Origin of the sequence: Chromohalobacter nigrandesensis (assembly GCF_023061285.1) — a bacterium.
Lineage (GTDB): Bacteria > Pseudomonadota > Gammaproteobacteria > Pseudomonadales > Halomonadaceae > Chromohalobacter > Chromohalobacter nigrandesensis.
The window spans coordinates 114,149-170,602 of the sequence record NZ_JAKGAM010000003.1; the positions used below are offsets into that span (position 1 = coordinate 114,149).

A 56,454-nucleotide genomic window follows, 5' to 3' on the forward strand; every position below is an offset into this window, starting at 1 on the left:
GCCCTCGCGCCCGGCCGACTGGCCGCGCTGGAACACGCGCTCGAGGCACAGCACTGATCATGGCACGCACCGCTTGGCTTGCGTCGCTGTGGCACTGGCTCATCGCCGGTGTGCTGGCACTGCTGATCGTCGCCAGCAGCGGCTGGGCGGTACTGGCGCTGTGGTATCGTCTGCCGGGCCCCAGCGTGCTGCGTTACGGCGTGGCAGCGCTGTGGATCGTCGCCGCGCTGGCGTGCTGCGTGGGGCTTTTCCTCAAGGGCTGGCCGGCGCGCGCCCTGCTCGGCTACCTGGCCATGTACCTCGTGCTCGGCATCTGGTGGTGGACGATCCAACCCGCCAGCGAGCACGACTGGGCACCGGACGTCGCGCATATCGTCAGCGGCACGCAGGAAGACGACAACCGAGTCACGCTAGATAACGTGCGCAACTTCCAATGGCGCACACCCCAGGATGTCGATGAGCGCTGGGAGACCCGCCACTACGACCTGGACAAGCTGCGCTCGGTCGATCTGCTGGTGTCCTACTGGATGGGACCGGCCATCGCCCATACGCTGGTCAGCTTCGGCTTCGAGGACGGGCGCTACCTGACGTTCTCGGTGGAAATCCGCAAGGAACGCGGTGAAGCCTTCTCTACCCTGGGCGGCTTCTTCAAGGAGTACGAAGTCAGCATCATCGCCGCCGACGAGCGCGATATCGTGCGTGTACGTACCAATGTGCGCGGCGAAGACGTCTATCTGTATCGCGTGCAGATGCCCAAGCCGGTCATGCAAGACCTGTTTCACGCCTACCTCGACGAAGCCCATGAGCTGCAACGCGAGCCGCGCTACTACAACACACTGACCTCCAACTGCACCACGCTGGTCTACGCCATGATGAAACGCATCGTCCCCGGCCTGCCCTTCGACTACCGCCTGCTGCTATCCGGCTACCTGCCCGAGTACGTGCACGACGTCGGTGCATTGGCACCCAGCGTTCCCTTCGACGAGCTCAAGGCCCAGGGCCACATCAACGCCCGCGCCCGACAAGCAGGCGACGCCGACGACTTCTCCGCGCGTATCCGCGAGAGCATCCCCGGTGCCGATGCACCTTCCTACGACGCGGACAACTAAACACCCCCATTGCCGCCGATCAGCCGGTCCAGTTGCCGATGGCTTCCATCAGTTGCGGCTGGCGTAGTATTAGATAATGGCCGGCAACCCCTTGTCGGCGATGACGTTGAGCAGCTTGAGCGCCGGGCCAGCTGGGCGGGTTTCACCTTGCTCCCATTTACGCACAGTCGATGCCGTAGTATGCAGGTGGTGTGCGAACACCGGCTGGCTGAAGTGCAGCGCTTCACGTAGACGCTTGATGTCGTCAGCACTGAACTCGCGCACTGGCGGCGGGCAGGTCGCGTCGAACTCGCGCATCGTCACCTTGCTGATCGCGCCAGCTTCGTGCAATGCGGCTAAGTCACCGCGCAGGGATTCAATGAGTTTGCTCGTCACAACACACCTCCAGTAAAACGCCAGCCTGCAACGCCTTCACCAAGTCCTTAGCCGCTAGCTCCAGAAATACCTTGCCGGCATATTGCAGCGCTTTCTTATCATCCTGCGTAATATTCGCCTTGTCGCTTTTCGAGAACCCATGCAGGAATACATAACGATGGCCGAGACGGGCCGATAGCAACGTACGATAACCTCCACGCTTACCGGCACCTGGGCGAGCGACCCGCTTCTTGTAGAGGTAGGCACCCAACTCTGCGTCAATCAGACCACTCTCCATTTCCTGTACCGCCTTGCATAAGGCGGCATCGGACAGCTTTTCGCTCGCTTGCCACCGCGCAAAGTCTTTTCGCTTCAGGATCTTCATACTAGCTCACCTTAATAAATATACCCGTAACGGGCATGTTTATCCATCCCTTGCACGCGGCCGCACGCCAGCCCCTAAACACCCCCATTGCCGCCGATCAGCCGGTCCAGCTGGCGATAGCCGATGGCTTCCATCAGTTGCGGCTGGCGGGGACGGGGCTCCTCGGCAAGGTCGGCGAGGGTCAGGGCGACGCGCAGCACGCGGTGGTAGGCACGGGCGGAGAGGTTGAGGCGGTTGAGCACGTCGGCCAGCCAGGTGCGTTCCTGGCCATCCAGCGCGCAGAGATCCTCCAGTGTGCTGCTGGGTAAGTAAGCGTTGAGCGCGCCGCGCTGGGCCTGGCGCTGGCGGGCGGCGAGCACACGCTGACGGACGACCTCGGAGCTTTCGCCGCTGCGTTGTTCGGTGAGTTGCGCGGCAGGCAACGCGGGAACTTCGACCTGCAGGTCGATACGGTCGAGCAGCGGGCCCGAGATCCGTGCCTGATAGCGTTGCACCTGAGCCGGTGTGCACACACAGGCTTTGCGCGGGTCGCCGAGATGCCCGCACGGGCACGGATTCATTGCCGCAACGAGTTGAAAACGAGCAGGAAAGCAGCTCTGCATCAACGCTCGCGAGACGACGATCTGACCCGATTCCAGCGGTTCGCGCAGCACCTCCAGCACACGCCGGTCGAACTCCGGCAGTTCATCCAGAAACAGCACGCCGTGATGCGCCAGGGAAATCTCGCCCGGGCGCGGTTTGCCGCCACCGCCCACCAACGCTACACCGCTGGCGGTGTGGTGTGGGGTACGAAAGGGGCGCTGCCCCCAGCGTTCGAGGATCGGCAGCCCGCACACGGAACGCACGGCGGCCACTTCCAGCGCTTCGTCGTCGCCAAGCGGCGGCAGAATCCCCGGCAATCGACTGGCGAGCATGGTCTTGCCGGTTCCCGGTGGTCCCGCGAACAGCAGGTTATGGCCACCGCTGGCGGCGACTTCCAACGCCCGCCGAGCCTGATGCTGGCCACGCACATCGGCGAGGTCGGGCTCGGCCAAGCGCGGTGCAGGCCGCTCACCAAGTTGGTGCGGCGTAATCGGCGCTTGTTTGAGCAAGTGTGCGACGACCTGCGGCAGATCGGCGGCGGGGAGGACCTCCAGATCACCGGCCAGCGCCGCTTCATCGGCGTTGCTCTCGGGCAGGAGCAGGGTACGCCCGGCGCGACGCGCTTCCAAGGCTACCGGCAAGACCCCATGCACGGGGCGCAACTTGCCATCCAGCGCCAACTCGCCCAGGCACTCAAGCCCCGCCACGGCTTCGCCGGGAATCTGCCCCGAGGCCACCAGGATGCCCAGCGCAATGGGCAGATCGAAACGTCCGCCCTCCTTGGGGAGATCCGCCGGGGCGAGATTGAGCGTGATGCGTCGCGTGGGGAAATCAAAACCAGCGTTGATCAGAGCACTGCGCACCCGCTCGCGACTTTCTTTGACCGCCGCCTCCGGCAGGCCGACGATCGCCAGCCCCGGCAAGCCGTTGGTGAGATGCACTTCGACCAGTACTTCCGGCGCCTCCAGCCCCAAGCCGGCACGCGTATTGATGATGGCAAGCGCCATGCAGCCTCCTGATCACATCAAAATATGCGTATACACTAATTGATTGGCTGCAGTAACGCACGTGATGCGGAAGACACCATCAAGGGGCACCGGTAAGCAAGAGACAAAGGCGCGATGCCACCTCGGCCAGCCGAGGCGGCATCCGTTGGTGAGGGGCGATCAGCTCTTGCGGGAGGTATCGGATGCATCCGACTCATCGGCGTCGCCCTTGGCGTCGTCACCGGTTGCCGGCTCGGCGCCTTCGGCGGCGGCCACCGGAGCACTCTGGCCCACCTCCAGCGCCGCTTCCAATGCCGCGACCTGCGCCTCGAGCGATTCGACACGCGAGCGCGTGCGTTGCAGCACTTCCATCAGGATGTCGAAGTCTTCACGCGAGACCAGTTCCATGCGATCGAAGGCGCCGCGCATCACCCCCTGAACGCTGCGCTGGATATCTTCCGGCGCGTGCGAGGCGTCCTGGAGCCGGTCGCCGACTTGCTGTGCGAGACGTGAGAAGAGGTCTTGTGTCGCCATGAGTGTTCCCTCGGATTGAACGTTTCCATCTCGGCACAGCATACGCAAGGCCGGCGAAATACGCATGCGCCATATTGGTGCAGACCCGTCAGCGCCACGCACCAAAATCTTACGAGGAGCGATCCATGTTTGGGCACCACACGCGGCGACGCTTCCACAACTTTCCGTAACCGACTGTTTTTAATGTAAAACAACCAATATGGCATGGCTTCTGCGTACGTCCCGATAGGCGTACGCCGACAACGGGAGAACTGGCATGAAGCTCATTACCGCCATCATCAAACCTTTCAAACTGGACGATGTCCGCGAGGCGCTGGCCGACAACGGCGTCCAAGGCATCACCGTCACGGAAGTGAAGGGGTTTGGGCGCCAAAAGGGTCACACCGAACTCTACCGCGGCGCCGAATACGTCGTGGACTTCCTTCCCAAGGTAAAAATAGAAATCGCTGTGGAGGAAGATCGATTGGAAAGCGTGCTGGAGGCGATCAGCAATGCCGCAAACAGCGGCAAGATCGGCGACGGCAAACTATTCGTCACGCCGCTCGAAGACGTCATTCGTATCCGTACCAGTGAACGCGGAGCCGACGCCGTTTAAGGCAAGGGCTGAAGGGAGACACAATAAATGACTGAAGATATTACACAGCTATCGTACGCGCTCGACACCTTCTACTTCCTGATCTGCGCCGTGCTGGTCATGTGGATGGCCGCCGGCTTCGCCATGCTCGAGGCGGGCCTGGTCCGCGCCAAGAATACGGCGGAAATCCTGACCAAGAACGTGGCGTTGTTCGCTATCTCTTGCACCATGTATCTGCTGTTCAGCTACCACTTGATGTATTCCAGTGGCGCTGGCGGCTTCCTGCCGAGTCTGGGTTTCCTGTTGGGCGGCGAGAACACCGTCGATCAGGTGATGGGCAGCAACGGCGATGTCTATTATTCCAACCGTGCCGACTTCTTCTTCCAGGTGGTGTTCGTGGCGACTGCGATGTCGATCGTCTCGGGGGCCGTGGCGGAACGCATGAAGCTGTGGGCGTTCCTGGCCTTCGCGGTGGTGATGACCGCGATCATCTACCCGACGTCCGGCTACTGGACCTGGGGTGGCGGCTGGCTCGCCGAGCTGGGTTACTCCGACTACGCCGGTTCGGGCATCGTCCACATGGCAGGTGCGGCCGCAGCCTTGGCCGGGGTACTGGTACTTGGCCCGCGTAAGGGCAAATACGGCAAGAACGGCTCGATTTACGCCATTCCCGGATCGAATCTGCCGCTGGCAACGCTGGGTACCTTCATCCTGTGGATGGGCTGGTTCGGCTTCAACGGTGGCTCCGAGCTGATGGTCTCCAACATCGATTCCGCCAACAACATGGCCCAGGTGCTGGTCAACACCAACGCCGCCGCCGCAGGCGGGGTGATCGCCGCGCTGATTCTCGCCAAGCTCTGGTTCCGCAAGGCAGACCTGACCATGGCGCTCAACGGGGCCATTGCAGGCCTGGTGGCAATCACCGCCGATCCGTTGTCACCCACGGGTCTGGGCGCCATGCTCATCGGTGCCGTCGGCGGGCTGCTGGTGGTCGTCTCCATCGTGGTGCTGGATAAGCTCAAGATCGACGACCCAGTAGGCGCCATTTCCGCGCACGGTGTGGCCGGCTTGTGGGGTGTTCTGGTGGTGCCCCTCACCAATGCCAGCGCCTCCTTCGGCGCTCAGATCATCGGCGCGCTCGCCATCTTCCTGTGGTGCTTCATCGCGAGCCTGATCGTATGGCTGATCATCAAGGCCGCGATGGGCGTGCGAGTCAGTGAAGAAGAAGAATACGAAGGGGTCGACCTGGCCGAATGTGGCCTGGAAGCCTACCCCGAGTTTTCCGCCAGCAAGAAGTAAGCCTTGCTGGCGTACCGAGTGAGCTGGCGTGCTCCCCTGGCCCCCTTCGGGGGGCTTTTTTAATCCCGCGACCAGCGGTGTATGCTTGAAAGCATGATCGTTGGGCATAATCGAGGGTGGTATACGCCACCCGCATATACGATGCGAGGAGAAAGACGATGAAACTGGTGACCGCCATCATCAAGCCGTTCAAGCTCGACGATGTTCGTGAGTCGTTGTCCGAGATCGGCGTGCAGGGGATTACCGTCACGGAAGTGAAGGGCTTCGGCCGTCAGAAAGGGCATACCGAGTTGTATCGCGGGGCCGAATACGTGGTCGACTTCCTGCCCAAGGTCAAGCTCGAGGTCGCCGTCGACGACGACATGATCGAGAAGGTGATCGACGCCATCACCCAGGTGGCCAATACCGGCAAGATCGGCGACGGCAAGATCTTCGTCTCGCCGCTCGAGCAGGTCATCCGTATCCGTACCGGCGAGACCGGCAAGGACGCGGTGTAAGTGCACTCAGCCAGCCGGCTGAAGCGATACTGATTCGCCCCATGCCCCTGCATGCCAGGGGCATTGTTGTGTCCAGGGTATGAGCGTTATGTGTGAGCGCCAGGCAGCATCGCGGGCGCCTGCGTCGCGCCCATCGCCGAGGCGAGTTCGCTCGCCGTCATGCCACGGCTGTCGGTGGCGTTGGGATCGGCGCCTTGCGCCAGCAGGAAGTCGACGACCTCGGCGTTGTCGAACATCGCCGCAAACATCAAGGCCGTCTTGTCGTCGGGAGAGCGGGCGTTGACCGAGGCGCCATGCGCGACCAGCAACTCGGCCATGGCCAGATCCCCCTTGAAGGCGGCGCCGGAGAGCGGATGATGGCCGTTGTCGTTGTACATCTCGGGATCGGCGCCCTGCTCGAGCAGCAGCCGCGTGGCATCGAGATATCCATGGTAGCTGGCCAGCATCAGCAAACTGTCGCCCTTGTCGTTGCACATGTTGGGCGGTAGGCCCTGAGCCAGCCAGCCGCGCAGCTTCTCCGTCTCGCCGTTGCGCGCGCTATTGAAGATCTCTGCGGCCAGACGAATCGTGGCCTCATCCAACTCGGCGTTGCCGCTATCATGATCGTCCGACATCGTGTCGTGCTCCTTGTTGTGGCCCCTTGTCGCATCTAGCAGCGAGCGTAGCATGTCGTTTCACGCGACGCGTCACTCTCCAAGAGCCTCTGAGTCCCATGCTGGATATCAAGTATTACGTATTGATCGACGCCATTGCCACCCACGGCACGGTGCACGATGCCGCCGCTGCCATCGGCATCACCCAGCCTGCGGCGACGCATCGCATTCGTGAAATGGAACGCCGCCTGGGTGTCGCCCTTTTCCACCGCGAAGGGCGCCGGCTGACGCTTTCCGCTTCGGGCGAGCGTCTACTCGAAACCGCGCACGACGTGCTGCCCCGCCTACGCAGCGCCGAGCTCGAGGCGTGGCAACTGGCACGCCGCGCGGAGCCCGCCTTGCGCCTGGGCATCGGCCCTTACGACACCTTCTCGCGGGCGATTCCGCATCTCTACGACCAGCACGCGCGCGACATCGACCTGGTCCGCCTGCCTATGGCGGACATGGCCACGGCGCTACTCGCCAGTCGCGTCGACATGATCTGCATGATCGAGGTGCCCTCGCAGCGCGGCATCGCCCACCAGTTGCTGTTCGAAGAGCCCCTGGTGGCGGTGTTGCCGCCCGATCACCCGTATGCACAGAGCGACGCAGTGCCCGCCGAGGTCTTCGATCAGGGGCGGCATTTCACCTACAGCATCACCCCCGAGTCCGGCCATGAATTCGAGCATTTCTTCCAGCCGGCCGGCGTCTATCCCTCGCACATGGTGCAGATCGAGTCGGTGGCCTTGATTCTGGAACTCGTCGCCGCCGGCAAGGGCGTGAGCATTCTTTCGCGCTGGGCCGCGCGCGACGCCCACCAGGCAGGGCGCGTCGTCATGCGTCCCCTGGCCGGCGAGCTACCGCGCATTCCCTGGTATCTAGCCTATGCGCAGACACCCCACGTCACCGCCGCTGCGGAGTCGATGGCGGCCACGTTGCGTCATCTCTACTGCGCCGACGACTGAGACAAGACGCTATCCGCCACGGCGCACGCGACCGATAAGAATCTCGTCGCAGATGGCCGGACATTCTCATTAGTTTCACGCCCTCCCGCCTTTTACTGTATCGCCACTCCTTATCAACGACGCCCGATCAAGGGCTTCCGATCAACGACCGCACAGGAGGGCGATCTCATGTCACAGGCCACGCTCGCAACTCAAACCACCGCACAGGACGTCACCGCCGAGCATCATCCCCTGGCGCGTTTCATCGATCTCGAACGCTACCCGATCCTGCAGCGCGATAGCGACGCCTACCGGGCAACGGTCGAAGGCGTCCGCCAACAGTTGCGCACTGACGGCTGCGCCCTGCTATCGAGCTTCATTCGCGAGGACCTCATCGAACCGCTGCGCGAGGAAAGCGAGGCCCTGGCACCGCAGGCGTTCTACTCGGACAACAACGTCAATCCCTACGTCACCCCGGACGATCCGTCGCTGCCCGAGGATCACCCCGCTCGCTTCTTCCAGCACTACACCAACGGCTTCGTGGCGCGCGATCTGATCCCCGAGGATGCCATCGTCCAGCAGCTTTACCGCGACCCGGATTTCCAGCGCTTCGTCGCCGACTGCCTCGAAGAGCCGGTGATTTACGAGTTCGCCGATCCCATCGCCGGGCTGGTGATCAACGTGATGCCCGACGACACCGAGCTGCCCTGGCACTTCGATACCAACGAATTCATCGTCAGCCTGATGACGCGGCGCCCCAATGAAGGCGGCGAATTCCAGTACGCGCCCAGCATCCGCCGTCCCGGCGAGGAAAACTTCACGGCCGTGCAGCGCGTACTCGAGGGCGATCACACCGACGTCGAATCGCTGACGCTCAACACCGGCGACCTGCAGCTCTTCAAGGGGCGCTACTCCATGCACCGCGTCGCCGCCGCCAAGGGCCAGCGCCTGTGCACGCTACTCGGCTACGCCAAGACGCCCGACATGATGGGCAGCCTGGAGCACACCCAGCGCATCTACGGCCGCGTCACCCAGCAGCACATCGATGCCGACAATCAGCGCCGTCACGACGCGCTCATGGGCTAGGTTCCGCTGAAAAGCATCAGCACGACCCTCATTTCTCCACTTCGCAAAAGGATGCCTTGCCATGGGCGATATCGTGTCACTCACCGGATCCGTCCCCACGGGCGGCCCCTATGCCGGCGGGAACTTCCGCCAGGCCACGCTCGACGCCGCGCTGCTCTCGCGCGTCGAGCGCTACCGCCTGCAACGCCTGCGTGAGCAGATGAAGCATCACCAACTGGACGCGGTGATCCTGTTCGATCCCATCAACATTCGCTATGCCTGCGGCGTGCGCAACATGCAGGTCTACTCACAGCGTAACCCCGCGCGCTACCTCTACGTCGCGGCGGACGGCCCGGTGGTGCTTTTCGAGTTCAGCGCCTGCCTGCACTTGGCGGCCAACGCCGAGCTGCTCGACGAGGTGCATCCCGCCCGCGCGGTGATGCCGCAGTACAGCGGCCCGCGCTGCGCGGCACATACTCAGGCCTTCGTCGATGACATCCGCGACCTGTTCGAGCGTTCGCATACCCAGGGCCAACGCCTGGGCATCGAATCCGCGCCCACCGGTGCCATCGAGGCGCTGGGCCAGGCCGGCTTCCAGTTGACCGATGCCGCCACCGTGGTCGAGGGCGCCAAGTCGATAAAGAGTCTCGACGAGCTGGCGCTCATCCACCGCTCGGTGACTCTGACCGAAGCCGCCATGACGCGCATGGAAGCCGCCATACGCCCCGGCATGAACGAAAACGAGCTGTGGTCGATCTTCAACCAGCACGTGCTGGCCACCGGCGGTGAATACGCCGAAACGCGGCTTCTGAGCTCCGGCGCACGCACCAATCCGTGGTTTCAGGAATGCTCGGACAAGGTCATCGCCCCGGGTGAGCTGGTGGCCTTCGATACCGACATCGTGGGTTGCTTTGGCTACTACACGGATTTCTCGCGGACGTTCCACGTACCCGGCGCGGGCGCGCCCAGCACCGAGCAGAAGGCGCTGTATCGCATGGCCGCCGACCAGCTCGAGCGCAACATCGCCCTGCTGCGTCCCGGCATGAGCTTCCGCGACTACTCGCAACAAGCCTGGCCGATACCCGACGGCTATCGCGAGAACCGCTACCTGGACATCGTCCACGGCTGCGGCATGACCGGCGAATGGCCGCTGATCGCCCACGACATGGACTGGGACGACGTCGGCTACGACGGCGCCATCGAGCCCGGCATGACGCTCTGCGTCGAGGCCTATATCGGCCACCGCGACGGCACCGAGGGCGTCAAGCTGGAAGAGCAGGTGCTGATCACCGAAGATGGCATCGAACGCCTCTCGACCTACGGCTATTCCGACACGCTGATGGCAGAATGACGTCGTAGCGCATCACGCTTTCTCATCCCTTCGATTCACGAACACAAAAAGGACGCCTATGAAACCGTTGACTCCCCTTTTCCTCGCCTGCGGCCTGGCCGGCCTCTCGATGACCGCCTCGGCCAACGACACGCTGACCATCGGCACCAACAACTGGTCGGAAAACATCGCCGTATCGCACATGTGGCAGCAACTGCTCGAAGAACAAGGCTATGACGTCGAGCTGACGACCACCGGCAAGAGCGTGCTCTTCAGTGGGCTCGCAAACGGCGATCTGGATATCTCGCTGGAAGTCTGGCTACCCAATGGCGACGCCCAGTACATCGAGCCCTACAAGGACCGCATCGACGTTCACGATGCCTGGTTCGACGGCGCCCAGGACGAACTGGTGGTGCCCGCTTACATGGAGGACATCGACACCATCAGCGATCTCAAGGACAACGCCGAGCGCTTCAACTACCAGAATGAACCGACCATCATCGGCATCGAATCGGGCTCGGCCATCTCCGGCGAAACCGAAAACGCCATCGAGAGTTACGACCTGCCGTTTCGTCAGTTGAACAGCTCCGGGCCCGCCATGCTCGCGGCTCTCGAGGAAGCCTATGCCAACGAAGAGCCCATCGCCGTCACGCTCTGGCAGCCGCACTGGGCCTACGCGCAGTACGACCTCAAAGCGCTGAAAGACCCCAAGAAGAGCTATGGCGGCGGTGACGACATCATGTGGATGTCGCCCAAAGGCTTTGGCGAGGAACATCCCCAGGTCACCGAGATGCTCGACACCTGGCACATGAGCCACGCCCAACTGGCCGATCTCATGCTGACCATCGAGAATGTCGGCGACCCCACGCAAGGCGCCAAGCAGTGGATCGAGGAACATCGCGATCTCATCGACGGCTGGCTCGCCAAGGACTGATCTCACCCCGGGCCGGTCGTCAGGACCGGCCCACCTCCAAGCCCTGCCTATTTTCCCTCCGCTCTCGCTGACGCGACCCGCAAGCCCTCGGCAATCGAATTTGCTATCGTGAGCGCATGGCGCGCCTCGGCGCGTCACCGCTCGCCGCCTGAGTCGCCACCGCCACGGGGGGAGAAATGCGTCTACATTATGCCGGGGCGTCGCCCGAGCCCATCGGCTTTCTGCTGTTGCCGCGTTTCTCGATGATGGCGTTCTTCTCTGCCATCGAGCCGCTGCGCATCGCCAACCGCATCGCCGGGGAGCGGCTGTTCACCTGGCGCGTAATCAGCCTGGACGGCGCCTCGGTCACCGCCAGCAACGACATGACGCTGCTCGCCGACGACAACCTCGCCTCGGCGCCAGCCCTGCCTAGCATCGCCATCTGTGCCAGCTTCGAGCCCGAAGAGCGTCTCACCCGCCACTTGCTGCATTGGCTGCATCAGCGCCATCAAAGCGACTGCGTGCTGGGCGGCATCGACACCGGCAGCCTGATCCTCGCCCGCGCCGGCCTGCTCGAGGGGCAGCGTGTCACCTTGCACTGGGAAAGCCTGCCGGCGTTTCGCGAGCGCTTTCCCGAAGTCGACGCCGTCGAGTCGCTGTTCGAAGTCGGCCCGCGCGGTTTCTCCTGCGCCGGCGGCACCGCCGCGATGGACATGACACTGGACCTGATCGCCCGCCGCCATGGCGATGCGCTGGCCGCCGACGTTTCCGAGCAGTTGATTCACGCCCGCATGCGGCCCCGCCACGACCTCCAGCGGCGCGATTTGACCCAGCGCCTGGGGACCCACAAGCACAGCGTGATCGAAGCCGTCGCCTTGATGGAGCGTCACCTCGAGACACCGCTGACACTCACCCAACTCGCCGCGCACATCGGCATCTCGCTGCGCCAGCTACAGCGGCTCTTCGAACAGGAACTCGGCGAACGGCCTCGCGATCACTATCTGCGCCTGCGCCTGGAACACGCCCGCCAGCTATTGCGGGAAACCGACCGCGACATCCTCAGCATCGGCCTGGCCAGCGGCTTCACCTCGGCCTCCAGCTTCTCGCGGGCCTATAAGCAGCATTTCGGTACCAGCCCGCGTCAGGCACGCCGTCCGCGCTCGGACGACGCAACATGACGACTGGCGGCAAGAAGCCGTCGCTTGGGGTGTAAATACGGACGACGCATCAGGCCATGCTAGGGCTATCTTTCGCCACCAAGGATGCCGTCATGCCGAACAGCACGCCCGCCACCACGTCTGCCAATATGCCCAGCGACGCGCTCCCCGCGACGCCGGATTACGACGCCTGGCCGATCGAGGTCGCCATCGCCGAGGTGCGCCCGACCCCGCGCCAGGTGGAAGTGCGCTGGGAGGACGGCCGCATCAGCCAGTACCACAGCATCTGGCTGCGTGAGAACGCCGCCGATGCGAGCACCGTCAACCCGGATACCCGCGAGCGCATCCTCGATCTTTCACGCCTCGAAGACTGGCCCACCGTCGCCGAGGCGTCTCTCGATAATGCGGGCGCGCTGGTGGTCGTCTTCGCGCCGGAGCAACGCCGCTTGCGCTTTCATCCCGGCTGGCTGCGCGCGCATGACTATACCCACCTGGCGGAACTCGACGCCCCGCTGCCTCCCGCAACACTGTGGAAAGGCAGCGAGCGCGACGCACCCACGACCCTCGATGCGCACGGCTGGCTCGATACCGACGCCGATCCCCAGGCGTTGGACACCTGCCTCGAACAAGCGCTGGAAGCCGTCATCGGCGAAGGCCTGGTGCGGCTACGCAACCTGCCCACCGAACCCGGAAGTCTCGACGCCATCGCCCGTCGCATCGGTCCCCCGCGCGCCACCAACTTCGGCACGCTGTTCGACGTGCGCGCCAAGCCCGACCCCGACTCCAATGCCTACACCTCGATCGCCCTGCCGCCACACGTCGATCTGCCCACCCGCGAATATCAGCCCGGCCTGCAGTTGCTGCACTGTCTGGAGAACGACACCGTCGGCGGCGACGCGGTGATGATGGACGGTTTCGCCGTGGCCGAGGCCCTGCGCGAGCGCCACCCCGAGCACTTCGCGACGCTCGTCCGCGTGCACTGGTGCTACGCCAATACCGCCCGGACCACCGATCATGTGTGGTACGCGCCGATGATCAAGCTCGATGACAACGGCGATTTCGACGAAGTCCGCATCGCCGACTTCCTGCGCGGCCCCTTGATGGCGCCGTTCGAGGACGTGGAGCCTGCCTACGCCGCCTTGATGGCCCTGCAGCGCCTGCTGCGCGAGCCCGAATTCGCGCTGCGTTTCACCTACACACCCGGCGATTTGGTGATCTTCGACAACCGCCGCCTGCTGCACGCCCGTGACGCCTTCGATGTCGGCCAGGGCGGCCGGCGTTGGCTGCAAGGCTGCTATCTCGAGCGTGACGAAGCCCGCTCGCGGCTACGTATGCTACGCCGTGCCCGACGCCGACAACGCGTCGACGCGCTCGGCCAGGGCTGACCACGCGATACCCGGACACAACCCCCATGGTGTGCCATGGGGGTTCGCATAATACCCTGGACAGCAAACGACTGGTCGTTATATGCGGAACCACTTTTATTCGGCCTGCCACGCATAGGATTAGTTGACACATGGCAATCTCGGGAACGCATATTTTATAGATGGCCATGTGGTTTTAACCAACTTACTGAGTCACTTGGCTAGATTTTGCAGGCTTCAACACTGCTCGGACTGTTGTTATAACTCCTAAAACTACCAATATGGTACCCATCAACTCAAACCAAGTCGGTAAACGTTGATTAGCCGCCAACCCAAACACTGTAGCAAACAATGTCTCAACTGCAATTAACTGGCCAGTTAAAATCATTGGCAACCTTTGGGTGGCGTAATTCCAAGCCCAAGCGCCCCCTACAGAAGATAGCAATGCGAGTATTATAGCCCACACCAAAAACCAGGTTAGACTCGAAAAATCGACTCCAGGAGGAACAAGATTGATAAGACCGAAATGCATTCCTACCGGAATAAAGATCAAAGCTACCAACCCGGCACCCAACATCATCAACCCTGTGTAAGCCCCCATATTGAGAGACGGATTTCGATCGGTAAACCGCTGATTAAGGAAGCTAAAAGAAAGCCAGCATGCCACCCCGGTAATACAGAAAAGAAAGCCAATAGCTTGGCTTTTATTAAAATCTACGTCCTCACCAAAGAATAGTTCAATATTAATAAACACCAACCCGACCATGGTCACCACTAAAGGAAAGGCCAACTTTCTCCAAAGCAGTGTGTTTTGAGAAAGGTTGCCCAAAACCACCATAAATATCGGAACAGTGCCTATAACTGCCGGCGCTAAAACAGGGCCAGAAAAATAAGCACCACCAACAACTGAAACTATATATAGCAAATAACCCAGAACCCCCATAGACATAGCAAAAAACATCTTTACCACGCTGACACCACGCAAGCCTTGACGATACTTAAAAATAAACACGGCCCCAACTGCCCCCGCAATGACAAACCTTGCCACGATGAAATCGTAATTACTGTAAGGCCCAACCACATATGGAGATATAAAATTCAAAGCCCAGCTAAGAGTTGCAAACAAAGCTGCCAACAAACCTAACAAAAAGGAAGTACTCATAGATCACCAGCATTAATATATTTATATAATAAGACCGCTCTCATGACTGACATGAGAGCGGTCTTTTTTACTGAATCAGGAAGCCTGAAAACTTCGAATCTCGGATAAGATCTCCATCCTCTATGTCCGTAAAACGATCAGCGTAGGTTGCTTGGTTAGCCCTTCCCCAGTTCGCACCTAGCCCTAGCCCTCCCCCACTTTCTGTCTCGCCAAAAAACATATTATTATCGAGGCGTGCTTCTGAGTCCAGCAAACGAATAGTAACAGCTGCTCTGGCCTTCAAATCCCCAGCCAGTAATACATCTGATCTGTGCCATGTCGTTTTCTTAAACAACAGTGCGTCACCCGGTTTAAAATCATCCTGATGCTTATACTTTTCAAATATATCTGTCAGAAATCCAGGGGTTTTGTATATCTCCTGTAGGTAATACGAAATGTGTCCGACAGACCTACCTGCCGCAACTTCTTTAGAAAGCATACTGGACAACTGAAAGTTGGCGCGCCCGGAAAAAATATTCTCCGGCATATAAGCCATACCACCACCTTGGTCTTCTTTTTTCACCGGGTCTAAAGCAATCCATAAACTATAGCCTGGATCCTGAGGCCTAATATATCTAAAGCTAATTGAATCATAATGCCATTCAAATCCCTGCTTCTCAGGAGAGAGCTCAAAACATTGAGATTCTGTCGCAATTAGGGGTGAACCAATTATAGGCAATACCACATCTCGAAAATTGGCCGACCGGTAAAGAGATTGAAAAAGCTCCGTATCGCCAAGCCCATAGGCGAGCCGATTAAAAGTGCTACCATATTCAGTACCACTCTCTTTTGCTGTGGTTGCAAGGCGTGCCGCTTCTTCACGCACCCTTTTAACGCCCTCTTCCGTGAGAAGAGATTTTATTTTAACAAACCCATATTCTCGAAACTGGTTTACATCATTTTTCGTTACGCCCGGTTCGGAAACCAAACTATCTACTGACAATTGCGCTGACTTATCCATACAAGTCTCCTTATCGGTGAGCGGAGCTACGTTTTTTTGAGAACCGAAGTAAACACGGTAGCAACACGCCTGTGGCAATTACTTAAAAAGCGTCTTTTTTCTACAACATGGCGAGGCAAAATAAGGAACCTCGCCATGAGGGCGGCACAAATAGTGCTGCATCAGCACCAAGCCTCACCTCGTAATGGCAACTATTGCAAGCCCGTTCCTGAAGAAGCATCACCAATTACTGACGCCGCCGGTTTCCGGGTCGCGCACGTGCAAATGCACGATGCTCGCCCCGGCGCGCGAGGCCTCGATGGCGCTATCGGCGATCTGCTTGGGGGTGATGGGCAGGTCGGGATGCTTGTCGGCCGTATCACCGGCACCGGTGATGGCACAGGTGAGAATGACGTTTCGATTCATGGTGTCTTCCTGAGCGTCTAAATGGCGGCGCGATGCCGTCGAACACCCCCATTGTCGAAAGCCCGGCGACAAAAGGATTGCCATGAAACGTCATGCGATTGGCGTTTTACGTCGCGGCACCGCCTTTGGCGTGAAAGACGGTGCCGCTTACGATCATTCGATGATATGGAAGCGGTCGAGATGACGCGTGTTGAGCGTCAGGCCCAGACCGGGCGTCGTTTCATCCAGATCGAGGTGACCACCGATGGGTTCCGGATCGCCCTCGAACAGGTAGTAGAAGAGCTCGTTGCCGATCTCGACGTCATGCACCGGGAAGAACTCGGACATCGGCGAGGCCAGCGATGCCATCGTCAAATGGTAGTTGTGCATCTGCCCCGCATGGGGAATCACCGGCACTTCGAACGCTTCCGCCATGGCGTTGATCTTGCGCGCCACGCTGATACCGCCGACCCGGTTGGTATCGTACTGAATCACCGATACCGCCTTCTTCTCCAGGAGTTGCCGGAAACCGTGCACGGTGAATTCGTGCTCGCCGCCGGAAATCGGCATCGGTGCCATGCGATTGAGCTCGACGTAACCGTCGATATCATCGGCGATCACCGGTTCCTCCAGCCAACGCAGCTCAAAGGGTTCCAGTTTCGGCAGCATGCGTCGGGCATAGTCGAGATTCCACCCCATATAGCAGTCAGCCATCAGGTCGATGTCCTCACCGATCACCTCGCGCACCGCCGCCACGCTCTTGAGGTTCTCGCGCATGCCCTTGGGCCCATCCTTGGGCCCGTAACCGAAACGCATCTTCATCGCCGTGAAACCCTGGTCGAGATAGGCTTGCGCTTCGCGCTGCATCGTCTCGCGATCGGTGTGGTAGAGCTTGGAGGCATAGCAGGGGATTTTCTCCTTGGTCCGTCCGCCCAGCAGCTTGAACACCGGCTTGCCGAGCGCCTTGCCCATCACATCCCAGATCGCGATATCGACCCCCGAGATCGCTGCCATGCCGATGCCGCGCCGTCCCCACGCCAGCGTTGCGCGATACATGCGCTGCCATAGATATTCGTAGTCGAACGGGTCCTGGCCGATGACCAAGGGCGCGAGGTGCTGATCGATGATCGTCTTGGCGACACGCGGCGCCAAGGCGACGTTACCCAGCCCGACGACGCCTTCATCCGTTTCGACCTCGACCACCGTCCAGCCGTGGAACCGGAAACTGCCCATGGCATCGCCTCGGTCCCACAATACGTCCATGGCATTGGTGCAAAAGTGTGGCTGCGGCGGCACCGTTTCGCCTTTCCATTCGAAGACGCGGGCCCTGATTCGTGTAATTTTCATAGCATCTTTCCTCTTCCATGCGGATCGGACGTCGCTCAACCCACGAAGGCATTGGCGATGAACAAGGCAACCAGCGCAGCCGCCCACCCCAGCGTCGTGGGCACCGAGAGCACCAGCAGTTGGTGTTTGGCGGTTCTCACGCCGAGCATGCGATTGACGACCCAGAAATAGCTATCGTTGAAATAACTGAAGAACAGCCCGCCAAGACACGCCGCCTGAGCCGCCAGCACCAAGTTGACGTCCGGCATGGACGAGAGAATCGGCGCGGAAATCGAGGCCCCGGTGATCATCGACACGGTCCCGCTGCCCTGTACGAAACGCACCAGCGTGGCGATGATGAAGGGAATCAAGAAGGCGGGCATGGCCAGCGACGCAACACTTTCCCCGATGTAGTCGCCCGCCCCACTGGCACGCAATACCGCCCCCAAGGCCCCCCCGGCGCCGGTCACAAGAAGAATGATGCCGGCGCTTTCGACGCCTTTCTCGAGATGCGACAACACCTGATCGCGCGGCATCTTGGGCACGAGTCCATACACCGCCACCAGCACCCCGGTGCCCACGGCAATCACCGGATGGCCGACGAACTGGATGATCTGTACCGCCAGGGCAGGGTTATCGCTCTCGCCCACCATCGCGGTGACCAGCGTATTGAAGAAGATCAAGGCAATCGGCAATGCAATGGGCAGGACCGACTTCAACAACGTGGGCAGCTCTTCCATGGGGCGCTGGCCAGCGAGAGGGTCTTCTTCGTCTTCATCGCGGCGCAACGTTTCAGGCACGTCGCGTTCGATCATCGCCTCGATGCGCGGCCCCATGAACCGAGCGTAAAGCACCATGACGATCAAGGCAGGTATCGTGAAGACGACCCCCCAAGCGATCATCAGGCCGACATCGACGCCGAAGATGCCGGCTACCCCGAGCGGCCCCGGTGTCGGCGGAACCGCACTGTGGGTAATAGCCAAGCCCGATGCCAGTGCGATGCCCAACGCCAGGACCGAACGGCCGCTATTACGCGCCAGCGCCCTGACCAGCGGATTCAGGATCACGTAGGCGGAGTCGCAGAAAATCGGGATCGACACGACATACCCCGTCAGTGCCATCGCCCAATCCTCACGCTCCTTGCCGAGCATCTTGAGGATGGAGTAGGCCATGCGCTGGCCGGCACCCGACACTTCGAGGATACGCCCCATCATCACCCCAAAGCCGATGACCAACCCGATGGTCGACAGCGTGCTGCCGAAGCCATCGGTGATCGCCCCGATCACTGCATTGGGGGGCATCCCGCCGATCAACCCGGCGATCGACGCAGCGATGATAAGCGCAAGCAAGGCATGCACGCGGGTTTTCAATACCAGCGCGATCATTACGAAGATAGCGATACCCAGGCCAATGATGACCTGCGGACCTGCGGCTGTTTCCGTCATGGTGGCGTACTCCTGTGCATTGTTGTGACTGTCTGAGCAGCGTTGTTGTATCCAAGGATGCAAGCGTGTGTGGAATGTCGCCGACGCCGCGGACAGCCGTTAAAGCCGCCGGGCCTCGGCGGGCGTCAGGCGTTCAGGTAATCCTCGCGATAGGCGCGGATTACGGCGTCGACATCGTCATCGGCCTGGAAGCCCAGCGACAACGGACGTTCGATGTCCAGACCTCCCGGCCAGCTCGCGACGATCCTGTCGATGGCGGCGTCCGGCTCGAAACTCACCAGGGCCCGTGTCTCGGCGCCGGCTTGGCGCTCCAATGCGTCCAGCATCTGCGTCACCGTGACGGTGATGCCCGGCAAGTTGAGCGTGCGCCACTCGCCCAGCGCGTCACCGTCGAGCTGCAAGGCATGGCGAAGGTTGCCCACCACCGCACGCGGCGATGACAACCAAAGCGGCAGTTCGGGAGCCACTGGACACACGGCGCGTTGCCCCGCCAGCGGTTCGCGAATGATCGAGCTGGCGAACGAGGAAGCTGCCTGATTAGGCTTGCCGGGCCGCGCCACGATGGTCGGCAAGCGGCAGACGCGCCCATCGATAAAGCCCCGTCGGCTGTAGTCGTTGACCAGCAGTTCGCCGATGGCCTTCTGCGCGCCATAGGAAGAGCGCGGCTGGGGGCCGACCTCTTCGGGTACCGGCTGTGCCAGCCCGGGTCCGAACACCGCCAACGAACTGGCGAACAGAAAGCGCAAGCGACGCGGATGCGCACGACAAGCCTCGAGCAGGGCCTGCGTCGCCTCGAGGTTGACGCGCATGCCCAACTCGAAATCGGCCTCCGCCTGGGAACTGACCACGGCAGCCAAGTGACACACGGCGAGCGTATCCTCGCCCAGGGCGCGCTCGATCAACGCCTTGTCGGCGACGTCTCCCACCCATGACTCGACACGTGGATCGTCGAGTGGACAGGGCGCAAGGTCGATCGATGTCACCCGCGTGATTGTCTTCCCCTCGATATGCTGGTCTTCCTCGAGCAGCGTCTGAATCAAACGCGCGCCGAGAAAACCGGCCCCTCCGGTCACGATGACGTGCATGCCCTTCTCCTCGGTCGAGCGAAGCGGCGCTTCGCGTGAATCCCTACTGGCGACGCGACATTGGTCCAAAGACGTATTGTGTCGTCACCGCGCTATTTATAATGTTGTCTGACAAATCCAGCGAGGCAACACCGCCATTAGTCGCAGACGCCCCACCCACCATCGACGCAAGGCCCGCACCACGCCTGGCGGCGACGAACGAAGGAGAAGGAATAGCGGTGATCACGAACCACGAGACCCCACCGACCCGTGGCATCCAACTCTCGGAGCAGGTCGCACGACAACTGACGCACGCCATTCATACCGGCGAGATGCGCCCCGGCGAACGTCTGCCTACCGAGGCCGCGCTTGGCGAACGCTATGGCATCAGCCGTTCCGTGGTACGCGAGGCCATTTCCATGCTGCGCAACGCCGGCCTGGTCACGTCACGTCGCGGCAGCGGCAGCTTCGTCGCCGAGGTGCCCACGGTAGCGTTGCGCCTGGCGATTCCCGATCCGTCGCTGCAATCAATCATCCGCCTGCTCGAACTGCGCCGGGCCCTGGAAGTCGAGGCAGCGCGTCTGGCGGCCCAACGGCGCACGCCGTCCCAGTTGCGGCGTATTCGTAATGCCATGGCCGATATCGATGAGGCCGTCGAAGTCGGTGCCGATGGCGTCGATCAGGACATGGCCTTTCACCGCGCCATCGCCGAGGCCTCGAACAACACGCACTTCACCGCCGTCATCGACTTCTACAACCGCTTCCTGCATCACGCCATCACCGTGACGCGGACCAACGAATCGCTACGCGAAACGTTCATGGCCCAAGTCATCGAAGAGCACCAAGCAATCGCCGATGCCATCGCTCAAGGCGATGAAGAAGCTGCCGCCCAGGCCGCCGGGCGCCACCTGGAGCATGCCGAGTGGCGCCTGCGCCAAGCGCCGACGGATCTACTGGAACGTATCGAAGACACCGGCACCGACACGCCGATCTAACGCACGACACAGGAGATGCCAGATGACACAAGCAAAGCGTTCACGAGTGGGAATCATCGGCCTGGGGTCGATGGGGATGGGGATGGCGACGTCATTGGTCGATGCCGGTTTCACTACCTGGGGCTGCGACCTGCGCTCCGACGCCAGGCAGGCATTCGAGGACCACGGTGGCCGAGCGGTCGCCACGCCCACCGAGATGGCCGCCCACGTCGATGTCGTCGTCAGCGTAGTCGTCAACGCCGCGCAGACCCGCGAGGTTCTGTTCGGGTCGCACGGTATTGCCGAGGGCCTGGCGCCCGGCAGTGTGGTCATTTCTTGCGCCACCTGCGCGCCGGAGGCCGTGGCCGCCCTGGGCGACGAACTCGCCACCCGCGGTCTGCGCCTGCTCGACGCCCCGATTTCCGGCGGCGCCGCCAAGGCCGCACAAGGCGCTCTGACGATCATGGCCTCGGGGCCGAGCGATGTCTTCGACAGCGTCGAAGACGTCCTCGACGCCCTCGCCGTCAAGGTCTTCCGTCTCGGCGAGGCGATGGGGCAAGGCTCGCAGGTCAAACTGGTCAACCAACTACTGGCAGGAGTGCACATCGCAGCCGCCGCCGAAGCCATGGCCTACGGCATTCGCGGCGGCTGCGATCCGCAGGTGCTTTATGAGGTCATCACCCAGAGCGCCGGCAATTCATGGATGTTCGAAAACCGCGTGCCGCACATTCTCGATAACGATTACACGCCACGTTCGGCGGTGGACATCTTCGTCAAGGATCTGGGCCTGGTCCACGAGACCGCGCACCGCGACAAGTTTCCCCTGCCGCTGACCAGCCAGGCGCTCTCGATGTTCACCCATGCCTCGGCGCTCGGCCACGGTGGGGACGATGATGCCGCCGTGATCAAGACGTTTCCGGGTTTCGGGTTACCGTCTCACGCAGCCAACGATGCCAATACGGGGGAGGAGGAATGACGATGCCCATCATCGGTTGCATTGCCGACGATTTCACCGGCGCCACGGACGTGGCAAGCATGCTGGTCAGCGCCGGCATGCGCACGCTACAGACCATCGGCGTTCCCTCGACAGCGCTGGATGACGACGTCGATGCCGTGGTCGTCGCCCTCAAGTCGCGCACCCTGCCCGCCGCCGACGCCGTGACGCAGTCACTCGAAGCGCTGGCGTGGTTACAGGCTCAAGGCTGCGAGCAGTTCTACTTCAAGTACTGCTCGACCTTCGACTCCACGCCCGCAGGCAACATCGGGCCGGTGACCGACGCATTGATGACGGCGCTGGATACCGATTTCACCGTGGCCTGTCCGGCACTGCCCGCCAACCAGCGCAGCGTCTACAACGGCTACCTGTTCGCGGGTGGCGTGCCGCTCAATGAAAGCGGCATGCAGGATCACCCGCTGACCCCCATGACGGATGCCAACCTGATGCGCGTCCTCGGCGCCCAGACGCGCCAGCGGGTCGATCTGATCGACTACGCCACGCTCAGCGAGGGGGTCGAGGCCGTCGAGGCCCGCATCCAGGCACTGCGCTCGGCGGGCGTGGGCATCGCCATTTGCGACGCCATCGACACCCAGCATTTGCATACGCTGGCACGCGCCTGTCGCGATCTGCCGTTGGTGACCGCCGGCTCCGGCCTAGCATTGGGGCTACCCGCCAACCTGGCCGACCGATTGCCTGCGGCGGGACAAGCCGATGCGTTACCCGTCATCACCGGACGAAAAGCGATCCTCAGCGGGAGTTGTTCGCGCACCACCCTGGCGCAGCTCGAACACGCCCGCGAGCACTACCCCAGCTATCACCTCGACGCCTTGGCCTTGGCTCGCGATTACGATGGCGTCATCGCAAAAGCGCTCCATTTGGCCGAGCAGCATCTCGATAGCGGCCCGGTATTGCTATACGCCAGCGCTTCGCCGGAAGACGTCCGGAAGGCTCAAGATACCCTCGGCGTCGCGGAGGCGGGCGCCCTGGTCGAGCGCGCCATGGCCGAGATCGCCCATTCGCTCGTCGCGGTCCATGGCGTACGACGCCTGATCGTAGCCGGCGGCGAAACCTCCGGCGCCGTGGTCAACGCGCTTGGCGTGCAGGGCTTGCGCATCGGCCCGAGCATCGATCCCGGCGTGCCCTGGACCACCACCTTTGGTACACCGACATCGCTAGCGTTGACCCTCAAGTCGGGTAACTTCGGCGCTCAGGACTTTATGACCAAGGCATGGGAGCTGTTGCCATGAGCCACATCAGCACCACGACCACCGAAAATCGCCTGCGCGAGGAGATTGCCGAGATCGGCCGTTCCTTCCGCCTGCTGGGCATGGCGCCGGGCACTTCCGGCAATATCAGCGCCAAGCTCGATGACGGCTGGTTGATGACGCCGACCAACGCCAGCCTCGGCGCTCTCGATCCCGCCGCGATTTCCAAGCTGGACTGGGACGGCAATCTGCTCGCCGGCGAGCCGCCCACCAAGGAGTCGTTCCTGCACCGTGCCTTCTACGACCAGCGTCCCGACACCGGCGGCATCATTCACCTGCATGCCACGCACTCGGCGGCGGTCTCGTGCCTCAACGGGCTCGATGAACATTCCTGCCTGCCGCCCATCACGCCGTATTTCGTCATGCGCGTGGGGCGTTTGCCGCTGATTCCATACTATCGGCCCGGCGATCCCGCCCTCGGCGATGCGATCCGCGAGTATGCCAAGACCCATGGCGCGGTGTTGCTGGCCAATCATGGCCCCGTGGTGGCAGGCAAGACACTGGAGGCGGCCCGTAACGCCATCGAGGAACTGGAAGAGACCGCCAAGCTGTACCTCCTGCTACGTCAGCACGACGTACGCACCTTGGGCGAGGCGGAGATCGACGAGCTTCGTCAGGCCTTCGGCGCCCACTGGTAAGCATTTTCTGAAAGGAGCTCCTACATGCCCCGTTTTGCCGCCAACCTGTCCATGATGTTCAACGAGGTGCCCTTCATGGAGCGCTTCGCCGAGGCCGCTGCCTGCGGCTTCGAGGGGGTCGAGTTCCTGTTCCCCTATGCGTTCGAAGCCGACGCTATCGCCGCCGAACTCCAGCGTCATGGCTTGCAGCAAGTACTGTTCAACCTGCCGCCGGGCGACTGGGACGCCGGCGAGCGCGGCATCGCCGCCCTGCCGAGACGCGAGGCGGAGTTCCGCGACAGCGTCGAAACCGCGTTGCACTACGCGAGAGCGCTTGGCTGTCCTCGCGTCCATGCCATGGCAGGGCTAGCCTCCGAGGATGTTTCACGGGAAACATTGCGTGAAGTGTATTTGGAAAACCTGCGCCATGCCGCGCGTCGCCTCGCCGAACACGACATCGAGCTATTGATCGAACCCATCAATACCCGCGACATGCCGGGGTATTTCCTCAATCATCAAGCCGAAGGCCATGCGATTGTGGCTGAGCTGGGCGAGCCGAACGTCAAAGTGCAGATGGATTTCTACCATACCCAGATCATGGACGGAGATATCTGGACCACCTACCAGCGAAATCGCGCGGGCGTCGGCCACATCCAGATCGCCGGCGTGCCCGAGCGCCACGAACCCGATACGGGCGAAGTGAATTATCCATGGCTGTTCGAGCAGTTGGATGCAGACGGTTTCAAGGGTTGGGTCGGCTGCGAGTACAAGCCCCGCGCCGGCACGCGGGCGGGACTGGGATGGTTCGAGGCGTGGAAGCGGCAATAGCGCTTGCTTGAGAGCGTGGCCGATATCCTTTGAGAGACCGCTCGGCGCTTCAGGATACCCTTACCTCCTGCAGCGCCAGCCGGGTAACTCAGTCGTCGTCGTCCAGATCGTCACGCTCGCGTTCGCGGCGCTCCTCGGCCTCTTCGCGGGCATCGTCGATCACCGCCATCAGCTCCATCACGTCGACGTCGAGGGTGTCGGGTTCGAAGTGTCCGGTGAGCCGGCTATCCGGGTGCAGCTCGCCGGCTTCATAAAGCGCCCAGATTTCCTTGCCGTAGTCGGTATTCAGCAGCGCCGGATCGAAGCGCCCGAACCAGGCACGCATATTGTCGACGTCGCGCACCAGCAACATCGGCGCGCTGTTGTTGCCCGCCGCGTCGACCGCCTGGGGCAGGTCGATGATCACCGGCCCATCCTGATCGACCAGCACGTTGAACTCGGAGAGATCGCCGTGTACCAGTCCGACACATAGCATGCGCACCACGTCGGTGATGATCCGATCATGATACTCGCGCGCCTTTTCCGGGCTCAGCGACACTTCGCCAAGCTGGGGGGCGACGCCGTCTTCGCCGTCGCTGATCAAGTCCATCAGCAGTACGCCGTCGACGAAGCCATGCGGGCGCGGCACGCGCACATCCGCTGCCGCCAGCCGGTACAGCGCATCGACCTCGGAGGTAAGCCAGGCCGTTTCCTGCTCCTTCTGGCCATAGCGAGTCTTCTTGGCCATCGCCCGGGCACGCCGTGTGTTGCGCGCCTTGCGGCCTTCCTGATACTGAACGGCCTGCTTGAAGCTACGCTGGCTGGCTTCCTTGAAAACCTTGGCGCAACGCAGTTCGTCACCGCAGCGCACGACGTAAACCTGGGCTTCCTTGCCGCTCATCAACTGGCTGACGACCTCATCGATCAACCCGTCGTCGATCAGGGGCTGGAGTCTCTTGGGTACTTTCATATCACCTTATTTATGGTATGAGCCGGTAATCGGCAAAGCATCGCATGGTCGTCCATCAATGCAAGCGCCAGAAAAGCAGTCTAGGGAGGAAGCGCTGACAAATAGTCGAGCGGGATAAAGCGCAAGGCGCACGGAGCACAGGAACCGGAGCCTATGGGGTATAGGTGAGGATTCCGCGCACCGCGCAACGTAGCGATTTGCCCGCGCAGACATTTGTCAGGGTTTCCTAGCGGGTGACACGGCGCGCCCGGAAAGACCGCCCCTTGATCCGCCCATTGGCGAGCTGATCGAGTGCAGACTGGGCGACCTCGCGCTCGACGGCGACAAAAGCGCTGCGATCGGTGACCTGGATCTTGCCGACCTGCTCGCCGGCGATACCGCCCTCGCCGGTCAACGCGCCGAGGATATCCCCGGGGCGCACCTTCTGCTTCTTGCCGGCGCCGAGTTGCAGCGTTGCCATGCGCGGCGTGAACGGCCGCGCGTCGCCACGCAGCGGCGGCAACGGCTCGCAGGCCAGCGCCTCGCCGAGGAAATCGCCAAGCTTGTCGAGCCGATAATATTCGCTCTCGGCGACCAGCGTGCAGGCTACGCCACTTCCGCCGGCTCGACCGGTGCGTCCGATGCGGTGCACGTGGACCTCGAGTTCGCGGGCGATCTGATAATTGAACACCGCGTCCAGGGCGTCGATATCCAACCCGCGCGCCGCCACATCGGTGGCGACCAGGATCGACACGCTCTTGTTGGCGAACATCGCCAGGATACGATCGCGATCGGGCTGCTCCAGGTCCCCATTGAGCGCCAGCGCGGAAAAACCCGCCGCGTTCAGGGCGTCGGCGACCTGCAGGGTCTCGCGCTTGGTATTGCAGAACACCACGCTGGATTCGGGGCGGATATCGAGCAACAGCCGCTTCAGTGCCGGCACGCGGGCATCTTCGCCCGCGACACGGTAGAAATGCTGACGGATGCTGGTGTCGTCATGGGTCGAGGCAACCTCGACGTTCAGCGGCTCGCACATCATGCGCTCGGCGATGGGCCGGATACCCGCGCCGTAAGTAGCGCTGAACAACAGCGTCTGGCGCGAGACCGGTGCCTGGCCGACGATCGCCTCGATGGCCGCCTGAAAGCCCATGTCGAGCATGCGGTCGGCTTCATCCAGCACCAGCGTGTTCAGCGCGTCGAGTGCCAGCGAGCCCTTGCGCAGGTGCTCCTCGATGCGCCCCGGCGTGCCCACCACCACATGCGCGCCATGCTCCAGTGAGTCACGCTGGGGCTTGAGCGGCGCCCCGCCACACAGCGTCAGCACCTTGACGTTACCGAGCCCACGCGCCAGCCGGCGTAACTCGCCGGCGACCTGGTCCGCTAGCTCACGAGTCGGGCACAACACCAATCCCTGCACGCGAAACGCCTTGGTCTCGAGCCTTGAGAGAACCCCCAGGCCGAATGCGGCGGTCTTGCCCGAACCAGTCTGACCCTGGCCGATCACGTCGCGCCCGGCGAGGATCGCCGGCAGGCTCTCGGCCTGGATCGGCGTCATGGCGTGATAGCCAAGCGACTCCAGGTTGGTGAGCAGCTCTGGCGCCAGCGGCAAGGTAGCGAAATCGGATGATGGTGAATCGGACACGGCGGCAAATCCTGTCGTGAAGCTGGCCACGCCATGCGCGCGAATCAGGTGACGCGTGATAGCGAGTGAGTGACCAAAGATGGAATGGCGGCAGGATAACAGAATCGCGCCAGCAGCGTGCGCGCAAGAAAAAGCCCGCGAGATGACTCGCGGGCTTTTATAGATTCGTGGCCCGCCCTGAAGGATTCGAACCTTCGACCTTTGCCTCCGGAGGGCAACGCTCTATCCAGCTGAGCTAAGGGCGGAACGCGGCATATCCTACTGCGTCAGGACAGGGGTTGTCCACCGCGAACGCCCGCTTCGTGCTTGGCGAGGATGCCTTGGGCGCGGCGAATGACCGGCGCATCGACCATCTGGCCTTCGACGCTGAACGCGCCTGCCTGGTGGCTGGCGCCGTCGACCACTTGCCTGGCCCAGGCGACGTCGGCCTCGCTGGGGGAAAACGCGTGGTTGACGGCGGGCAACTGCCGGGGATGAATGCATAGCATGCCGGCGAAGCCCATCTCCTTGGCATGAACGGCCGTTTGCGCCACGGCATCCGTGTCATCGATGGCGGGATGGGGGCTTTCAAGCGGCGCGGCCAGGCCCGCCGCGCGCGAATGGACGACGAGTTGATAGCGCCCCTGATCGAGCATTTGCCGAGCGCCCGGCGTCTCGGGTGTCAGCCCCAGCTCGGTGATCATATCCAGCGCCCCGAAACTCAGCCGTTCGACGCCAGCAACGCCGGTCAGGCTAGGCAGCGCCAGCAGGCCTTGCGCCGTTTCGATCAGTGGCCACAACGGCTTGCCACAGGCAGCGGCTTTTTCCAGTGCCTGGCAGGACTCGGCCTTGGGCACGATCACATGCGTGATCGCCGCCTGGCGCGCGCACATCGCCAGATCGGGTTCATAGTGCGGGGTAGCGTGGGCATTGATGCGCACCATGAGAGAGGCCTGTGGATTGTCTGCCAGAAACGCCTCGAGCGCGTCCCGTGCATTGGCCTTGTCGCTGTCGGCGACGGCGTCTTCCAGGTCGACGATGACGGCATCCGCCGGGCTGGCCAGAGCCTTGGCGATACGATCCGGCCGGGTGGCCGGCACAAATAGAAGAGAGCGCAGGGCGTGTGGATTCATCAGAAGCTCCGTCAGATGATGCGGTTATCTTTCAAGCGCTGGATATCGTCGCGACCATAATCCAGCTCGGCAAGGATCATCTCGCTGTGCTCACCCAGCGCGGGTACCGGCTGCATCCGAGGAGCATAAGCACTGCTTTGTCCCGGCGGCAGCAGGGCCGGAATCTCGCCCGCCGGGCTGTCGATACGCGTCCAGCGCTGACGCGCCTTGAGTTGCGGATGCGCCCAGACGCCATGCATGTCGTTGACGTTGGCATTGGCGATCTGCGCCTCATCGAGGCGTGCAAGCACTTCTTCCGCCGTCATCCCGCCAAATACGCGCACGATAAGAGCGCGCAACTCGTCACGATGCTCGGAGCGCCTGGCATTGGTGGAGAAACGCGTGTCTCCAGCCAGCTCAGGCTGCTGCAGCACCTTTTCACAGAAAGCCTGCCACTCGCGCTCGTTCTGTAGGCCCAGCATCACAGTCTTGTCGTCGCCGGTCGGAAACGGTCCGTACGGGTAGATAGTGGAATGCGAGGCGCCGGCTCGAGGCGGCGGTTCGGCGCCGTCGAACGCATAGTACATGGGATAGCCCATCCACTCGACGAGACTCTCCAGCATCGACACGTCGATATGGCTACCCACACCGGTGCGTCCGCGCAACAACAAGGCAGAGAGAATATTGCTGAAGGCATACATGCCGGCAGCGATATCGGCGACCGAACAGCCCGCCTTGGCCATGCCTTGCGGGTCCGGCGTGCCCGTCGTCGACAGAAAGCCTCCCTCGCTCTGAATCAAAAGATCGTAGGCCTTCTTGTCATGATAGGGACCGTCTTCGCCATAGCCCGAGATGTCACACACGATCAGTCCTGGAAAGTCGGCGTGCAGTGTGTCGAAGGACAGTCCCAGACGCGTCGCGGCACCCGGCGCCAGATTTTGTACCAATACGTCGGCTTGACCCAGCAAACTGTCCAGAATCGTCCTGGCCTCGTCATTCTTGACGTCGAGTGTCAGGCTTTCCTTGGAGCGATTGGTCCAAACGAAATGAGAAGACAAACCGTTGACCCGCGCATCGTAACCACGCGCAAAATCGCCGACGCCAGGGCGCTCGACCTTGATGACGCGCGCGCCCATGTCCGCCAACTGCCGGGTGCAGAAAGGTGCGGCGATCGCGTGTTCCAGGCTCACGACGGTCACGCCGTCCAGGGGACGTTGAAAAGTCGATAATGCTGTCATGCATGTGTTCCTTGGCTGTCGCCTATGGGGCTGGTGCTTTCAGCATGCACTGAGACAATGCGTATGGTGAATTTGCATTTACGCAAGGCGGGGTTTGGCCAAGCCGAACACCAAAGACTGTGATTAAACCTTCACTTAATGCTCGGGAAACACATCATGCATTTCGATTTGCCGGATTTGCGCTTGTTCGTTCACGTTGCCGAGGCCCATAGCATGACGGGCGGGGCTCAGCGCGCCCACCTTTCAACGGCATCCGCCAGCACCCGTATGAAAACCCTCGAGGGCCAATTAGGCAGTCGGCTTTTCTATCGCAGCAGTCAAGGGGTGGAGACGACCCCGGCGGGTGAGCGGCTACTCCGGCATGCGCGGACGATCCTGCGGCAGGTCGAGCATGTAAAAACCGATTTCTCGGGCTATGCCGAAGGGGCGGCCGGTCATCTACGCATCTTTGCCAACACGACGGCCGTGAGCGACTTCATGCCGGACGTATTGGCTCAATTCCTTGCCTCCCGGCCCGGCGTTACCATCGATCTCAAGGAACGCTTGACCCATGACATCATGCGCGGCGTACTCGATGGGGCAGCCGATATGGGCATCGTGGCGGGTGACGTCACATCACAGGGACTGCAATGCGTGCCTTTCAGCCGGGACCGACTGGTCCTTGTCGTCCCGCAAGGACATGATCTCGCGGCAAAACATCAAGTCGCCTTCCACGAAAGCCTGAATTATCGCCATGTCGGTCTGCACGACGGCAGCACGCTGATGCAGTTCCTGAAAGAGCAGGTTCAGGATCTGGGACAACCCCTCCCCCTGAGAATCCAGGTTCTCGGCTTCGAGTCCGCCTGTCGGATGATCGAGGCCGGCGTGGGCATCGGCATTCTACCGGCCTCTTGTGCCCAGCGTTATCGGCAAACGATGGACATCAGGCTCATTGCATTGCAGGACACATGGGCCCACCGCGAACGTAGCATCGTCGTCCGCGAAGTGGATGCCTTGCCGAGTTGTGGCCAACAGTTGCTGGATGCCATCGTCAACTATCCGGGGTTTGTCGAACCTGGCCAGCTAAAAGCAGAATGACCCCGAGAAAGCCCCACATGCACCGGCGCCGAGATCCACGCTACCCCAACAGCGAGCGCAGCCCAGCAATGGCGTCCTTGCCGCGCGCCTGTTTTTTCTCGGGGTCTTCCTTGTCGGCGCGGCCTTCCCATTCCAGGTCGTCCGGCGGGAGCTCCTCGAGGAAGCGGCTAGGAGTGCAATCGAGCAGCTCGCCGTAGGTCTTGCGCTGACGGGCCAGCGTCAGTGTCAGCGTGCGCCGCGCGCGGGTGATGCCGACATAGGCGAGGCGGCGTTCTTCTTCGATGGTGCCGGCCTCGATCGCGTTACGGTGCGGCAGCAGCTCTTCCTCCAGCCCCATCAGATAAACATGCGGGAACTCCAGCCCCTTGGAGGCGTGCATGGTGAGTAGCTGCACCCGGTCGGAGTCGTCTTCCTCGGCTTGCTGCTCAAGGATGTCGCGCAACACCAGGCGCGATATCGCCGACTGTACATCGTCGGTCTCCTCGGAGGCCTCGCCGTCTTCATCGTCACGATGCATCGACTTCTCGAGCTGGTCGACCAGCGTCCACACATTGGCCATGCGCCGCTCGGCGACGGTCGGGGCGCTGGCGTTCTGGAACAGCCAGGCCTCGTAATCCATGTCGCGCAACATTTCGCGAATCGCCGCGATGGCATCGCCTTGATCCATGCGCCGGCGCACCCCGTCGATGAAGTGCGTGAAGCGCGACAGGCGCTCCACGGCACGCGTCGGCAGGACCTGTTCGAGGCCGATTTCATGGCAGGCGGCGAACAGGGAGACATGCCGCTCGGTGGCGTAGTTGGCAAGCTTTTCCAGCGTCCCGGGGCCGACCTCGCGACGCGGCACGTTGACGATACGCAGGAAGGCGTTGTCGTCGCCAGGGTTGATCAGCAAGCGCAGGTACGCCATGGCGTCCTTGATCTCGTTGCGCGAGAAGAACGACGTGCCGCCGGAAAGCTTGTAGGGAATCTGGTAATGCTGAAGCTTGAGCTCCAATAACCGCGCCTGGAAGTTGCCGCGATACAGCACAGCGAAATCGCGCCACTCGGCGCGCTCCTTGATGCGCCGGGTGAGGATCTCGCTGGCCACGCGCTCGGCCTCGGCTTCCTCATGGCGATTGACGATGACGCGAATGGCGTGGCCCTGGCCCATCTCCGACCACAGGGTCTTTTCGTAGACGTGAGGATTTTGACCGATCAGCGTATTCGCCGCGCGCAGGATGGTCCCGGTGGAGCGATAGTTCTGCTCCAGCTTGATCACGTTGAGACGCGTAAAGTCCTCGCCCAGTGTCACCAGGTTCTCAGGCCGCGCGCCGCGCCAGGCGTAGATCGACTGGTCGTCGTCGCCGACCACGGTGAAGGTGGCGCGCTCGGCCATCAGCAACTTGACCAGTTGATACTGGCTGACGTTGGTGTCCTGATACTCATCGACCAGCATGTAGTGGATCTTGCGTTGCCAGCGGGCCAAGGCGTCGGGATTGTCGCGCAGCAGGACCACCGGCAGCAGGATCAGGTCGTCGAAATCGACCGCGTTATAGGCCTTGAGGTGACGGTTGTAGGCTTCATACACCCGCGCCGCGTACTGCGCGTCCTCATCCGCAGCATGGGAAATCGCCTGCCCCGGCAGCACCAGATCGTTCTTCCATTGTGATATCTGCCCCTGCACGACGTTGATCTGCTCGGCGTCGGTATCCGCTTCCTTCTGCATCAGATCGCGCAACAGCGCCTTGGCGTCTTCCGGGTCGAACAGCGAAAAGCCCGGCTTGTAGCCCAGCGTCTTCAATTCGCCACGAATGATATTGAGCCCCAGGGTGTGGAAGGTCGACACCGTCAAGCCGTGGCCCTCGCGGCCCTTGAGCATCTGCCCCACGCGCTCCTTCATCTCGCGCGCCGCCTTGTTGGTGAAGGTCACCGCCGCGATCTTGCGCGCGCTCATCCCGCATTCCTGCACCAGATAAGCGATCTTGGTGGTGATCACGCTGGTCTTGCCGGACCCCGCGCCCGCCAACACCAGGCACGGGCCGTCGATATAACGCACCGCTTCCTGCTGGCGCGGATTGAGGCCGGCAATGCGCTTCTGGATCGAGGTGGGGAGGCTCATGCGTGAACCGTATCCGTCGCATTGACGCCCGCCACGGGAGCGGCTCCGGCGAACTCGAGCTGGCGCCAGGCTTCAAAGACCAGGATCGCGCAGGCGTTGGAAAGGTTCAGGCTACGGCTATCCGGCAGCATGGGGATGCGCAGGCGTTGCGCCTCCGGTAGCGCCTCCAGCATTGTCTGCGGAAGCCCGCGTGTTTCGGGGCCGAAGACCAGCGCATCGCCTTGCCGATAGGCGACGTCGTGATACCCGGTGCGGCCGCGCGTGGAGACCGCCAGCACGCGCGCCGGTTGCACGCTTTCCACAAAGGCATACCAGTCGGCATGCACCTTGACCCGCGCCCACTCATGGTAGTCGAGCCCGGCGCGGCGCAGACGCTTGTCGTCGAGCGCGAAGCCCAGCGGCTCGATGAGATGAAGACGAAAGCCGGTGTTGGCGCACAGACGGATGAGATTGCCCGTGTTGGGCGGAATTTCGGGCTCAAAGAGTACGATATCGAGCATGAGGATCACTCTGCCAATGGCGGCGATGTGCCTGCATGATACGCAATCGGCGCCCCGAATGGGACGCCGATGTTGCTTTCTACAGCGCCCCGAAGCTGGCGCCACCGCTCGTAGCTCGTAGCTCGTAGCTCGTAGCTCGTAGCTCGTAGCTCGTAGCTCGTAGCTCGTAGCTCGTAGCTCGTAGCTCGTAGCTCAGGATATGCTAGAAGCCGACGCTGACTCCAAATACCGGGCCGCTATCGAGGGTATGCTCACCGCTCTCGTCGAAGTCGGTGCGGTAATAGCGATAACCGCCATAGAGATAAGTCTGCGAGACGACATTGACCCGTGCCTGGGCGCCGTACTCGTAGCTCTTCTCGATGTCGCCGTGGCTCAGGCCGTCCGGCGTATAAAAGCCGTAACCGCCCACCGAGGTCAGCGGAATCGGTGTATCGACGAAGGCCGATCCGCCGAGCCCGACGCCACCACCGTCACCGTAGTGCGTGTCCTGGTATTGATAGCGCGCGCCCACCGAGAGATCGACCAGCGGCAGATACGGCGAGAACATCAACGACCCGGAATAGGCATCGGCGTCATGGCCGCTATCGTCGGAGGTGAAGTAACCGACACTGGCACGCAGGGTGGGAAAGATGCTCTGGCTCGCTTCGATCCCCTGCGAGTCGGCGCCGGCATTGGCGGAAACGCTGAGCGCCATGGCCTGCTGGCTGGCTAGCAGGAGACCGGCGGAGGTGAGTGCGAAACCGAGTGACTTGATCATGGGAGACTCTCGCAAAAGATGGTGAACACCATCATCACTATGGCATAATCGCTTCAGTTTAGAAACGCCGTTTTAAAACCTTAGCCGTCGAGCTGCACGCCGTAACGATCACGATACGCGCGAATGGCCTCGGCATGGGGCTTGAGGCCCTCACCGGCATGCGTTTCGAGGTAAGTCAGCACCTGGTCGAGCGTGACGATACTCACCACCGGCATGGCGTAGCGCGCCTCGACCTCCTGGATGGCACTGCGGCGCTGGGCGCCCTCTTCGGCCTGGCCGCACTCCTGACGATCGAGAGCGATGACCACGCCCGCCGCCTGGGCATCGGCGGCATCGATCAGGTCCATGACCTCGCGGATCGCGGTACCCGCAGTGATGACGTCGTCGATGATCAGCACCCGCCCGGCGAGCGCGGCGCCAACGATATTGCCGCCTTCGCCGTGGTCCTTGGCTTCCTTGCGGTTGAACGCGAACGGCAAGTCGCGGTCATGATAATCGGCCAGTGCCACGGCCGTGGTGGTAGCAAGCGGGATGCCCTTGTAGGCCGGGCCGAAGAGCACATCCGCCTCGAGACCGCTATGCGCGATAGCCTGCGCATAGAAGCGGCCCAGACGCGCCAGGGCACGGCCGCTCTTGAACAGACCGGCGTTGAAGAAATAGGGGCTGACCCGCCCGGACTTGAGAGTGAATTCACCGAAGGTGAGCACGCCTTCTTCGATGGCGAACTCGATGAATTCCTGCTGATATGGTTGCAGTTGCGCGGTCACGCCGGACTCCCTATCACCCTGATCGCTATTACACATTTACCTAAACGTCGAAAGCTCAGGTATCATACACGCGCGACGAAAAAGGGACCATGTATGAAAATCGCCAGCATCAATGTCAACGGAATCCGCGAAGCGGTCGGGAGGGGGTTTCTCGACTGGCTGGCCAACCAGGACGCCGACGTCATCTGCGTTCAGAACCTCAAGGCCAAAAGCTTCGAACTCGACGACAGCATTCTTTTCCCCGAGGGGTACGAAGGCTATTTCCTGGACGCCGAGGAAGACGGTTTCTCGGGTGTAGGACTCTATTGCCGCAAGATTCCCAAGGCCATCATGTACGGGCTGGGCTTTCCCCAGTGCGATAACGAAGCGCGCTTTTTGCAGGCCGATTACGACCGCTTCAGCATCGCCAGCTTCCTGATGCCCGACGGTAGCGACATGGAGGCCAAGCAGTCCTTCATGAGCCAGTATCAGGAATATCTCAGCAAGATGGTCAAAAAGCGCCGCGAATACATCATCTGCGGCACTTGGCACATCGCGCACAAGACCATCGATCTTGCCAACTGGGCCGATAACCAGACCACCCCCGGGTTTCGTCCCGAAGAGCGCGCGTGGATGGATCAGGTCTTCGGGCCGATGGGCTATATCGATACCTTCCGCGAGATCAATCGCGATGCCAGTCAGTACACTTGGTGGCCCAAGCTCGACCAGGACGTGCCTCGCATGCGTCAGGAAGGCTGGCGCCTCGATTACCAGATCGTCGGCCCCGACTTCCGCCGCCACGTGGTGGATGCCTGGATCGACCGCGACGCGACTTTCTCAGAATTCGCGCCGCTCATCGTCGAGTACGACCTCGAGCTGTAACGTCGCCGGTCCCGCGCAAATGACGACGCCGGCCCCAGGCCGGCGTCGTGCGTTCTTGCCGCATGCTAGCGTCCGCGATCAGTCGCGAAAGCCCAGCGCCTCGCGCTGATGGGCGAATAGCTTACTTCCGGCACCTTCGGCCAGGTCGAGCATCGCGTTGAGCTCCTGGCGGGTGAACGTCGCCGTTTCGGCCGTGCCCTGCACCTCGATCAAGCCGCCATCCTCGGCCATGACCACGTTCATGTCGGTGCCCGCCGTGCTGTCCTCGGGATAGTCGAGATCCACCACCGGCTGGCCCTTGAAGATGCCCACCGACACCGAACTCACCAGCTGCTTGAAGGGATCCTTCTTGATCAACTTCTCGCGCTGCAGATGATGGATCGCATCCACCAGCGCTACGCAGCCACCGGTGATCGACGCCGTGCGCGTGCCGCCATCGGCCTGGATCACGTCGCAATCCACGGTAATGGTGAATTCGCCGAGCTTCTTGAGATCCACCACCGTACGCAGCGAACGGCCGATCAAGCGCTGAATCTCCAGCGTACGACCGCCTTGCTTGCCCCGCGTGGCCTCGCGTCCGCCACGGGTGTGGGTCGCGCGTGGCAGCATGCCGTATTCCGCCGTGATCCACCCCTGATGCTTGCCACGCAGCCAGCGCGGCACGCCGGCTTCGACACTGGCATTGCACAGTACCTTGGTGTCACCGAAGCTCACCAATACGGAGCCCTCCGCATGGCGCGTATAGCCCCGCTCGAGCGTGATCTCGCGGGGTTGATCGGGCTGTCGTCCACTCGGGCGCATACCACCTCTCTGCATCGTCAATCGAAAAAACCAAGTTCGAAACAATCAAGTCGCGCTCATGCCGCGACGATCCACACATTCTACACTCAAGCGGGCCTCAAGCGGACCGGGAATCGGTTAGACTGCAGGATTAAAGAATGGCTTCGCAGCGCAGGAGAATCGCATGGCTTACAGCATGACCGCCTTCACCCGGCAGACTCAGGACGCCGACTGGGGCAGCTTGCAGCTCGAATTGCGCTCGGTAAATCAGCGCTACCTGGAACCGCATTTCCGCCTGCCGGACAACCTGCGCGATCTTGAACCGCATTATCGCGATGCGCTGCGCAAACGCCTCTCGCGCGGCAAGGTGGAATGCACGCTGCGCTTCGAGCCGGCTAATGACAACACCACGCTCCGCGTCAACGAGACACGCCTGGCCTCGCTGGCCCAAGCGCTGGGCACGGTGCGCGCACAGGTCCCCGACGCCGCCATGCCCGATGCTCTGGCGCTGCTCGATCACCCCGGCGTGCTGGAAAGCGACGGGCTCGACCTCGAGCGCGTCCAGCATGCCGCCCACGCACTCTTCGATGCCGCGCTGGACGACCTGATCGCCGGCCGCGCCCGCGAAGGCGAGCGCCTCGCGCAGTTGATCCGTGACCGGCTCGAGGGCATTCGCGCCGTGGTCGCCGAGGTCCACGCCCATTTGCCCGAGATTCTGGAACGCCAGCGCGAACAACTGGTCGAGCGCCTGACCGCCTTCAAGGCCGAACTCGACCCCCAGCGCATCGAGACCGAAATCGCCCTGCTCGCCCAGAAGGCCGACGTCGCCGAGGAACTCGACCGCCTCGAGACCCACGTGGCCGAGGTCGAACGTCAGCTCACGCAAAAAGGCCCCGTCGGCCGCCGCCTCGACTTCCTGATGCAAGAACTCAACCGCGAAGCCAACACCCTCTCCTCGAAATCCGTCGTCGCCGACACCACCCGCTGCGCGGTGGAACTCAAGGTATTGATCGAACAGATGAGAGAGCAGATTCAGAATTTGGAGTGAAACGGTTTAGCGTTTGGATTATTGACCGAGAACAAACCTAGCTTCTAACTCACGTAGAAACCGGAAGGTATTAAGGCAGGGCACTTCGAATTGCTGGCAGATATTAGGTACTTTAACTTTTCGTGTATTAACGGCCGCGACAGCTTCATGGGTGACCACGCTGGCGCCGATGGCTTTAGCTTTGGCAATAATCCACGGGTCGGCTTTTGCCAGAAAGTTGTCGCGATTGCCGGGGTTGTAGTCGCCTTCCATAACGAACTGCACGATTTCAGCGAACAGTAATTGAGTTCGCTCGTCGTCGTTGTTGATGAAGTGGTCTGGCCGTTCGCGGGCCCAACCGGCAAGCTCATCCTTGCCTTCTTTTAGCTCGCGGCCAATCATGTCGACACTGGCAATGTTACCTAGCGCAAACTGCCTATCCAGCCAGTCCCAGTAAGCGGGGCAAATATCCATGCCGTAATACTGGTTTTTCGCTTCGATATAGGTATTTGCGTCCAGTAAATATCTCAAATGCCCAGCTCCTTAGCGAAGCGCTCCATCTTATTCGGTTTGACACCGCCCAGCAGGGCACTTGCTTCACGTAACATCAACTGACCGCTCAGTGCTTCACTGACGACCGCTTTGGAGAAGCGTTGGCTGATTTGAGCCTTTTTGGTTTGGAAATAAGTGGGTGTACCACTACGCTCACGCATTTTATATAGCGCTTGCTGTTCAGCAATATAGCGACCGTACTGCGCTTGAGAGATAAGATTGAGCGTCAGCGCACGCCGCGCCAATGTCCAGGTGCTGACGTGAAAATGAGCTTCCAGCGTGGGTAAGTTATCTTGCCAGTGGGCTAAATCGTGCTGCCAAAGAGCGCTAAACTCTTGCTCGGGTACTAAAAATTCTGCCGCGACGGCATTACAAAGCACTTCTTGTTGGCGGTTCGTACTAGCATTTCCGTCGGAAATGCCAGACTGCCCAATCCAGATATGACAAAGCTCATGGATTAGGGTGAACAAGCGCGCACCTAGTGCATCGCCATGATTGACGAAAACGATCGGCGCGTAGTCATCCACAATGGCAAACCCGCGAAACTCCTCAACGCGCAAAGGGCGTGTGTGATGTCCAAGATTGCTTTGACGCATCACCAAGATGCCCAGCGCTTCGGTTCGCTGGGTCAAATCACGGTAATAGTCATCCCACTTACCGCGTTCAGGGTGATCCCCAACCCCTAACTGGGCGCGCATGTCGGCGACGATGTCAGCGGCAGAGTGGTGGGCAGAAAAGCGTCCAACATATGGGTTGGGCCCAGCAAAGTGCTGCTTTAAGTAGTCCCGGTACCATTCCTGACGCTGAAGCATCAGTTTGATCAGATCCAGAAGCTCTGCACTTGGCCGAGTGACACCTTGGCCTTCCAACGTTCTAAGGTCGGGGATGGGAAGCGTTTCTTCAGGTGGTTCCGTAAGAAACAGATAACCAAAGGGGACGTGAGCCTTTGCGGCAAACTGCATCGCCTGGCGAAAGGTGATGGGCTGCTCTCCAACCTCCCATGCCTGCAGCCTTTCTATGGTTACCCCACATTTGCGGGCAAATTCAGGCATCGGGATGCCAGAGCGCTCGCGCGCCCAGGTCAGCATCTGGATGTTGATATTTGCCTTGGTCATGTAACACTGCCTATGAATTACTTTCAAAAATAGAAAACCTTGAACCGAGTCTAGCAGCGCCAAGCATGGCGCCCAATAGAGGCGCTCCAGGAACTGCTACTCAGTTCCTGGCACCAAGGCCTCCTTCGCCTCCGAGAAGTATTTTTTACTTCCCCAGACACCTGTACTCCCCACCACATAAACCCGCCTTTTCGCCCTTGTCAGTGCGACGTTGAGCAGGTTCGGCTTGCTGGATGCCCACTCTGCCGCCCCCGGCGCATCCGCCGACAGTCCCAGCACGAAGATGACGTTGTCCTCTTCCTTGCCCTGGAAAGTATGTACCGTCCCCACCCGTTCTCGCAGCCAATCGCACAGCTTGTCGTGGCCACCGAAGACATCTGCAGGTAGCTCCCGTTCGAGGTGCCGCCTGACACCAGTTGCCACTGCCTTGAACGGCGAAATTACATAGACGCTCGGCGGTTCGCCGGTCTTTGCAATATGTGGCTTGAGCATCCAGGCGACCTGCTCTGCTTGCACGGGTACGAAGTGCTTGCCCTGAACGCTGCCTTCCACGTCGAACCAGCGGCTGTCTCCCGGGCCCGGCGGTAATTCGTCGTTCCCATGGAGCATCTTGTCATTGTAGGCGATGCGATTGGCGATGCTGAACATGGGCTCGTCGCAGCGCCGATGCACGCGCAGCGGGCTACCGACCCAGAACTCATCGGATATCTCGTTAGTGCCATAGGGATTGGCGCGATCCGCGACGACCTGAACCGACGACACCGTCGGCGACCATTTGCACCAGTCGCGATCGAACTCGCTTTTGGCGATGGCCTCAACCAAGCCAGCAGGCACGGTGAAGACCGGCTCGATCTGTAGTGGATCACCGACGACGACGGCCCGCTTGGCACGCCAAAGCGCTCCGACGGCCTGCTGTGGCGGGGCCTGCCCCGCTTCATCCACGAACAGCCAGCCGATCTCGCCTTCGTTCAGAGCTCTGAACTGGTTGGATACCGACGCAAACGTCGATGACACCACCGGTACGATCATGAACAGCATCTGCCACAGCGCTTTTGCCGCATCGCGGTCATCGATGCTGCCATTCAATACGGACATCAAAGCGCTCATCGTCGGCCAAAGCTGATTCTTCTTATCGGCATAAGCGGCGGCGAGCCATGCCTGATGCAGCTCGAAGGCGCGTGCCGTCAGTTGGGCCCGCGCTTGATTCAGCGCGTTGCAATGGCCAAAGGAAGTACGCTGCACCGCCGGTGCTTCCAGATCCACCGCGTCGTCGGGCAGCAGAACATCAGCGTAAGTTTCTTTCAGGGGTGCGCATTCTCGACGCTCCGTTTCCAGCCGTCGTTCCATTGAGGTCAGACGCTGCTGACTTACTTCGGCCTGCTGTGCGGCGCGTTGTTCTCGCTGTTTTATCTGCTGGAGTACCGCTCGGTTCTTGCAGTATGCACCCAATGGCCACAGCGGCACCTTCTTTGCCTGCCGCTTACTTTTCCAGAGCGCAGCACGAGAGGCAAAGCCGCGGTGTGTCTCGGCCTGGCGCCTGGCGGCATCGGTTTGGATTTCCAAGCGCTGAAGATCTTGCAGCCGCTTGAGATCCTTTTGAACCGCTTCGACTTGGCGCTCGGCTTCCTTGAAGGCCCGCTGCGCCGAGTGGAAGTCTCGCTTCGTATCGCGACCTTCCGCCAGCGCCTTGAGCGCCGGTATCAGCGTCGAGTAATGCTCGGCATCGTCATGCGCCTCGCACTGGTTGATGGGCTTGAACAAGACCCGCTCGCCAAACGTATTGCGGTTGCCCTTCTTGCCCAACGACGTGGCAATCAGCCCCCAGCACTCCTTACCTGGCGTGAGCGCGTCGACATGCAGTTTGCCGTCGCTTCGCTCGTCATGGCTGGCAGCGAGTTTCTGCCCGACTGGCTTCAAATACGCAAGGTCATGATAGGCCGCGCCCAGCGCCTTGGATTGCGGCAGTTCCCGTGTGACGTTCTCGACCGCCGCATTGTTGCTGGACGTGACCACCATCTCGAAACCCGTCAGCTCGGGAATCAGCGTTTTGATGGGTTTCAACTGGTCGTCGATATTGGCGTGCACATCCTCGCCGAACGCCGCATCTGGCGATGAGAGCGATGCCAGCACCTCAGCACGCTTGACCACATTGCGCGCTACCAGATCACGTAGCATCGTCGTCTTGCCGGTGCCGGGCGGACCATTGACGGAGTAGAGCCCGGTTTCCGCGAGCGTCTCATCGAGCGTATTGATCGCGAACTGCTGCATCAGGCTCATCGAATGCGCATCTTCGCCCGGCCAGCGTCCTGCCGGCATGCGATCCAACGCCAGGTTGCGCATGAGCAACGAGCGGCCCTCAGGCAGCAGCAGATCGGGGTGGCGATCACACTCACCCTGAAGATATCGCGCCAATGGCGAGCCGGGTGCCAGCCCTTTCGTTTTGGCTTGCTCGATGACCGTTTCCAGATCGCGAATGAAGAAGCTATTGAGAATGGCGATCTCGTTGATCGAAGGCGTCTCTTCGTCCGACGGCGCTGTAGATTCCTGATCCGTTGAGGTGTCTTGACTCGCGAATTCCAGTCGCGGAGTAAGCGCGCTCACCGCTGACCATTCCAGCGCATCGCGAGCGTTGTCCGTTGCCGATTCGTCAGCACCTGCCTTGCTCCCGAATAGCTGAACGACCAGTGCCGGCGTCTCGCCCTGAGGTGAAAACGACGTCCAGCCCTGCATAGCCTTGAGTATCTCGATCAGCTCGAAGGTGGTGAGCTTAGGCGGTAGCTGGTATTCGCGCTTGAGGTTATCCGCCACCGTCAGGATGGTATTCAGTCGTTCTTGGAATACCTCAGTCGCATCATCGAACGCCTTGATCGTAACGTCATCCAGGGCACCCTGCTGCAACGCACCCAGCATCCACGGGGCCGTGGAGATGGCAAAGCTCTCGCGATCCACGATTCCGTTTGCATCAACTTCCACCGTCATCGAGCAGGTCAGCCCCTCGTCGCGGCTGCGCTCCACCCAGGCCTCGGTCTTTTCCGGGTACGCATCACGTGCGACACGGAAAATTTCGCTGCGCGCGAACAGGCCGAGATAAAGCTTGAAGCGATAGGCTTTCTCGGGCCGATAATTTTGACCGGCGCGCCGGATCTTCTCCGAGTCCAGCCACGGCAGGCAGTTTGGCGCTTCCAGCAGCTCATCGCTGCGGTAGTGAATGGCGCCTTTGCCGTGATCGATATCCTTGAGTTCGGCGGATTCGAAAAACTCGACCTTGTGCCAGAACGACAGTATGCGCTCGGCCTGCGTGGATGAGGACGAAGAGGATGACGTCATGCCGTGGCCTTTTTCCTTGTGCGTTTTGTGGGCGCCTGCGCCGCCCGTTCTGCCTTGATGCGCGCCAGCAGCGCCTCGGCGATATTCTCGCCGTTGATCAGTTCTGGCTTTCAGTAGCCAGCCGGACCCGTCTTGCCGCGATCGACAGCTATTCTCGGTGGCTACGTATGGTTTTAATGTGGATCTTTGGTGGCGGTATTGTAGGAGGATTCACCGTGATTTTCGCTTGCGCAATGAGCTTGGCAGGCCGCTAAATACGTTCATTATCCGTAAGTGTCCGGGTTCGCCTTACTGGCAAGAGGCGCGCTCTTATCCTACAAATACGCAGCCTTTCCAGCATTCGCAACCTGGTCGCCGAGGCCCGCGCGCATCTGACCGCCATTCTGGACAACCAGCGCGAGCAACTGGTCGAGCGCCTGACCGCCCTCAAGGCCGAACTCAACCTGCAACACCTGTAAGCGGAAATAGTGATGGTGGCACACAAGGCCGTTGCTTAATTATCTTCAGTGGAGTGCAGTGGGCCTTCCCGTTGGCTTGGATGCCAACGGTATGCCGGCAGGGCTTCAGCTAGCCATGTCTGGATTCGCCGAAAAACAACTCACAACAATTACATGATGGAGACGCTTTATGTCCTTTGGCCTATTTTCCCTGTTCCCTCCGTTGCTCGCGATCGTGCTGGCGCTGATGACCCGCAACGTGATTCCCGCGTTATTCTGTGGGGTGTGGCTGGGGGCGACAATGCTCAGTGGTGGCAACCCGGCGACCGGGCTCTACGATAGCTTCGCGGATTTCATCATCCCCAGCGTGGGCGATGAGTGGAGCGCCACCGTGCTTATCTACTGCGGCCTGTTCGGGGTGCTGATCACCGTACTGCAGCGAACTGGCGGTGCTCATGCCATCGCACGGGCGATTGCCTCCAAGGTTGCCTCTCCGCGTGGAGCCCAAGGTGCCACACTGGGGTTCGGGGTATTGATCTTCTTCGAGGACTATTTCAATGCGTTGACGGTGGGAAGTGTCATGCGGCCAATCACCGATCGCATGCGCGTCTCACGAGAAAAGCTCGCCTACATTGTCGATTCGACCTCGGCGCCAATGTGCCTTTTGGGGCCCGTATCCACCTGGGTTGTGTTCGTGATGGGGCTGATCGGCACCCAGCTTGGTGAGATGGGCATGACGGGATCCGAGTATCTGATATACCTTTCGTCGATTCCGCTCAATTTCTATGCCTGGCTGGCGCTGCTGTTGATTCTGGTGATCGTCGTCACCCAGTGGGACTTCGGCCCCATGGCACAGGCCGAGCAGCGCGCACGGATTAGTGGCAAGTTGTTAGCGGATGGCGCCCAGCCGCCTTCGGATCGCGAAGCGACCGAGATGATGGGCGTTGCCGAAGAGAGCTCACGCAAGCGCAACATGCTCGTGCCGATCGTGGTGCTGGTGGGAATGATCCCGCCCCTGTTCTTGTGGACCGGCAACTTCCCCGAGAACGACCTGATCACGGCAATGGGAGAGGCCGAGGGTGGCCTGTCGATCCTGATCGCAACCTTCGTGGCGGTCAGCGTCGCGTTGGGCATGGGACTGCAACAGCGGCTGTTCGATTTTCGCGAAGCGATGGACCTGGTAGTCACCGGCATCAAGAGCATGACGCTGGTTTACATTATCCTCACCCTGGCTTGGTCAATCGGTAGCGTGACCTCGCAACTGGGCACCGCGGATTACCTCGTCACGCTGGCCCAGGCTGGCATTGCGCCGAGCCTGATTCCGGTACTGCTGTTCTTGATCGGTTCGCTCGTCGCCTTCACCACCGGCACCTCCTATGGCACCTTCGCGATCATGATCCCCATCGCCATGCCGGTGGCTGCTGCCATGGACATGTCGTTATCGTTGGCCATTGCCGCTGTACTCAGCGGCGGTATCTTCGGCGATCATTGCTCACCGATTTCGGATACCACCATCCTCTCCTCGGCTGGCTCTTCGTGTGACCACATCGACCACGTACGGACCCAATTACCCTATGCACTGAGCGCAGGAACATCCGGCATCATCGCCTTCTTCGTCGCCGGGCTGACAGATTCAGCCTGGATAGGAGGGCTCAGCGGGGTGGCCGCACTATTGACGGTAGTGTTTGTGCTGCGTTGGGTATGGGGCCCGAAAGCATCTGCACAGTACGACGCGGCTAGCTGACCATGCCCCCGCAGGTGGGGGCCTTTACCCCCGCCTCGCAGGCCATCGGACACTGGAGCGCCGGTATGGATACGTACCGGCGTTTCCTGGCTCTTATGGTCGGCAACCTCCACGCTGGGGGGCTAATTGAACGCTGACCAGTCAGCCCGGGAGGCACAAAAGCTCGTTACCGATAGTTTCAATACTGGCGCGATTCACTGAAATCTCTGTAAGAGATCCGATATCAAACCACGAAGCGCCAGCATACGCTTTGTGATTGCCACCAATCCTGCAATAGACTCCGAAGCCGTAAATTTAGTAAGGGATGCCTAATGTTAAAGCCCGGCGACGGAATGATTCGATTGGGAGACGCCACTAGTCACGGCGGTAAGGTCATCACCAGCCAGAGCACCTATATCGTTCATGGCAAACCGGTCGCCGTCGTCGGTGACAAAGTCACCTGTCCGGCGGATGGTCACGGAGGCGTCTGCACCATTGTCGAAGGCAACCCCACGCTTCGGATCGACGGTAAGCAGGTCGCCTTTCACGGCTGTCATACATCCTGCGGTGCCGCGCTCATCTCGTCCATGAATGGAAGGCACATGATTGGTAAGGCAGGCGAGATGAGCCGCCCGGTCCCGACGCCCGTCTTTTCGCCTGCCGCAGCGGCTGCCGGCAAGGTGATGAGCAACGAGACCGCAGAAAAAGAGAGCCAATCGAACATTGCGCCGGGGTGCCACGTCGTTCGCGAAGCCGGCTACCGCGATCAGATCAAAAGCAACCTCCTGCCTTCACCAACGGCCGATATCGATGCCATGTTCGAGCGGCTCAACACCCACCTGCCCGACTACGTGCTACCCGGCTCCCTGATCGTGCTTAGCGACCCCGAGAACCAGATGTGCATGGCCGAGGAACAAACGCTGCAAGACCAGGCCCGGCTGGCGCAGCAGACCGTCCAGCAGCTCAGGCCGGAACAGGCCAGGGTCATGATCGATAATTGGGGCGCGATGATGGAACTATCGGACGCCATGGGGAATGCCTCCACGGCAGCCGGCACTTCGGCGGGAACGCTCCAGGCACTCAAATCAACGATGGACGAGACATGGCACGATCTGGCTCAGGCATGGGAATCCGGGAGCCGGAGGGGAGAGCAGATTCTCGAACGTGCGACAGCACCAATAGTGGGTTGGATGGATCGAAAATTCGGGCTCGAGGACAAGCATCGAACGCTCAAGGCCAAGCTCGGCGTTTTGCAGGATAAGGCCGTTCACACCGTAGAACAGGCGATGGCTGGGTTTGCCGAGTTTCATGTCCCAACGGTAGCGGAGGGAATTCAGAAAGCCGGGAAATTCGCCCGCACACTGGACGTGACGAACTACGTCGCCATTGGGCTGGATATCATGTCGACGCGGTTGGCCGTCGAACGAGCCTGCAACGATATCAATGCCACCAAGTCCTGCCGGCAGGTTGAGCTTGAAGAGTACATAGGCTTGGGAACAGGTATAGTCGGAGGATCTGCCGGTGCATCCGCAGCTGTCTCAAATGTAGGTCGAGTATGCTTGGCTATCGGTTATCACCCCATGGGACGCCTTGCTTGTACTGTAGTGCTGGTGAGTGGAGGGGCCTATGGTGGATCCACTGCGGGTAAAGAGGTAGGAAGACGTGCAGGTTCAGCCATCTACGAATATTTTCACGAAGAAGGTGGAACGAAGTGAATGACTCACTGCTATGGGGAGGATTTTTGATAACGTTCGTCGGCATTGTAACTATCTCAGCCCTATTAGTCGTTGTCGGCGTAATCCTAGCTCCCATGATCATTCACAAGGCAGACAAGGCATTGAGTATTTTGCTCCCGGATAATGAACTGCTCTTCCAGGGGCTTCCTCTCTCATATACTCGGCTGGGTACTTACGGGCGAATGTTGCTTCTCAAGGACACTGGCTGGTATCAGAGTCGGGTATTTGACCAGCGTCCAGACCGAGAAAGAGCGATTGCTGAAATGCCCGTCAATTTGCGACGAACAGTAACATGGCTGTACGGTGCCGGATCTCTAATTTGTTTCTTTACTGTGCTATTAATGATTATTTTCCTGCTGTTGGATCGCTAGTCCTCTCTGGGACGCACACGTATGAGCCAGCACGATATCTACGTGACTCTGGGCGGATGCAGCTTCTGAGTGCAACACCGTCAATGCGTTACTCATCCCGATTCAATAGATCGATATAGGCCCTATAAGCAAACACCCGGTTACGTTTCTGGCCGGTCAATTCCTGAACAATGCCGAGCTGGTTCTCCAGCGCGTCCAGCACCTTTCCGATCGTGGCATGGGTCAGCCCGGTTTCTCGATGCAGCGTGGCGATGTTCACTACCGGATGGCTAAACAGCGCTTCCAGCACTTGGGTCGCGGAACCCGCCTGTCGGCCAAGCTCAGTAAGACGAGCTTTATCCTGAGCAAGCAACTTACTCAACGCCTGGGCCGTTGCCACGGCATGATTGGCCGTATCGGTAATGGCATCGACGAAAAAGAGCAACCAGCTCTCCCAATCGCCGGTCAGGCGCACCTGCTGGAGATGCTCGTAGTACACCTGACGGTGACGTTTGAAAAACACCGACAGGTACAGCAGCGGCTCCGTCAGGATGCCCGCCTGCACCAGAATCAAGGGGATCAGCAGACGCCCGAGCCGACCATTGCCATCCATAAAGGGGTGAATGGTCTCGAATTGCACATGCGCCAACGCCGCCTTGATCACCGGCTCGGTTGCCGTGGGCTCGTCATTGAGAAAACGTTCGAAAGCACTCCAGCAGTCGGCGATCTGGTTCGCCGGTGGCGGCACGAAGGCGGCTTCGTCCGCGCGATGGCCGCCGATCCAGACCTGGTTCTGTCGAAACTCACCCGGGCGGCGATGCGTACCGCGCCCATTGGTCATTAGCGCCTGGTGGAGTTCGAGCACCAACCGAATGGTGATCGGGTGCCCTTCGCGAATGCGCTGAATACCCAGATTGAGCGCACGCACGTAGCAGGAGACCTCCTGCACGTCGTCCATGGGGACGCCGGGAATGCCTTCCATCTCGTAGATCATCAGATCGCTAAGCGAGGACTGCGTCCCCTCGATCTGCGATGACATCACCGCTTCTTTACGCACGTAGCTGTAGAGAAACAACTGCGCATCGGGCAACAACACCGAGATGCCATCCAGACGCCCCAGGGCAACGTGCGCTTGTGACAGGCGCGCCTGAAGCTTGTCGTCGAGCGATAATGGCGGATCGGGCGGCAGTATCGCAGGGACAAAGGCCTGGCAATTCACACCGCCCGCGATGCTGGGAACATGATGACCGGTCAGCCCGCGACGCATGAGCGTCCCTCTCGGAAGTTAAAATACGCTCTCCCACTATTTCATTTTTATCCATAATTTGAAATAGAGAAGCCTTTAATTTTAACATCCTCCGTTGGCGAGATTGGCTGGGTGGCGACCTCCAGCGCTTTCAACCCGATCCCATCGACGCTGGCCTAGCGACCGAGCACAGCAAGCAGAACACCACCACGGCCAAGCGCCATCCATGTAGTCGAAATCACTACCGACCCTCGACTATGGGCGTAGAAGCGTCCCTGTTTTGGCCGTAATCGGCTACCCTTGCGTCCTCGGCTTTGCCGTCGTGACGTAACACCTTTCGATTTCCAAGGATGGTCCTCTTGTCTACTTCCGCGATGCCCCGCCGGGGCGTTCTGACGCTCGTCGCGCTGCTGCTGGTGGCGCTCAACCTCCGCCCGGCGCTGACCAGTGTTGCGCCGGTACTCGGCAGCATCGGTGAGGCGCTGGCGCTCTCCTCCAGTTGGCAGGGCATTCTGACCACGCTGCCGGTGCTGTTCCTGGGGATCGCGGCGCCGCTGGCGCCCCGCATGGTGCGACGCATCGGCCCGGAGCGCAGCGTTTTTGCCGCGCTTTTGGTGCTGGCGGTGGCATTGCTCGTGCGGCCCTATATCGGCACGGCGGGGCTATTCCTGGGCACGGTGGTCGCCGGGGGCTGTATCGGGGTCATCGGGGTGTTGCTGCCGGGCATCGTCAAGCGGGATTTCCCCCGCCGCGTCAGCATCATGACCGGCCTCTATACCGTGGCGCTCAATCTCGGCGCGTCTGCTGCCGCAGGCACCACCGAGCCGCTGCGTCAGGCCTTGGGCGGGCTTTGGCAAGGGGCTTCACAGGGGGCTTCATACAGTCCCTGGCAAGGCGCGCTGGCATTCTGGTTGCTCCCGGCGGTGATCGCCGCGCTGTTCTGGCTACCCCAGCTCAAGGGCACCAAACCCACTCGCGTTCCTGCGCGTCGCGGCGCGCGGCTGCGTCACGACTCGCTGGCGTGGCAGGTGTCGCTGTTCATGGGGTTGCAGTCGTCGCTGGCCTATATCGTGTTCGGCTGGCTGCCGACGATCCTGCAGGATCGCGGGTTGGCGGCGGTCACCGCAGGGCTGGCGCTGTCGGTGTCGATCCTGCTGCAGGTGACCACGGCGATTCTGGCGCCGTGGATCGGCAGCCGTATGCGCGATCAGAGGGCGGTGCTGATCGGCGTGATGACGCTCACCCTGACCGGGCTGCTGGGCTGTCTTTACGCCCCGATCGACAGCATCTGGCTGTGGGTCGTGGTGCTGGGGCTGGGCCAGGGCGGCACCTTCAGCATGGCGCTGACGCTGCTGGCGCTACGCGCGCCGGATGCCACCACCGCGGCCAGCCTCTCGGCGATGGCCCAGGGCATCGGTTACACCCTCGCGGCGATGGGGCCGCTGCTGGTCGGCGTACTGCACGACTGGAGCGGTGGCTGGAACGTGGTGGGGTTTCTGGTGAGCGCGATTGCGCTGGGCGCGCTGGCCATGGCGCTGGGCGCCGGGCGTGATCGGCAGGTGGCATCGACACAGGGCACGGAGTGATGGGGCGGCGAACCGAGGTGCGCTGGCGCACTCCAAAGAGAAAGGTATCAAACCCCATAGTGAGCATTATTTCGCTCAAAATGTTATGTATTGCTTTCTTATGAGTAGTATCTTGCTCATAATATCTTATACATTTTATTTTTGAGCATCTTTTTGCTCAAGACTTAGCCATGACGCTTACACTACAGATCTTTTATCAACACCGATGGCATGATGCCGCCATTCTGTCGATTCCGTCCCCCGAGAAGGGGCGACGTGGACCGGCATTGCTGGGCTACGAGCAATATTATGCCGTGGATTGGATGGAGTGCGATGACGAGCGTGCCTGCGGCATCAACTATCCCGTACGCTTGATGGAACAGTTTCATGGTGCACGCTGGTTCGCCTTTCTGGATGACCTCATGCCGGCGGGCGCCAGTCGCCGGTACTGGATTCAGCAACTGGGTATCGATCATCTGCCTCCCGGCGAGCAGGATTTCGAACTACTGCGTCATGGCACAATTGCCCCAGTGGGGAATGTGCGTATTAGAGAGGCGGTTCCGCCCCAAGTGTCAGACGGACCACTGGCACGGCTTCGCTTCCCGGCCCAGGACGTGATCGAGCGACATACCGACTTCCTGGAGTACGCACAACAAATGGGGGCGGCCAGCGGCGGGGCCACCGGCGCGGGGGGTGAAGCGCCCAAGCTGTTACTGCGCTGCTCGCCCGAGAATAGAGTATGGATCGACACCTGGCAGGACGAGCAGACGCTTCAGGATCAACATTACCTGGTCAAGTTCCCGCGCAATCGGCGTGATGGAATCGACTGCGATATCCTGCGCGCCGAGTATCACTTCTATCACGAACTCGCAGCGCTCGGGATGGAGACCATCGATACCACCGGCATGCGACTTGAGGAGGGAGATCGCTACCCTTCGCTCTGGTTGCCGCGTTTCGACGTGGCTTTCGAGGCAGGCCAGCGCACCCTGTACGGACTGGAATCGGTCTACTCGATCATGGAAAAAGGGCCCGGAACGTACCTCAAGATGCTTGAGGTCATCGACACACTGGTCGCACGATTGAGCCGTCAGTCTCGCGTCCAAACCGAGGGGGCGACATTCGATGCCGCCTCGTTGGTAATCGAGCTTGTGAAGCGTGACCTGCTGAATGTCGCATTCGGTAATTCCGACAATCACGGCCGTAACACGGCAATCATCAAACGCCCCGATGGCATGACGTTGGCGCCCATCTACGACTTCGCGCCGATGAAAGCCGACCCGGAAGGCGTTACACGCACCACCACCTGGGGCACGCCCCTTGAAGCGGGCGGTCACTTTGATTGGTACGCCATTGCCAAGGCGCTATCCGCTTACGTGCCAGAAGAGCGGTTGATCGCGGAACTCCGCACGCTGGCCCACAAGCTGCTCGGGCTCCATGAGCGGCTGGCCCAGCGCGGCGTGCCACGCACCATTCTCGACTTTCCCTCCATAGGGTTCGCGCGACTGGACGAGCGCCTTCATCGATGGAACCTAGTATGAAAACGCCTCTTTCACCGGCCGAACGAGAAGCCCTACTGCTTGAGCAAGTCGAAGCGTTACTTGCCGAACGCACGACGCCCGGCGCCGTACTCAGAAAGCTGCGCCGCGAGGTGTTGGCCATGAACCAGACCGAGTATGCGGCGCTGACCAGGATCAGCCGGCGTACACTCTCGGACATCGAGACTGACAAGGGCAGCCAGTCGCTCGCACTTCTGAATAGTGCCTTTCGCCCCTTTGGGCTAAGCGTGGGATTGTTGCCCAGGAGCCCTGCACTGCGGCAGCGGCTCTTGAACCGCGATTGAAACAGGTCCGTGAATAGCCACCGCGTTTGTCACTCCACCCGATAAGCATCCACCCAGATCCCACCGCCACTTCCGTGCATATCAACTGCTGAGCAAGCCACTCGACCAGTAGCCACCCATACAGTCGAAATCACTACCAAACCTCGACAATTAGCGTAGAAGCGTCCCTGTTTTGGTCGTAATCGGCAGGTAGCGTCGACACAGGGCACGGAGTGACGGGGCGGCGAGACGAACCCCGGCGCCGGAATCGGATACTCTAGGAGAGAGACCAACGACCCAGGAGACTCGCATGCCAGCCAGCGCCATCAGCCTCGAGCAACAGCAGCGCCTGATCAAGATCGTACGCCCACTGGAAGCAACTGCGCGAGAAGTTCGCGTTTCTGATCTGAACGCGAGACGCCTTGCGTCGGACTTGACGCTAAAATCCCTTGCGATCAGCCTCAAGGGTGCGATCATTGGTCTTTTATCGTCATTCTTTTCCATTTCCCCGATCTGGATCCGAACCCCATGAGCAAAGCCTTGATTATTGGCGCCGGTGGCGTCGGTGGTGTAGTGACTCACAAGTGCGCACAGCACCCCGAGGTGTTCCACGAAATCTGTCTGGCCAGTCGCAACGAAGCGAAGTGCAAAGCGATCGCGGACCAACTGGAGCGCCCCATCCAGACCGCTCAGGTCGACGCCGATGACGTCGAGGCGCTTATCGCGCTGATCGAGTCCTTCCAACCCGACGTGCTGATCCATGTGGCCCTGCCCTATCAGGACCTGACCATCATGGAAGCCTGCCTGCGCACCGGCGTGCCCTATCTGGACACCGCCAACTACGAGCATCCGGACGAGGCCAAGTTCGAGTACAAGGAGCAGTGGGCGTTCCAGGAGCGCTTCGCCAAGGCCGGCAACATGGCCACGCTGGGCTGCGGCTTCGACCCCGGCATGACCAATATCTACTGCGCCTACGGCCAGAAGAACCTGTTCGACGAAATCCATCGAATCGACATCCTGGATGCCAACGGCGGCGATCACGGCTACCCGTTCGCCACCAACTTCAACCCCGAGATCAACATTCGCGAGATCAGCGCGAATGGCCGCTACTGGGAGAAAGGCGAGTGGAAGGAGACCGCGCCGCTGGCCGAGAAGCGCACCTTCGACTTCGACGGCATCGGCGAGAAGGACATCTACCTGCTCTACCACGAGGAGCTGGAATCGCTGGCACAGAACATCAAGGGCATCGAGCGTATCCGCTTCTGGATGACCTTCTCCGAGAAATATCTGACGCATCTCAAGGTGCTGGAAAACGTCGGCATGACCAACATCGAGCCGATTAACGTCAACGGCTGCGAGATCTCGCCACTGCAGTTCCTCAAGTCGGTGCTGCCCGATCCCGCGTCACTCGGCCCGCGCACCAAGGGCAAGACCAACATCGGCGTGATCCTCGACGGCATCAAGGACGGCAAGCGTCGCAAGGTCTACCTCTACAACATCAGCGACCACGAGAAAAGCTACCAGGAGGTCAAGTCCCAGGCGATCTCCTACACCACCGGCGTACCCGCGGTGACCGGCGCCATGCTGATGCTCCAGGGGATCTGGAAGGGCAACGGCGTTTACAACGTCGAGCAGCTCGACCCCGATCCGTTCATGGAGCGCATCAGCGACATGGGCCTGCCATGGCAGATGGTCGAGCTCGATCCCGACGACGATCCGCTGGCGGATTCGTGATGGCGGAAGCGACATACTCGTTTGACGCTTATCCGTTCGACATTGGGGCCTGCCCATCGCCGGCCTACGTGGTCGACAACGCCCTGCTGCGTCGCAACCTGGAACTCTTGAAAGAGGTCCAGGCACGCAGCGGGGCGAAGATCCTGCTGGCGCTGAAGGGCTTCGCCATGTGGGACGCCTTTCCGCTGATAAGCCAGTACCTGGTGGGCACCACCTCCAGCGGGCAGGACGAAGCTCGCCTCGGCTTTGATCACTTCGGCGGCGAGGTCCACGTCTATTCGCCGGCGTTCACCGCGCCGGAAATGGACGTGGTGCTGCGCTACGCGGATCACCTGAGTTTCAACTCGCCGGGCCAGTGGCGGCGCTTTCGCGACACGGTCGCCTCAGCGCCGCGCAACATCTCGTGCGGGCTGCGGGTCAATCCCGAGCACTCGACCGGCGAGGTTGCCCTCTACGACCCCTGCGCGCCGGGATCGCGGCTCGGCACGCGCGCGGCCAACCTCGCGCCGGATGACCTCGACGGTCTGGAAGGCCTGCACTTCCATGCGCTGTGCGAGCAGAACAGCGATGCCCTGGAAGCCACGCTCGACGCCTTCGAGGCCCGGTTCGGCCAATACCTTCCGCAACTGCGCTGGGTCAACTTCGGTGGCGGCCATCACATCACCCGCGGCGACTACGATGTGGAGCGTCTGGTCCGGCTGATTCGCGACTTCCAGGCACGCTACCCGCATCTCGAGGTCTACCTGGAACCGGGCGAAGCGATCGCACTGAACACGGGTTATCTCGTCTGCAGCGTGCTGGATATCGTCGACAACGATGGCCCGATCGCGATTCTGGACACGTCCGCCACGGCGCACATGCCGGATGTACTGGAAATGCCCTACCGGCCCGAGATCATCGGTGGCGCCAAGCCCGGCGAGAAGGTCTATACCTACCGTTTGGGCGGTACCACCTGCCTGGCCGGCGACGTGATCGGCGACTACTCGTTCGACAAACCGCTCGCCATCGGCGACCGGCTGGTGTTCACCGACATGGCCCACTACACCATGGTCAAGAACACCACCTTCAACGGCATCCGCCTGCCGTCGATCTGCCGGGTCGACGAAACCAGCCGCGAAGTGCGCACGGTCAAGACCTTCGGTTACGTCGACTACATGCAGCGGCTGAGTTGAGGCGCTAACGAACGGAAGTGCTCGGGCGAGAAGGCGATGCGGTTTCAGCGGGGTCATGACGACGAAAACCGGCGCCTTCTCGGCGCCGGTTTTCTTGCTGTCGTTGATAAAGACTCGCATCGATAAAGACTTACGGTCGATAAAGACCTGCAGCCGATCGAAAAATGATCGACGAGACCGAGTTAGGGAATGATCTTCTCGGCGCGCAGGCGATCGAACAGATCGAAGAAGGCGCCACGCGTTTCGCGGAAGTGGTCGAAGCCGAAGTCGCGAGACTTGGTGGTATCGTTGACGCACTCCTGATCGCGCCCTAGATCGGCATCGGTGTGCCACCAGGACGCAAGCTTGCTGATATCCGGCTCGACCAGATCGTGCTTCGCGGCGATCTCGCGCCAGGTCGATTCGATGCCTGCCATCTGCACTTCCAGCGGCTGCATCGACTCCGGGTCGTCCGAGGCTTCGGGACCCTGAACTTCGAGACCCTGAGCCTCTAAACCAAAGTACTCGCCGATCTCGCGCCACATCCGGCGCCAGCGGAAGACGTCGCCATTGACCGTATTGAACGCCTGGTTGGCGGCACCCGGCGTGGTGGCGGCCCACTCCATCTGCCGCGCCAGTACCAGCGCATCGGTCATGTCGGTGAGCGCGTTCCACTGGGTCTGCGAGCCCGGGAACACGAACGGCTGGCCAGTTGCCTTGCAGATCGAGGCGTAGACGGCAATCGTGGTGCCCATGTTCATGGCGTTGCCGCGGGCATAGCCGATCACGGTGTGCGGACGATGCACGTTCCAGGCGAAGCCGTGGCGCTCGGCAGCTTCGAATAGCACGTCTTCCAGCGCATAGTAGAAGTTGTCGCCCGGCACGCGCGGCTCGGATTCGCGGAATGGCGTCTCGGTGCGCCCGCTGCCATAGGCCTCGAACGAGCCCAGGTACTGCTTGGTGCCGGTGACCAGCGAGGCGTGATCGAGCTTGTCGCTGTCGAGCGCGGCGAACAGGTTGCGCATCATCTGGCTGTTGGCTTCGACATTGGCCTTCTCGTTGTCGCGACGAATCCAGGTGCAGTAGAAGACGTGAGTGATCGGCAGGCCAGCCAGCGCCTGCTCGGTGCCCGGCTTGTCCAGCAGATCGGCGGTGACGGGAATCACGCCGCTCTGCTCGGTGGCGCGACGTGACAGACCGTAGACGGTCCAGCCGCTGGCCACCAGATAAGACGCCAGATTGCCGCCGGTGATCCCGGTGGCGCCTACAACCAATGCAGTGCCTTTACGCATGATCGGTATCCTCCTCGAAAACGGACAGGGACTCGGCGCCGATGCCGAGTCGATGGGGAGAGTCTGGTAGGCTTCGATCATTGCTACAATCTAAAGCGTCGCAAATCTTTATTGCACGAGACGCAACTCGATGAATTTCAATTCAATGGATCGCAACACGATGGATCTCAATGCCCTGCGCGTGTTCGAGCGGGTCGCCGCCACCGGCAGCTTCACCGCCACTGCGCGACACTTTCACCGTGCGGTGTCATCGATATCCCGCCAGATCCGCGGGCTGGAAGAGTCGCTAGGGCAACCGCTGCTGTATCGACATACCCGCGCGGTCACGCTGACCGAGGCGGGTTGGCGCTACTACGAGGAAGTCCGCGAGATCCTGGAACGGCTCGATCTCGCCACCGAAGCCCTGGCGTATCCCGACACCGAGCCCAGCGGTGTACTGCGGATCAACGCGCCGGTCGCCTTCGGCCAACGCCAGATCGTGCCGCTGCTGCACCGCTTCCAGCGCCGCCATGCCGGGATCACTGCCGAACTGCAATTGAGCGATAATGTCGTCGACCCGGTGCGCGAGGGTAACGACATTACCTTTCGCGTCGGCGATCTAGCCGACTCCTCGCTGGTGGCGCGGCGACTGGCGCCGATGAATTACGTGGTCGCTGCGGCACCGAGCTATATCGATGCCCATGGTGAACCAGAGACGCCCGAGGCGCTGGCCGATCACAACTGCCTGCTCTATCAGGGCGAGCTGGGCCGCCAGCGCTGGTATTTCCAGGCACCGGGACAGAGCGGCTCGACCCCGTTCGAGGTCACCGGCAATCTTTACAGCAACGACGCCGAAAGCCTGCTGCGCGCCGCGC

Annotated in this window: 54 protein-coding genes, 1 tRNA gene and 1 pseudogene (2 of these 56 only partly in view); 30 read left to right on the forward strand and 26 right to left on the reverse strand. The window is 61.1% G+C overall.

Going from position 1 to position 56,454, the window contains the following annotated elements; genetic code table 11:
- Together L1073_RS05870 and L1073_RS05875 are read left to right on the forward strand one after the other, a co-directional pair.
- Window positions 1–57 carry the 3' portion of an aminotransferase class I/II-fold pyridoxal phosphate-dependent enzyme gene (locus L1073_RS05870; RefSeq protein WP_246897553.1) on the forward strand. Its footprint begins 1,053 nt before the window's first position, so only the last 57 of its 1,110 coding nucleotides appear in the window; its start codon lies beyond the left edge, outside the window; its stop codon occupies window positions 55–57.
- A 2-nt stretch (window positions 58–59) separates the two neighbouring features.
- Window positions 60–1,109: an Lnb N-terminal periplasmic domain-containing protein gene (locus L1073_RS05875; RefSeq protein ID WP_246897554.1), complete on the forward strand. Its 1,050-nt coding sequence runs from the start codon at window positions 60–62 to the stop codon at window positions 1,107–1,109.
- A gap of 69 nt (window positions 1,110–1,178) precedes the next feature.
- On the opposite strand, the gene L1073_RS05880 is transcribed toward L1073_RS05875, so the two are convergent.
- The 4 genes from L1073_RS05880 to L1073_RS05895 form a co-directional block, all read right to left on the reverse strand.
- Window positions 1,179–1,484 (reverse strand): helix-turn-helix domain-containing protein, encoded by a 306-nt coding sequence (locus tag L1073_RS05880; RefSeq protein ID WP_246897556.1) that lies wholly within the window; start codon window positions 1,482–1,484, stop codon window positions 1,179–1,181.
- Window positions 1,465–1,848, reverse strand: coding sequence for a type II toxin-antitoxin system RelE/ParE family toxin (locus L1073_RS05885; protein WP_246897557.1), 384 nt, complete (start codon window positions 1,846–1,848; stop codon window positions 1,465–1,467). The genes L1073_RS05880 and L1073_RS05885 overlap by 20 nt, the downstream gene beginning before the upstream one ends.
- Before the next feature lie 74 nt (window positions 1,849–1,922).
- Window positions 1,923–3,437 (reverse strand): YifB family Mg chelatase-like AAA ATPase, encoded by a 1,515-nt coding sequence (locus tag L1073_RS05890; RefSeq protein ID WP_246897559.1) that lies wholly within the window; start codon window positions 3,435–3,437, stop codon window positions 1,923–1,925.
- 159 nt (window positions 3,438–3,596) lie between these two features.
- Complete coding sequence (locus tag L1073_RS05895; RefSeq protein WP_246897561.1) at window positions 3,597–3,950, reverse strand: accessory factor UbiK family protein; 354 nt, start codon at window positions 3,948–3,950, stop codon at window positions 3,597–3,599.
- A 256-nt stretch (window positions 3,951–4,206) separates the two neighbouring features.
- On the opposite strand from L1073_RS05895, the gene L1073_RS05900 reads away from it, so the two are divergent.
- From L1073_RS05900 to glnK, 3 genes are all read left to right on the forward strand, one after another.
- On the forward strand, window positions 4,207–4,545 hold the full coding sequence (locus L1073_RS05900) for a P-II family nitrogen regulator (protein WP_246897563.1): 339 nt from the start codon (window positions 4,207–4,209) through the stop codon (window positions 4,543–4,545).
- Window positions 4,546–4,572: 27 nt separating this feature from the next.
- Window positions 4,573–5,823, forward strand: a complete 1,251-nt coding sequence (locus L1073_RS05905) for an ammonium transporter (protein ID WP_246897565.1) — start codon at window positions 4,573–4,575, stop codon at window positions 5,821–5,823.
- A 158-nt stretch (window positions 5,824–5,981) separates the two neighbouring features.
- Window positions 5,982–6,320: a P-II family nitrogen regulator gene (gene glnK, locus L1073_RS05910; protein ID WP_011508453.1), complete on the forward strand. Its 339-nt coding sequence runs from the start codon at window positions 5,982–5,984 to the stop codon at window positions 6,318–6,320.
- 86 nt (window positions 6,321–6,406) lie between these two features.
- On the opposite strand, the gene L1073_RS05915 is transcribed toward glnK, so the two are convergent.
- On the reverse strand, window positions 6,407–6,934 hold the full coding sequence (locus tag L1073_RS05915; protein WP_246897567.1) for an ankyrin repeat domain-containing protein: 528 nt from the start codon (window positions 6,932–6,934) through the stop codon (window positions 6,407–6,409).
- Between the two features lie 98 nt (window positions 6,935–7,032).
- Between L1073_RS05915 and L1073_RS05920 the strand changes: the two genes are divergently transcribed.
- The 6 genes from L1073_RS05920 to L1073_RS05945 all read left to right on the forward strand — a co-directional run bounded on the left by L1073_RS05920 (window position 7,033) and on the right by L1073_RS05945 (window position 13,746).
- On the forward strand, window positions 7,033–7,917 hold the full coding sequence (locus L1073_RS05920) for a LysR family transcriptional regulator (RefSeq protein WP_246897568.1): 885 nt from the start codon (window positions 7,033–7,035) through the stop codon (window positions 7,915–7,917).
- Between the two features lie 168 nt (window positions 7,918–8,085).
- Window positions 8,086–8,982, forward strand: a complete 897-nt coding sequence (locus tag L1073_RS05925) for a HalD/BesD family halogenase (RefSeq protein ID WP_246897570.1) — start codon at window positions 8,086–8,088, stop codon at window positions 8,980–8,982.
- A 61-nt stretch (window positions 8,983–9,043) separates the two neighbouring features.
- Complete coding sequence (locus L1073_RS05930; protein ID WP_246897572.1) at window positions 9,044–10,312, forward strand: M24 family metallopeptidase; 1,269 nt, start codon at window positions 9,044–9,046, stop codon at window positions 10,310–10,312.
- 58 nt (window positions 10,313–10,370) lie between these two features.
- Entirely contained in the window at window positions 10,371–11,225 is an 855-nt protein-coding gene (locus L1073_RS05935; RefSeq protein WP_246897574.1) for a glycine betaine ABC transporter substrate-binding protein, read from the forward strand.
- Window positions 11,226–11,401: 176 nt separating this feature from the next.
- Complete coding sequence (locus tag L1073_RS05940; RefSeq protein ID WP_246897575.1) at window positions 11,402–12,382, forward strand: GlxA family transcriptional regulator; 981 nt, start codon at window positions 11,402–11,404, stop codon at window positions 12,380–12,382.
- 92 nt (window positions 12,383–12,474) lie between these two features.
- Complete coding sequence (locus L1073_RS05945; protein WP_246897577.1) at window positions 12,475–13,746, forward strand: TauD/TfdA family dioxygenase; 1,272 nt, start codon at window positions 12,475–12,477, stop codon at window positions 13,744–13,746.
- Window positions 13,747–13,930: 184 nt separating this feature from the next.
- On the opposite strand, the gene L1073_RS05950 is transcribed toward L1073_RS05945, so the two are convergent.
- From L1073_RS05950 to denD, 6 genes and pseudogenes are all read right to left on the reverse strand, one after another.
- A complete protein-coding gene (locus L1073_RS05950) occupies window positions 13,931–14,887 on the reverse strand; it encodes a DMT family transporter (RefSeq protein ID WP_246897578.1) in 957 nt (318 codons plus the stop codon).
- A gap of 67 nt (window positions 14,888–14,954) precedes the next feature.
- The gene (locus tag L1073_RS05955) at window positions 14,955–15,887 is read right to left on the reverse strand and encodes a phytanoyl-CoA dioxygenase family protein (RefSeq protein ID WP_246897580.1); all 933 of its coding nucleotides are present in this window, start codon (window positions 15,885–15,887) and stop codon (window positions 14,955–14,957) included.
- A 225-nt stretch (window positions 15,888–16,112) separates the two neighbouring features.
- A pseudogene (locus L1073_RS05960) lies at window positions 16,113–16,292 on the reverse strand (3-keto-5-aminohexanoate cleavage protein); the annotation flags it as partial.
- A 153-nt stretch (window positions 16,293–16,445) separates the two neighbouring features.
- Window positions 16,446–17,618 carry an L-rhamnonate dehydratase gene (locus L1073_RS05965; protein ID WP_246897581.1) on the reverse strand — a complete coding sequence of 391 codons (1,173 nt, stop codon included), beginning with the start codon at window positions 17,616–17,618 and terminating at the stop codon, window positions 16,446–16,448.
- A 35-nt stretch (window positions 17,619–17,653) separates the two neighbouring features.
- On the reverse strand, window positions 17,654–19,042 hold the full coding sequence (locus tag L1073_RS05970; RefSeq protein WP_246897583.1) for a GntP family permease: 1,389 nt from the start codon (window positions 19,040–19,042) through the stop codon (window positions 17,654–17,656).
- Between the two features lie 125 nt (window positions 19,043–19,167).
- On the reverse strand, window positions 19,168–20,127 hold the full coding sequence (gene denD / locus L1073_RS05975; protein ID WP_246897585.1) for a D-erythronate dehydrogenase: 960 nt from the start codon (window positions 20,125–20,127) through the stop codon (window positions 19,168–19,170).
- 218 nt (window positions 20,128–20,345) lie between these two features.
- Here denD and L1073_RS05980 point away from each other — a divergent pair, with 218 nt between their 5' ends.
- From L1073_RS05980 to otnI, 5 genes are read left to right on the forward strand one after another with little or no spacing between them, the layout of a single operon-like run.
- Complete coding sequence (locus tag L1073_RS05980; protein WP_246897586.1) at window positions 20,346–21,101, forward strand: FadR/GntR family transcriptional regulator; 756 nt, start codon at window positions 20,346–20,348, stop codon at window positions 21,099–21,101.
- A 22-nt stretch (window positions 21,102–21,123) separates the two neighbouring features.
- Entirely contained in the window at window positions 21,124–22,056 is a 933-nt protein-coding gene (gene ltnD, locus L1073_RS05985; RefSeq protein WP_246897588.1) for an L-threonate dehydrogenase, read from the forward strand.
- On the forward strand, window positions 22,053–23,324 hold the full coding sequence (otnK, locus tag L1073_RS05990) for a 3-oxo-tetronate kinase (protein WP_246897590.1): 1,272 nt from the start codon (window positions 22,053–22,055) through the stop codon (window positions 23,322–23,324). Before ltnD ends, otnK begins: the two co-directional genes overlap by 4 nt.
- A complete protein-coding gene (gene otnC, locus L1073_RS05995) occupies window positions 23,321–23,980 on the forward strand; it encodes a 3-oxo-tetronate 4-phosphate decarboxylase (RefSeq protein WP_246897592.1) in 660 nt (219 codons plus the stop codon). Before otnK ends, otnC begins: the two co-directional genes overlap by 4 nt.
- Before the next feature lie 24 nt (window positions 23,981–24,004).
- On the forward strand, window positions 24,005–24,787 hold the full coding sequence (gene otnI, locus L1073_RS06000) for a 2-oxo-tetronate isomerase (RefSeq protein ID WP_246897594.1): 783 nt from the start codon (window positions 24,005–24,007) through the stop codon (window positions 24,785–24,787).
- Window positions 24,788–24,875: 88 nt separating this feature from the next.
- Here otnI and L1073_RS06005 read toward each other — a convergent pair whose 3' ends face one another.
- The 5 genes from L1073_RS06005 to L1073_RS06025 all read right to left on the reverse strand — a co-directional run bounded on the left by L1073_RS06005 (window position 24,876) and on the right by L1073_RS06025 (window position 29,686).
- A complete protein-coding gene (locus tag L1073_RS06005; protein ID WP_246897596.1) occupies window positions 24,876–25,736 on the reverse strand; it encodes a PA4780 family RIO1-like protein kinase in 861 nt (286 codons plus the stop codon).
- 226 nt (window positions 25,737–25,962) lie between these two features.
- Window positions 25,963–27,357, reverse strand: coding sequence for an ATP-dependent RNA helicase DbpA (dbpA, locus tag L1073_RS06010; RefSeq protein WP_246897598.1), 1,395 nt, complete (start codon window positions 27,355–27,357; stop codon window positions 25,963–25,965).
- A 168-nt stretch (window positions 27,358–27,525) separates the two neighbouring features.
- Window positions 27,526–27,602 (reverse strand) — tRNA-Arg (locus L1073_RS06015).
- 21 nt (window positions 27,603–27,623) lie between these two features.
- A complete protein-coding gene (locus tag L1073_RS06020; RefSeq protein WP_246897599.1) occupies window positions 27,624–28,469 on the reverse strand; it encodes an HpcH/HpaI aldolase/citrate lyase family protein in 846 nt (281 codons plus the stop codon).
- Window positions 28,470–28,480: 11 nt separating this feature from the next.
- Window positions 28,481–29,686: a CaiB/BaiF CoA transferase family protein gene (locus tag L1073_RS06025; protein ID WP_246897602.1), complete on the reverse strand. Its 1,206-nt coding sequence runs from the start codon at window positions 29,684–29,686 to the stop codon at window positions 28,481–28,483.
- Between the two features lie 156 nt (window positions 29,687–29,842).
- On the opposite strand from L1073_RS06025, the gene L1073_RS06030 reads away from it, so the two are divergent.
- Entirely contained in the window at window positions 29,843–30,763 is a 921-nt protein-coding gene (locus L1073_RS06030) for a LysR substrate-binding domain-containing protein (RefSeq protein ID WP_246897604.1), read from the forward strand.
- A 40-nt stretch (window positions 30,764–30,803) separates the two neighbouring features.
- Here L1073_RS06030 and rep read toward each other — a convergent pair whose 3' ends face one another.
- From rep to pyrE, 4 genes are all read right to left on the reverse strand, one after another.
- On the reverse strand, window positions 30,804–32,861 hold the full coding sequence (gene rep, locus L1073_RS06035) for a DNA helicase Rep (protein ID WP_246897606.1): 2,058 nt from the start codon (window positions 32,859–32,861) through the stop codon (window positions 30,804–30,806).
- Window positions 32,858–33,361, reverse strand: coding sequence for a tRNA (uridine(34)/cytosine(34)/5-carboxymethylaminomethyluridine(34)-2'-O)-methyltransferase TrmL (gene trmL / locus L1073_RS06040; protein WP_246897609.1), 504 nt, complete (start codon window positions 33,359–33,361; stop codon window positions 32,858–32,860). The genes rep and trmL overlap by 4 nt, the downstream gene beginning before the upstream one ends.
- A gap of 202 nt (window positions 33,362–33,563) precedes the next feature.
- Window positions 33,564–34,118 carry a YfaZ family outer membrane protein gene (locus tag L1073_RS06045; RefSeq protein ID WP_246897611.1) on the reverse strand — a complete coding sequence of 185 codons (555 nt, stop codon included), beginning with the start codon at window positions 34,116–34,118 and terminating at the stop codon, window positions 33,564–33,566.
- A gap of 80 nt (window positions 34,119–34,198) precedes the next feature.
- Window positions 34,199–34,885, reverse strand: a complete 687-nt coding sequence (pyrE, locus tag L1073_RS06050) for an orotate phosphoribosyltransferase (RefSeq protein WP_246897613.1) — start codon at window positions 34,883–34,885, stop codon at window positions 34,199–34,201.
- 93 nt (window positions 34,886–34,978) lie between these two features.
- Between pyrE and L1073_RS06055 the strand changes: the two genes are divergently transcribed.
- Window positions 34,979–35,746 carry an exodeoxyribonuclease III gene (locus L1073_RS06055; protein WP_246897615.1) on the forward strand — a complete coding sequence of 256 codons (768 nt, stop codon included), beginning with the start codon at window positions 34,979–34,981 and terminating at the stop codon, window positions 35,744–35,746.
- A 78-nt stretch (window positions 35,747–35,824) separates the two neighbouring features.
- On the opposite strand, the gene rph is transcribed toward L1073_RS06055, so the two are convergent.
- Window positions 35,825–36,547: a ribonuclease PH gene (gene rph, locus L1073_RS06060; RefSeq protein ID WP_246897617.1), complete on the reverse strand. Its 723-nt coding sequence runs from the start codon at window positions 36,545–36,547 to the stop codon at window positions 35,825–35,827.
- A 163-nt stretch (window positions 36,548–36,710) separates the two neighbouring features.
- Between rph and L1073_RS06065 the strand changes: the two genes are divergently transcribed.
- Complete coding sequence (locus L1073_RS06065) at window positions 36,711–37,574, forward strand: YicC/YloC family endoribonuclease (RefSeq protein WP_246897619.1); 864 nt, start codon at window positions 36,711–36,713, stop codon at window positions 37,572–37,574.
- A gap of 18 nt (window positions 37,575–37,592) precedes the next feature.
- Here the strand turns inward: L1073_RS06065 and L1073_RS06070 are convergent, their stop codons facing one another.
- From L1073_RS06070 to L1073_RS06080, 3 genes are all read right to left on the reverse strand, one after another.
- The gene (locus tag L1073_RS06070; protein ID WP_246897621.1) at window positions 37,593–38,084 is read right to left on the reverse strand and encodes a DUF4411 family protein; all 492 of its coding nucleotides are present in this window, start codon (window positions 38,082–38,084) and stop codon (window positions 37,593–37,595) included.
- Window positions 38,081–39,220, reverse strand: coding sequence for a helix-turn-helix domain-containing protein (locus tag L1073_RS06075; RefSeq protein ID WP_246897623.1), 1,140 nt, complete (start codon window positions 39,218–39,220; stop codon window positions 38,081–38,083). Before L1073_RS06075 ends, L1073_RS06070 begins: the two co-directional genes overlap by 4 nt.
- Before the next feature lie 96 nt (window positions 39,221–39,316).
- Window positions 39,317–42,547, reverse strand: a complete 3,231-nt coding sequence (locus L1073_RS06080) for a DEAD/DEAH box helicase (RefSeq protein ID WP_246897625.1) — start codon at window positions 42,545–42,547, stop codon at window positions 39,317–39,319.
- Between L1073_RS06080 and L1073_RS06085 the strand changes: the two genes are divergently transcribed.
- The 4 genes from L1073_RS06085 (at window position 42,538) to L1073_RS06100 (ending at window position 46,814) form a co-directional block, all read left to right on the forward strand.
- A complete protein-coding gene (locus tag L1073_RS06085; protein ID WP_246897627.1) occupies window positions 42,538–42,801 on the forward strand; it encodes a hypothetical protein in 264 nt (87 codons plus the stop codon). The genes L1073_RS06080 and L1073_RS06085 overlap by 10 nt on opposite strands.
- 373 nt (window positions 42,802–43,174) lie before the next feature.
- Window positions 43,175–44,728 (forward strand): Na+/H+ antiporter NhaC family protein, encoded by a 1,554-nt coding sequence (locus L1073_RS06090; RefSeq protein ID WP_246897629.1) that lies wholly within the window; start codon window positions 43,175–43,177, stop codon window positions 44,726–44,728.
- A 311-nt stretch (window positions 44,729–45,039) separates the two neighbouring features.
- Window positions 45,040–46,422, forward strand: coding sequence for a PAAR domain-containing protein (locus L1073_RS06095; RefSeq protein WP_246897631.1), 1,383 nt, complete (start codon window positions 45,040–45,042; stop codon window positions 46,420–46,422).
- A complete protein-coding gene (locus L1073_RS06100) occupies window positions 46,419–46,814 on the forward strand; it encodes a hypothetical protein (RefSeq protein ID WP_011505624.1) in 396 nt (131 codons plus the stop codon). Before L1073_RS06095 ends, L1073_RS06100 begins: the two co-directional genes overlap by 4 nt.
- 88 nt (window positions 46,815–46,902) lie before the next feature.
- Here the strand turns inward: L1073_RS06100 and L1073_RS06105 are convergent, their stop codons facing one another.
- Window positions 46,903–48,060 (reverse strand): Fic family protein, encoded by a 1,158-nt coding sequence (locus tag L1073_RS06105; protein WP_246897632.1) that lies wholly within the window; start codon window positions 48,058–48,060, stop codon window positions 46,903–46,905.
- A gap of 329 nt (window positions 48,061–48,389) precedes the next feature.
- On the opposite strand from L1073_RS06105, the gene L1073_RS06110 reads away from it, so the two are divergent.
- The 6 genes from L1073_RS06110 to nspC all read left to right on the forward strand — a co-directional run bounded on the left by L1073_RS06110 (window position 48,390) and on the right by nspC (window position 54,329).
- The gene (locus L1073_RS06110; protein ID WP_246897634.1) at window positions 48,390–49,625 is read left to right on the forward strand and encodes a CynX/NimT family MFS transporter; all 1,236 of its coding nucleotides are present in this window, start codon (window positions 48,390–48,392) and stop codon (window positions 49,623–49,625) included.
- Between the two features lie 170 nt (window positions 49,626–49,795).
- Window positions 49,796–51,142, forward strand: a complete 1,347-nt coding sequence (locus L1073_RS06115; protein ID WP_246897636.1) for a type II toxin-antitoxin system HipA family toxin — start codon at window positions 49,796–49,798, stop codon at window positions 51,140–51,142.
- Window positions 51,139–51,444 (forward strand): helix-turn-helix domain-containing protein, encoded by a 306-nt coding sequence (locus L1073_RS06120; protein ID WP_246897638.1) that lies wholly within the window; start codon window positions 51,139–51,141, stop codon window positions 51,442–51,444. Before L1073_RS06115 ends, L1073_RS06120 begins: the two co-directional genes overlap by 4 nt.
- Window positions 51,445–51,733: 289 nt before the next feature.
- Window positions 51,734–51,955 (forward strand): hypothetical protein, encoded by a 222-nt coding sequence (locus L1073_RS06125; protein WP_246897639.1) that lies wholly within the window; start codon window positions 51,734–51,736, stop codon window positions 51,953–51,955.
- Window positions 51,952–53,157 carry a saccharopine dehydrogenase family protein gene (locus L1073_RS06130; RefSeq protein WP_246897641.1) on the forward strand — a complete coding sequence of 402 codons (1,206 nt, stop codon included), beginning with the start codon at window positions 51,952–51,954 and terminating at the stop codon, window positions 53,155–53,157. The genes L1073_RS06125 and L1073_RS06130 overlap by 4 nt, the downstream gene beginning before the upstream one ends.
- On the forward strand, window positions 53,157–54,329 hold the full coding sequence (gene nspC / locus L1073_RS06135) for a carboxynorspermidine decarboxylase (protein ID WP_246897643.1): 1,173 nt from the start codon (window positions 53,157–53,159) through the stop codon (window positions 54,327–54,329). Before L1073_RS06130 ends, nspC begins: the two co-directional genes overlap by 1 nt.
- 182 nt (window positions 54,330–54,511) lie before the next feature.
- Here nspC and L1073_RS06140 read toward each other — a convergent pair whose 3' ends face one another.
- Window positions 54,512–55,600, reverse strand: a complete 1,089-nt coding sequence (locus L1073_RS06140) for an SDR family oxidoreductase (protein WP_246897645.1) — start codon at window positions 55,598–55,600, stop codon at window positions 54,512–54,514.
- A 160-nt stretch (window positions 55,601–55,760) separates the two neighbouring features.
- On the opposite strand from L1073_RS06140, the gene L1073_RS06145 reads away from it, so the two are divergent.
- Window positions 55,761–56,454: the 5' portion of a LysR family transcriptional regulator gene (locus tag L1073_RS06145; protein ID WP_246897839.1), read on the forward strand. It continues 263 nt past the right edge of the window; the window shows 694 of its 957 coding nt (coding positions 1–694); the start codon lies at window positions 55,761–55,763; its stop codon lies beyond the right edge, outside the window.

Excerpts from the sequence above, each read along its gene's own strand:
- L1073_RS05875 (WP_246897554.1), top strand. The coding sequence starts at position 60 with ATGGCACGCACCGCTTGGCTTGCGTCGCTGTGGCACTGGCTCATCGCC.
- L1073_RS05885 (WP_246897557.1), bottom strand. The coding sequence starts at position 1,848 with ATGAAGATCCTGAAGCGAAAAGACTTTGCGCGGTGGCAAGCGAGCGAA.
- L1073_RS05890 (WP_246897559.1), bottom strand. The coding sequence starts at position 3,437 with ATGGCGCTTGCCATCATCAATACGCGTGCCGGCTTGGGGCTGGAGGCG.
- L1073_RS05895 (WP_246897561.1), bottom strand. The coding sequence starts at position 3,950 with ATGGCGACACAAGACCTCTTCTCACGTCTCGCACAGCAAGTCGGCGAC.
- L1073_RS05900 (WP_246897563.1), top strand. The coding sequence starts at position 4,207 with ATGAAGCTCATTACCGCCATCATCAAACCTTTCAAACTGGACGATGTC.
- L1073_RS05905 (WP_246897565.1), top strand. The coding sequence starts at position 4,573 with ATGACTGAAGATATTACACAGCTATCGTACGCGCTCGACACCTTCTAC.
- glnK (WP_011508453.1), top strand. The coding sequence starts at position 5,982 with ATGAAACTGGTGACCGCCATCATCAAGCCGTTCAAGCTCGACGATGTT.
- L1073_RS05915 (WP_246897567.1), bottom strand. The coding sequence starts at position 6,934 with ATGTCGGACGATCATGATAGCGGCAACGCCGAGTTGGATGAGGCCACG.
- L1073_RS05920 (WP_246897568.1), top strand. The coding sequence starts at position 7,033 with ATGCTGGATATCAAGTATTACGTATTGATCGACGCCATTGCCACCCAC.
- L1073_RS05925 (WP_246897570.1), top strand. The coding sequence starts at position 8,086 with ATGTCACAGGCCACGCTCGCAACTCAAACCACCGCACAGGACGTCACC.
- L1073_RS05930 (WP_246897572.1), top strand. The coding sequence starts at position 9,044 with ATGGGCGATATCGTGTCACTCACCGGATCCGTCCCCACGGGCGGCCCC.
- L1073_RS05935 (WP_246897574.1), top strand. The coding sequence starts at position 10,371 with ATGAAACCGTTGACTCCCCTTTTCCTCGCCTGCGGCCTGGCCGGCCTC.
- L1073_RS05940 (WP_246897575.1), top strand. The coding sequence starts at position 11,402 with ATGCGTCTACATTATGCCGGGGCGTCGCCCGAGCCCATCGGCTTTCTG.
- L1073_RS05945 (WP_246897577.1), top strand. The coding sequence starts at position 12,475 with ATGCCGAACAGCACGCCCGCCACCACGTCTGCCAATATGCCCAGCGAC.
- L1073_RS05950 (WP_246897578.1), bottom strand. The coding sequence starts at position 14,887 with ATGAGTACTTCCTTTTTGTTAGGTTTGTTGGCAGCTTTGTTTGCAACT.
- L1073_RS05955 (WP_246897580.1), bottom strand. The coding sequence starts at position 15,887 with ATGGATAAGTCAGCGCAATTGTCAGTAGATAGTTTGGTTTCCGAACCG.
- L1073_RS05965 (WP_246897581.1), bottom strand. The coding sequence starts at position 17,618 with ATGAAAATTACACGAATCAGGGCCCGCGTCTTCGAATGGAAAGGCGAA.
- L1073_RS05970 (WP_246897583.1), bottom strand. The coding sequence starts at position 19,042 with ATGACGGAAACAGCCGCAGGTCCGCAGGTCATCATTGGCCTGGGTATC.
- denD (WP_246897585.1), bottom strand. The coding sequence starts at position 20,127 with ATGCACGTCATCGTGACCGGAGGGGCCGGTTTTCTCGGCGCGCGTTTG.
- ltnD (WP_246897588.1), top strand. The coding sequence starts at position 21,124 with ATGACACAAGCAAAGCGTTCACGAGTGGGAATCATCGGCCTGGGGTCG.
- otnK (WP_246897590.1), top strand. The coding sequence starts at position 22,053 with ATGACGATGCCCATCATCGGTTGCATTGCCGACGATTTCACCGGCGCC.
- otnC (WP_246897592.1), top strand. The coding sequence starts at position 23,321 with ATGAGCCACATCAGCACCACGACCACCGAAAATCGCCTGCGCGAGGAG.
- otnI (WP_246897594.1), top strand. The coding sequence starts at position 24,005 with ATGCCCCGTTTTGCCGCCAACCTGTCCATGATGTTCAACGAGGTGCCC.
- L1073_RS06005 (WP_246897596.1), bottom strand. The coding sequence starts at position 25,736 with ATGAAAGTACCCAAGAGACTCCAGCCCCTGATCGACGACGGGTTGATC.
- L1073_RS06020 (WP_246897599.1), bottom strand. The coding sequence starts at position 28,469 with ATGAATCCACACGCCCTGCGCTCTCTTCTATTTGTGCCGGCCACCCGG.
- L1073_RS06025 (WP_246897602.1), bottom strand. The coding sequence starts at position 29,686 with ATGACAGCATTATCGACTTTTCAACGTCCCCTGGACGGCGTGACCGTC.
- L1073_RS06030 (WP_246897604.1), top strand. The coding sequence starts at position 29,843 with ATGCATTTCGATTTGCCGGATTTGCGCTTGTTCGTTCACGTTGCCGAG.
- rep (WP_246897606.1), bottom strand. The coding sequence starts at position 32,861 with ATGAGCCTCCCCACCTCGATCCAGAAGCGCATTGCCGGCCTCAATCCG.
- trmL (WP_246897609.1), bottom strand. The coding sequence starts at position 33,361 with ATGCTCGATATCGTACTCTTTGAGCCCGAAATTCCGCCCAACACGGGC.
- L1073_RS06045 (WP_246897611.1), bottom strand. The coding sequence starts at position 34,118 with ATGATCAAGTCACTCGGTTTCGCACTCACCTCCGCCGGTCTCCTGCTA.
- L1073_RS06055 (WP_246897615.1), top strand. The coding sequence starts at position 34,979 with ATGAAAATCGCCAGCATCAATGTCAACGGAATCCGCGAAGCGGTCGGG.
- rph (WP_246897617.1), bottom strand. The coding sequence starts at position 36,547 with ATGCGCCCGAGTGGACGACAGCCCGATCAACCCCGCGAGATCACGCTC.
- L1073_RS06065 (WP_246897619.1), top strand. The coding sequence starts at position 36,711 with ATGGCTTACAGCATGACCGCCTTCACCCGGCAGACTCAGGACGCCGAC.
- L1073_RS06075 (WP_246897623.1), bottom strand. The coding sequence starts at position 39,220 with ATGACCAAGGCAAATATCAACATCCAGATGCTGACCTGGGCGCGCGAG.
- L1073_RS06085 (WP_246897627.1), top strand. The coding sequence starts at position 42,538 with ATGACGTCATGCCGTGGCCTTTTTCCTTGTGCGTTTTGTGGGCGCCTG.
- L1073_RS06080 (WP_246897625.1), bottom strand. The coding sequence starts at position 42,547 with ATGACGTCATCCTCTTCGTCCTCATCCACGCAGGCCGAGCGCATACTG.
- L1073_RS06090 (WP_246897629.1), top strand. The coding sequence starts at position 43,175 with ATGTCCTTTGGCCTATTTTCCCTGTTCCCTCCGTTGCTCGCGATCGTG.
- L1073_RS06095 (WP_246897631.1), top strand. The coding sequence starts at position 45,040 with ATGTTAAAGCCCGGCGACGGAATGATTCGATTGGGAGACGCCACTAGT.
- L1073_RS06105 (WP_246897632.1), bottom strand. The coding sequence starts at position 48,060 with ATGCGTCGCGGGCTGACCGGTCATCATGTTCCCAGCATCGCGGGCGGT.
- L1073_RS06110 (WP_246897634.1), top strand. The coding sequence starts at position 48,390 with ATGGTCCTCTTGTCTACTTCCGCGATGCCCCGCCGGGGCGTTCTGACG.
- L1073_RS06115 (WP_246897636.1), top strand. The coding sequence starts at position 49,796 with ATGACGCTTACACTACAGATCTTTTATCAACACCGATGGCATGATGCC.
- L1073_RS06120 (WP_246897638.1), top strand. The coding sequence starts at position 51,139 with ATGAAAACGCCTCTTTCACCGGCCGAACGAGAAGCCCTACTGCTTGAG.
- L1073_RS06125 (WP_246897639.1), top strand. The coding sequence starts at position 51,734 with ATGCCAGCCAGCGCCATCAGCCTCGAGCAACAGCAGCGCCTGATCAAG.
- L1073_RS06130 (WP_246897641.1), top strand. The coding sequence starts at position 51,952 with ATGAGCAAAGCCTTGATTATTGGCGCCGGTGGCGTCGGTGGTGTAGTG.
- nspC (WP_246897643.1), top strand. The coding sequence starts at position 53,157 with ATGGCGGAAGCGACATACTCGTTTGACGCTTATCCGTTCGACATTGGG.
- L1073_RS06140 (WP_246897645.1), bottom strand. The coding sequence starts at position 55,600 with ATGCGTAAAGGCACTGCATTGGTTGTAGGCGCCACCGGGATCACCGGC.